The 41,994-nt window shown below is 46.0% G+C and carries 47 protein-coding genes and 1 pseudogene; 27 read left to right on the top strand and 21 right to left on the bottom strand.

Features of this window, described 5'->3' with window-relative positions:
- Nucleotides 1-158: 158 nt before the first annotated feature.
- Nucleotides 159-2,870, bottom strand: a complete 2,712-nt coding sequence (gene gyrA, locus JGK07_RS25220; RefSeq protein WP_293219207.1) for a DNA gyrase subunit A — start codon at nt 2,868-2,870, stop codon at nt 159-161.
- Between the two features lie 403 nt (nt 2,871-3,273).
- On the opposite strand from gyrA, the gene JGK07_RS25215 reads away from it, so the two are divergent.
- Nucleotides 3,274-4,197 carry a histone deacetylase gene (locus JGK07_RS25215; protein ID WP_293179726.1) on the top strand — a complete coding sequence of 308 codons (924 nt, stop codon included), beginning with the start codon at nt 3,274-3,276 and terminating at the stop codon, nt 4,195-4,197.
- A gap of 373 nt (nt 4,198-4,570) precedes the next feature.
- Complete coding sequence (locus tag JGK07_RS25210; protein ID WP_015175516.1) at nt 4,571-4,759, top strand: hypothetical protein; 189 nt, start codon at nt 4,571-4,573, stop codon at nt 4,757-4,759.
- A 550-nt stretch (nt 4,760-5,309) separates the two neighbouring features.
- Here JGK07_RS25210 and JGK07_RS25205 read toward each other — a convergent pair.
- Entirely contained in the window at nt 5,310-5,543 is a 234-nt protein-coding gene (locus JGK07_RS25205; protein ID WP_293206596.1) for a hypothetical protein, read from the bottom strand.
- Nucleotides 5,544-5,574: 31 nt separating this feature from the next.
- Here JGK07_RS25205 and JGK07_RS25200 point away from each other — a divergent pair, with 31 nt between their 5' ends.
- Both JGK07_RS25200 and JGK07_RS25195 read left to right on the top strand, forming a co-directional pair.
- Nucleotides 5,575-6,597 carry an ATP-binding cassette domain-containing protein gene (locus JGK07_RS25200; protein WP_293193188.1) on the top strand — a complete coding sequence of 341 codons (1,023 nt, stop codon included), beginning with the start codon at nt 5,575-5,577 and terminating at the stop codon, nt 6,595-6,597.
- A 166-nt stretch (nt 6,598-6,763) separates the two neighbouring features.
- Nucleotides 6,764-7,099: a DUF433 domain-containing protein gene (locus JGK07_RS25195; protein ID WP_293193185.1), complete on the top strand. Its 336-nt coding sequence runs from the start codon at nt 6,764-6,766 to the stop codon at nt 7,097-7,099.
- 106 nt (nt 7,100-7,205) lie between these two features.
- On the opposite strand, the gene JGK07_RS25190 is transcribed toward JGK07_RS25195, so the two are convergent.
- Nucleotides 7,206-7,820 carry a Uma2 family endonuclease gene (locus JGK07_RS25190; protein ID WP_293193184.1) on the bottom strand — a complete coding sequence of 205 codons (615 nt, stop codon included), beginning with the start codon at nt 7,818-7,820 and terminating at the stop codon, nt 7,206-7,208.
- Nucleotides 7,821-8,031: 211 nt separating this feature from the next.
- Between JGK07_RS25190 and JGK07_RS25185 the strand changes: the two genes are divergently transcribed.
- The 3 genes from JGK07_RS25185 (at nt 8,032) to JGK07_RS25175 (ending at nt 10,326) form a co-directional block, all read left to right on the top strand.
- A complete protein-coding gene (locus JGK07_RS25185; RefSeq protein WP_293193183.1) occupies nt 8,032-8,790 on the top strand; it encodes a Uma2 family endonuclease in 759 nt (252 codons plus the stop codon).
- A gap of 76 nt (nt 8,791-8,866) precedes the next feature.
- Nucleotides 8,867-9,754 carry an ABC transporter permease gene (locus tag JGK07_RS25180; protein ID WP_293179809.1) on the top strand — a complete coding sequence of 296 codons (888 nt, stop codon included), beginning with the start codon at nt 8,867-8,869 and terminating at the stop codon, nt 9,752-9,754.
- A gap of 185 nt (nt 9,755-9,939) precedes the next feature.
- Entirely contained in the window at nt 9,940-10,326 is a 387-nt protein-coding gene (locus JGK07_RS25175) for a hypothetical protein (protein WP_293179696.1), read from the top strand.
- Nucleotides 10,327-10,454: 128 nt separating this feature from the next.
- Here JGK07_RS25175 and JGK07_RS25170 read toward each other — a convergent pair whose 3' ends face one another.
- Nucleotides 10,455-11,204, bottom strand: a complete 750-nt coding sequence (locus JGK07_RS25170; protein WP_293179693.1) for a trans-aconitate 2-methyltransferase — start codon at nt 11,202-11,204, stop codon at nt 10,455-10,457.
- 292 nt (nt 11,205-11,496) lie between these two features.
- On the opposite strand from JGK07_RS25170, the gene JGK07_RS25165 reads away from it, so the two are divergent.
- The 6 genes from JGK07_RS25165 to JGK07_RS25140 all read left to right on the top strand — a co-directional run bounded on the left by JGK07_RS25165 (nt 11,497) and on the right by JGK07_RS25140 (nt 18,851).
- Nucleotides 11,497-12,972 carry an adenylate/guanylate cyclase domain-containing protein gene (locus JGK07_RS25165; RefSeq protein WP_293179690.1) on the top strand — a complete coding sequence of 492 codons (1,476 nt, stop codon included), beginning with the start codon at nt 11,497-11,499 and terminating at the stop codon, nt 12,970-12,972.
- Between the two features lie 280 nt (nt 12,973-13,252).
- Entirely contained in the window at nt 13,253-14,758 is a 1,506-nt protein-coding gene (locus JGK07_RS25160; protein WP_293206605.1) for an adenylate/guanylate cyclase domain-containing protein, read from the top strand.
- Between the two features lie 129 nt (nt 14,759-14,887).
- Complete coding sequence (gene bioA, locus JGK07_RS25155) at nt 14,888-16,195, top strand: adenosylmethionine--8-amino-7-oxononanoate transaminase (RefSeq protein ID WP_293179684.1); 1,308 nt, start codon at nt 14,888-14,890, stop codon at nt 16,193-16,195.
- Between the two features lie 17 nt (nt 16,196-16,212).
- Nucleotides 16,213-17,280: a biotin synthase BioB gene (gene bioB, locus JGK07_RS25150; protein ID WP_293179681.1), complete on the top strand. Its 1,068-nt coding sequence runs from the start codon at nt 16,213-16,215 to the stop codon at nt 17,278-17,280.
- Between the two features lie 128 nt (nt 17,281-17,408).
- The gene (locus tag JGK07_RS25145; protein ID WP_293193179.1) at nt 17,409-18,020 is read left to right on the top strand and encodes a bifunctional 2-polyprenyl-6-hydroxyphenol methylase/3-demethylubiquinol 3-O-methyltransferase UbiG; all 612 of its coding nucleotides are present in this window, start codon (nt 17,409-17,411) and stop codon (nt 18,018-18,020) included.
- Between the two features lie 156 nt (nt 18,021-18,176).
- Nucleotides 18,177-18,851, top strand: a complete 675-nt coding sequence (locus JGK07_RS25140; RefSeq protein ID WP_293193178.1) for an SDR family oxidoreductase — start codon at nt 18,177-18,179, stop codon at nt 18,849-18,851.
- A gap of 255 nt (nt 18,852-19,106) precedes the next feature.
- Here JGK07_RS25140 and JGK07_RS25135 read toward each other — a convergent pair whose 3' ends face one another.
- Nucleotides 19,107-19,607, bottom strand: a complete 501-nt coding sequence (locus JGK07_RS25135) for a hypothetical protein (protein WP_293243045.1) — start codon at nt 19,605-19,607, stop codon at nt 19,107-19,109.
- Between the two features lie 82 nt (nt 19,608-19,689).
- Between JGK07_RS25135 and petN the strand changes: the two genes are divergently transcribed.
- From petN to JGK07_RS25115, 4 genes and pseudogenes are all read left to right on the top strand, one after another.
- Nucleotides 19,690-19,779 (top strand): cytochrome b6-f complex subunit PetN, encoded by a 90-nt coding sequence (gene petN / locus JGK07_RS25130; protein ID WP_071883976.1) that lies wholly within the window; start codon nt 19,690-19,692, stop codon nt 19,777-19,779.
- A 240-nt stretch (nt 19,780-20,019) separates the two neighbouring features.
- On the top strand, nt 20,020-20,613 hold the full coding sequence (locus JGK07_RS25125; protein ID WP_293179670.1) for a DJ-1/PfpI family protein: 594 nt from the start codon (nt 20,020-20,022) through the stop codon (nt 20,611-20,613).
- 89 nt (nt 20,614-20,702) lie between these two features.
- A pseudogene (locus JGK07_RS25120) lies at nt 20,703-20,929 on the top strand (DUF167 domain-containing protein).
- Nucleotides 20,930-21,025: 96 nt separating this feature from the next.
- A complete protein-coding gene (locus JGK07_RS25115) occupies nt 21,026-21,214 on the top strand; it encodes a CsbD family protein (RefSeq protein ID WP_293179667.1) in 189 nt (62 codons plus the stop codon).
- Between the two features lie 113 nt (nt 21,215-21,327).
- Here JGK07_RS25115 and JGK07_RS25110 read toward each other — a convergent pair whose 3' ends face one another.
- The 4 genes from JGK07_RS25110 to JGK07_RS25095 all read right to left on the bottom strand — a co-directional run bounded on the left by JGK07_RS25110 (nt 21,328) and on the right by JGK07_RS25095 (nt 25,754).
- The gene (locus JGK07_RS25110) at nt 21,328-21,582 is read right to left on the bottom strand and encodes a DUF4926 domain-containing protein (RefSeq protein WP_293206616.1); all 255 of its coding nucleotides are present in this window, start codon (nt 21,580-21,582) and stop codon (nt 21,328-21,330) included.
- A 10-nt stretch (nt 21,583-21,592) separates the two neighbouring features.
- A complete protein-coding gene (locus JGK07_RS25105; RefSeq protein ID WP_293225736.1) occupies nt 21,593-21,832 on the bottom strand; it encodes a DUF6883 domain-containing protein in 240 nt (79 codons plus the stop codon).
- Nucleotides 21,833-22,170: 338 nt separating this feature from the next.
- Complete coding sequence (locus JGK07_RS25100; protein WP_293179657.1) at nt 22,171-24,159, bottom strand: calcium-binding protein; 1,989 nt, start codon at nt 24,157-24,159, stop codon at nt 22,171-22,173.
- Between the two features lie 461 nt (nt 24,160-24,620).
- On the bottom strand, nt 24,621-25,754 hold the full coding sequence (locus JGK07_RS25095) for a cob(I)yrinic acid a,c-diamide adenosyltransferase (protein WP_293179654.1): 1,134 nt from the start codon (nt 25,752-25,754) through the stop codon (nt 24,621-24,623).
- A 229-nt stretch (nt 25,755-25,983) separates the two neighbouring features.
- On the opposite strand from JGK07_RS25095, the gene fraC reads away from it, so the two are divergent.
- From fraC to larE, 5 genes are all read left to right on the top strand, one after another.
- Complete coding sequence (fraC, locus tag JGK07_RS25090; protein WP_293147226.1) at nt 25,984-26,502, top strand: filament integrity protein FraC; 519 nt, start codon at nt 25,984-25,986, stop codon at nt 26,500-26,502.
- A 5-nt stretch (nt 26,503-26,507) separates the two neighbouring features.
- Complete coding sequence (locus tag JGK07_RS25085; protein WP_293179651.1) at nt 26,508-27,506, top strand: DUF5357 family protein; 999 nt, start codon at nt 26,508-26,510, stop codon at nt 27,504-27,506.
- Nucleotides 27,507-27,857: 351 nt separating this feature from the next.
- Nucleotides 27,858-28,631 (top strand): ABC transporter permease, encoded by a 774-nt coding sequence (locus JGK07_RS25080; protein WP_293179648.1) that lies wholly within the window; start codon nt 27,858-27,860, stop codon nt 28,629-28,631.
- 157 nt (nt 28,632-28,788) lie between these two features.
- Nucleotides 28,789-29,673 (top strand): Uma2 family endonuclease, encoded by an 885-nt coding sequence (locus JGK07_RS25075; protein WP_293179645.1) that lies wholly within the window; start codon nt 28,789-28,791, stop codon nt 29,671-29,673.
- A 101-nt stretch (nt 29,674-29,774) separates the two neighbouring features.
- The gene (larE, locus tag JGK07_RS25070; RefSeq protein WP_293225734.1) at nt 29,775-30,602 is read left to right on the top strand and encodes an ATP-dependent sacrificial sulfur transferase LarE; all 828 of its coding nucleotides are present in this window, start codon (nt 29,775-29,777) and stop codon (nt 30,600-30,602) included.
- Here the strand turns inward: larE and JGK07_RS25065 are convergent, their stop codons facing one another.
- Nucleotides 30,603-31,061 carry a hypothetical protein gene (locus tag JGK07_RS25065; RefSeq protein WP_293179639.1) on the bottom strand — a complete coding sequence of 153 codons (459 nt, stop codon included), beginning with the start codon at nt 31,059-31,061 and terminating at the stop codon, nt 30,603-30,605.
- A gap of 5 nt (nt 31,062-31,066) precedes the next feature.
- The gene (locus tag JGK07_RS25060) at nt 31,067-31,390 is read right to left on the bottom strand and encodes a polymorphic toxin type 24 domain-containing protein (RefSeq protein ID WP_293179636.1); all 324 of its coding nucleotides are present in this window, start codon (nt 31,388-31,390) and stop codon (nt 31,067-31,069) included.
- A gap of 153 nt (nt 31,391-31,543) precedes the next feature.
- On the opposite strand from JGK07_RS25060, the gene JGK07_RS25055 reads away from it, so the two are divergent.
- Nucleotides 31,544-32,236: a GDSL-type esterase/lipase family protein gene (locus tag JGK07_RS25055; RefSeq protein WP_293219217.1), complete on the top strand. Its 693-nt coding sequence runs from the start codon at nt 31,544-31,546 to the stop codon at nt 32,234-32,236.
- Nucleotides 32,237-32,572: 336 nt separating this feature from the next.
- Here JGK07_RS25055 and JGK07_RS25050 read toward each other — a convergent pair whose 3' ends face one another.
- Nucleotides 32,573-34,444 (bottom strand): polysaccharide biosynthesis/export family protein, encoded by a 1,872-nt coding sequence (locus JGK07_RS25050; RefSeq protein ID WP_293179630.1) that lies wholly within the window; start codon nt 34,442-34,444, stop codon nt 32,573-32,575.
- Between the two features lie 301 nt (nt 34,445-34,745).
- On the opposite strand from JGK07_RS25050, the gene JGK07_RS25045 reads away from it, so the two are divergent.
- Nucleotides 34,746-35,435, top strand: a complete 690-nt coding sequence (locus JGK07_RS25045; RefSeq protein WP_293179627.1) for a class I SAM-dependent methyltransferase — start codon at nt 34,746-34,748, stop codon at nt 35,433-35,435.
- Nucleotides 35,436-35,517: 82 nt separating this feature from the next.
- On the opposite strand, the gene JGK07_RS25040 is transcribed toward JGK07_RS25045, so the two are convergent.
- Genes JGK07_RS25040 through JGK07_RS25030 form a run of 3 tightly spaced genes read right to left on the bottom strand, consistent with a single transcriptional unit; the run spans nt 35,518 to nt 36,304 of the window.
- The gene (locus tag JGK07_RS25040; protein WP_293179624.1) at nt 35,518-35,679 is read right to left on the bottom strand and encodes a hypothetical protein; all 162 of its coding nucleotides are present in this window, start codon (nt 35,677-35,679) and stop codon (nt 35,518-35,520) included.
- Nucleotides 35,676-35,930, bottom strand: coding sequence for a hypothetical protein (locus JGK07_RS25035; RefSeq protein ID WP_293147210.1), 255 nt, complete (start codon nt 35,928-35,930; stop codon nt 35,676-35,678). The genes JGK07_RS25040 and JGK07_RS25035 overlap by 4 nt, the downstream gene beginning before the upstream one ends.
- Nucleotides 35,931-35,935: 5 nt before the next feature.
- Nucleotides 35,936-36,304, bottom strand: a complete 369-nt coding sequence (locus tag JGK07_RS25030) for a hypothetical protein (protein WP_293179621.1) — start codon at nt 36,302-36,304, stop codon at nt 35,936-35,938.
- Nucleotides 36,305-36,569: 265 nt separating this feature from the next.
- Here JGK07_RS25030 and JGK07_RS25025 point away from each other — a divergent pair, with 265 nt between their 5' ends.
- The gene (locus tag JGK07_RS25025; protein ID WP_293179618.1) at nt 36,570-37,208 is read left to right on the top strand and encodes a histidine phosphatase family protein; all 639 of its coding nucleotides are present in this window, start codon (nt 36,570-36,572) and stop codon (nt 37,206-37,208) included.
- 144 nt (nt 37,209-37,352) lie between these two features.
- Nucleotides 37,353-38,120: a YebC/PmpR family DNA-binding transcriptional regulator gene (locus tag JGK07_RS25020; protein ID WP_293179615.1), complete on the top strand. Its 768-nt coding sequence runs from the start codon at nt 37,353-37,355 to the stop codon at nt 38,118-38,120.
- 272 nt (nt 38,121-38,392) lie between these two features.
- Here JGK07_RS25020 and JGK07_RS25015 read toward each other — a convergent pair whose 3' ends face one another.
- The 6 genes from JGK07_RS25015 to JGK07_RS24990 all read right to left on the bottom strand — a co-directional run bounded on the left by JGK07_RS25015 (nt 38,393) and on the right by JGK07_RS24990 (nt 40,305).
- Entirely contained in the window at nt 38,393-38,614 is a 222-nt protein-coding gene (locus JGK07_RS25015) for a type II toxin-antitoxin system HicB family antitoxin (protein ID WP_293179612.1), read from the bottom strand.
- Nucleotides 38,611-38,868: a type II toxin-antitoxin system HicA family toxin gene (locus JGK07_RS25010; RefSeq protein WP_293179609.1), complete on the bottom strand. Its 258-nt coding sequence runs from the start codon at nt 38,866-38,868 to the stop codon at nt 38,611-38,613. The genes JGK07_RS25015 and JGK07_RS25010 overlap by 4 nt, the downstream gene beginning before the upstream one ends.
- 64 nt (nt 38,869-38,932) lie before the next feature.
- Nucleotides 38,933-39,253 carry a helix-turn-helix domain-containing protein gene (locus JGK07_RS25005; RefSeq protein ID WP_293179606.1) on the bottom strand — a complete coding sequence of 107 codons (321 nt, stop codon included), beginning with the start codon at nt 39,251-39,253 and terminating at the stop codon, nt 38,933-38,935.
- A 19-nt stretch (nt 39,254-39,272) separates the two neighbouring features.
- On the bottom strand, nt 39,273-39,719 hold the full coding sequence (locus tag JGK07_RS25000; RefSeq protein ID WP_293179603.1) for a helix-turn-helix domain-containing protein: 447 nt from the start codon (nt 39,717-39,719) through the stop codon (nt 39,273-39,275).
- 79 nt (nt 39,720-39,798) lie between these two features.
- Nucleotides 39,799-40,023 (bottom strand): type II toxin-antitoxin system HicB family antitoxin, encoded by a 225-nt coding sequence (locus JGK07_RS24995; RefSeq protein ID WP_293179600.1) that lies wholly within the window; start codon nt 40,021-40,023, stop codon nt 39,799-39,801.
- A gap of 51 nt (nt 40,024-40,074) precedes the next feature.
- Nucleotides 40,075-40,305: a type II toxin-antitoxin system HicB family antitoxin gene (locus tag JGK07_RS24990; RefSeq protein ID WP_293179597.1), complete on the bottom strand. Its 231-nt coding sequence runs from the start codon at nt 40,303-40,305 to the stop codon at nt 40,075-40,077.
- Nucleotides 40,306-40,533: 228 nt separating this feature from the next.
- Between JGK07_RS24990 and purB the strand changes: the two genes are divergently transcribed.
- Nucleotides 40,534-41,829, top strand: a complete 1,296-nt coding sequence (gene purB / locus JGK07_RS24985) for an adenylosuccinate lyase (RefSeq protein ID WP_293193187.1) — start codon at nt 40,534-40,536, stop codon at nt 41,827-41,829.
- Nucleotides 41,830-41,994 lie beyond the last annotated feature (165 nt).

The raw sequence follows: 41,994 nt of genomic DNA, 5'->3' as shown, positions 1-41,994 counted from the left end.
TTTTGATCTATATTACCTGTTTATCTTGCACTTTTTTCTCCCTCGCGCCATCTAAACCTATGCCACGCAATATGTGATTGATTTTTCAGCAAGCCCTACATACCTTAACCTTAAAAAGCAGTAAGGGTGCACCGCAGCACACCCTACAAACCATTAACCTAGGACTCTTCTGTCGCTTCCTCAGATAGCGCTTCTTCGATCGATTCCTCACCCGAAGCCGGCACCAAAGCCACAGCTACGATCGAATCATCCTCATCCAAGCGCTGCACCCGCACGCCCGTTGCAGTCCGGGATTGCGTGGAAATTGCACTCACAGCTTGACGGATAATAATACCTCGGTTGGTAATAATCATCAATTCGTCATCTTCGTTGACAATTCGCAGCGCAGCTACCTGATCCTTGCCCTTTTTCGACTTGAATTTGGTAGCAGTTAATCCCTTGCCTGCCCGTCTTTGTAGGCGGAATTGAGAAACAGGAACTCGCTTACCGTAGCCGTTAGTTGTGATTACCAACACCGAAGGAACTTCGCTATTAACTGTGGGAATTTCTTCGGCATCTTCGCCTTCAATTTCCTCAGCTTCCAGTTCTAATTCTTCGTCTTCCAATTCCACATCGCCCGTTTCCAATTCAGCAATTTCTACTCCTTCAAATTCCGAGTCGCCCGTTTCTAACGGAGCAATATCTGTTCCTTCCAATTCTGAATCTTCTGTGTCAGCAATTTCGGCAACAATGGAACTTGGCAAGATGTCCATGCTGATCAACTCATCGCCCGATCGCAATTTCATTGATTTCACACCCCGAGTCGCCCGGCCAACCGGACGCAACTGCTCGTGATTGGTGCGGAAGTGAATCGCCATACCTTGGCGCGTACCGATGATGATGCTGTCACCAACTTTTGCTCTCCGCACCCAGCGCAATTGGTCGCCTTCTTCTAGAGAAATCGCGATTAACCCATTAGTGCGGATGTTCGCAAAAGCTGAAAGTGCAGTTTTCTTGATGTAGCCGCCGCGAGTTAGCATCACCAAGTATTCTTCGCTGGTGAATTCTGTAACTGACACCATAGAAGTGATTTTTTCTTCTATAGGAATCGGCAACAGTTGCACCACGGGAGTGCCGCGCGCCGTCCGGGAACAGACGGGAATTTGATAAGCTTTGAGAGAGTAAACTACGCCTCTGTCGCTAAAGAACAAAACGCTGTCGTGATCGCAACAGGAAAGGAAATGTTCTACTCCGTCATCTTCCTTCATTTTCGCGCCTGCTTTGCCACGAGTAGCGCGACTTTGGGCCTCGAAAGTGCTGACAGGCATCCGCTTGATGTAGCCTTGCTCTGTGATCAGAATAATTGCTTGTTCGTTGGCAATTAAATCTCTTTCATCGATTTCTCCTTCGGCGTGTTCGATGACGCTGCGTCTGGGAGTGGCGATTTTAGTTTGAATTTCGACTGCTTCAACTTCAGCGATTTCTAAGATCCGTTCCCGGCGCGCCAAGATATCTTCCAAATCGGTGATTTTTATTCGCAGTTCTTCGTGTTCTTGCTGAATTTTTTGTGCTTCCAATGCTGTCAAACGCCGAAGCTGCATTTGCAGAATTGCGTCGGATTGCTGTTCGGAAAGACCGTAATTCTCGATCAATTCTTGTTTGGCAGCGGCGGAGTCGGCAGCGGCACGAATTAGGTGAATAATGGCATCTAAATTGTCTAGGGCAATTAATAAGCCTTGCAGGAGATGGTCGCGTTCTTCTGCTTTGCGGAGTTCGTATTGAGTCCGGCGAGTAATTGTCTCAATGCGGAAGTCTAGGAAGACATTGAGGAATTGTGAGAGCGTCAGTAGTTGGGGTTCCCCGTTTACTAGCGCTAACATATTGGCTCCAAAATTTGATTGGAGCGGTGTTTGTTTGTAGAGGTTGTTGAGGACGACGCGGGGATAGGCGTCGCGTTTGAGTTCGATCACGATCCGCATTCCGTCTCTATCGCTTTCGTCGCGAATGTCGGAAATCCCATCTAATCTTTTGTCGTTTACCAGTTCGGCAATTTTCTCAATTAACGCTGCCTTGTTTGTTTGGTAAGGCAATTCGGTGATAATAATTGCTTCTTTGTCGGGGCGGCCGGCGTGTTCGATGGTTTCAATGCCGGCGACTCCGCGCATTGTAATCGAGCCGCGCCCGGTGGTGTAAGCATCGCGAATGCCGCCTCTGCCGAGAATTTGCCCGCCGGTGGGAAAGTCCGGGCCGGGAATGTACTGCATCAATTCCAGGTCAGTAAGGCCTGGATTGTGGATTAGCGCTACCAAACCGTCAATTATTTCGCCCAAGTTGTGCGGCGGAATGTTGGTGGCCATCCCTACGGCGATCCCGGAGGAACCGTTGAGCAAAATTTGGGGGATGCGTGCGGGGAGTACGAGGGGTTCTTGTTGGGAACCGTCGAAGTTGTCGCCGAAATCAACTGTTTCGCAGTCGATGTCGCGCAGCATGGAGTCGCTCGTCAGGGCTGTGAGGCGACATTCGGTGTACCGCATGGCAGCGGGCGGGTCGTTGTCAACGGAGCCGAAGTTGCCGTGGCCGTTGATCAGGCGTTCGCGCATGGAGAAATCTTGAGCCATCCGCACCAGGGCGTCGTAAACTGCTGTATCTCCGTGCGGGTGATACTTGCCCAGCACCTCCCCGACGACGCGGGCGCATTTGCGGAATGGTCGATCGGGAGTCAAGCCCAATTCGTTCATGGCGTAGAGAATGCGTCGGTGAACGGGCTTGAGACCGTCCCTAGCATCTGGTAGCGCCCGACCGACTATTACGCTCATGGCGTATTCCAAGTACGATCGGGACATCTCACCACCCAGATCCGTCGGGATTATCCGCGACTCAGAGATACTCATAGGTTGAAAAACTCCGCTAAAACTTTAAATTTGACCGCTATAAATCCCCAAAATGCGATAAAATCGATTTGGATTCAGTTGAGCTGCCAAATATTGCAAATTACTCCTAAAATTATATCACAATTTGCCCTTAACTTTATGGGAAAGTTGCCAGAAAAATTAAGGGACGAAACAAGGGAAATTTGTAAATTGACAGTTGGTGATTTAGTCATCAATTGGCAAAATCTAAAAAGGTTTTTTTAGGCGGTCTGGTTTCATGCTTTGGTGAGTTTTTTTGAGGGCTATATAAAAAATTAAAATGGTGGCCCGATCGCAATTTTAATTTCACAAAACCGAAGGCCTTCTTAAAGCAAACTAAAAATCTAAAATCTAAAATCTAAAATCTAAAATCTAAAATCTGCTGATGCTACCCGTCATCTATTCCGAAGATTTTTTGCTGCACAAGACTGGAATGCTTCACCCAGAGCGACCAGAACGTTTGACGGCGATCGTCAATGCTCTGAAAGCTGCTCCCTGGGCCGATCGCATTGAGTGGCAACTCCCCACCCCAGTGGCGCAGCGCGAACCAGAACTGCTCTCGGCGATCAAAAAAGTTCACGCGCCAAGATACATCAAAGAAGTCGAACATTTGGCTCATCGTGGAGGTGGCTACCTCGACGGTGACACGCCGATTTCTGCTGAAAGTTACGACGTAGCGCTGCTGGCGGCGAGTGCTTGGCTCGATGGGGTCGATCGAGTTTTAGCAACCAACGAACCGGCTTTTACGATCGCCAGACCGCCGGGACACCACGCCGAAAACAGCCGTGCGATGGGATTTTGCTTGTTTTCCAACGCTGCGATCGCAGCTCGCTATGCCTTGGAACAGCCGGGAATCAACCGCGTCGCCATCCTAGACTGGGACGTGCACCACGGCAACGGCACTCAATCTTTGGTGGAAAACAGCAGGCAAATCGCCTACTGTTCCCTGCACCAATCTCCCTGCTATCCAGGAACCGGAGATGCTGACGAGCAAGGTGCTTACAACAATGTGCTGAATATTCCCCTGTATCCGGGTGGCGGCATAGCTGAATACCTGAGCGCCTTTGAATCTCTTGTCGTACCGTTTTTGTCAAATTTTGAACCAGATTTGTTGATTGTCAGCGCCGGTTACGACGCAATAGCCTCGGATCCGCTGGCCAGCATGAATCTGGCGCCGTCAGATTTCGGTACTTTCACGGGATATTGCCTACAAATCACTCGCCGCATAGCCTTCGGTTTGGAGGGCGGTTACGCGCTGCAAGAGTTGGCCGAGTCGGTTGTAGCGACTATTGACCGGTGCCTCAATTAGCTGCAAAATTGGCAGACGGGATTAGGAGGTTGAGAAGGGATTAGGAGGGGATTGACAGCAATGGCGGGCGATCGCGAAAGTTGAGATTTGTCGATCGCCCGATCGGCCTTCTCCCCTCGAACCTCTCCCCTCTGCCTTCTGCCCTCGATCAACTGTCAACTGTCAACTGTCAACTGTCAACATCTGTGACAAGCATCACGAATTTAAAAGATCCGAGTCACTGAGCGTCTAAGTCTCAGTCACAAATTTTTAGCCTAAAAATCACACCGTGTCAATGTTTTCGATCGCAGGAATCGGCGATCGGACAGAGCATAATAGGACTACGATCAGCCTGTAATATTTTAATATCTCTCAATCAACTAGGAGGTTTATCATGTCCGTTTCCCAAATGACACTCGAAGAATTATTTGGTCAGGTCATGTTCTCTAGTGTCGTGACTCGCCACGACCGGAGACAGCTAAGATCCGCACTCTTAGAAAGAACCCTGAATGAAGATGAGTATGCCATCATCAACCGACTGCTGTACAATGTGCGTCGCGGTTGGGTGAAAATTGTCGATTAAAGACCCAGCACCCAACCCCCGAGCGAGAAAGAAGTTCATAGCCTTTTCAATTTTCGCTTAAAGAATTGGTAATGACTGATGATTATCGGGGTATAGAACATGGGCCTACAGTTACATTCTTTTGCAAACTGGATAAAATTAGAACTTGCCACTTAGGGAAGTTTTCCGTGTTTTTAAGCGACAGTTTAATGTTTGGAGAGCGGTGTTAATGATTCTAATTGCGATCGACATCCGCCTAGAAGTAGAGATATTTATAAAATAACAGGTTTCGGGTGCATCTCTACTTGTTTAAAAAATGTGAGTTTTGAGTTGCTAACTTCCAAGTTAGAATTAACTCAAAACTCATACTTGTTTGGAGGTAACAGAAGAAGGAAGAAGGAAGAAGGAAGAAGGAAGAAGGAAGAAAGAAGAGGGTAGAAGGTAGAAGGAAGAAGGAAGAAGGAAGAAGGAAGAAGGAAGAAAGAAGAGGGTAGAAGGTAGAAGGAAGAAGGAAGAAGGAAGAAAGAAGAGGGTAGAAGGTAGAAGCAATCGAACGTAAGGTTTTCAGTCATTAAGAATATCTGAACCGTCGAGCGCGGTTGCTAGAAAATTTTATATTTGAGATTAGGAAAGAGTGAGGGCGATCGGGATTAGGAAGTGCCATCAAGTGCAAAAATTTTAAACCGTTATCAAAAATCAAAACAATCAGCAGTTTCGGGTTGAGTCGGAATGTGCGATCGCCACAAGCACAGGAAGTCGGAACGTGCGATCGCCCATTCCGGCAAATTAAGCCCAGAAGTGTCAAAATATTAACAACCAGTTCATCCTTAAAATATATGGCTCCCGCCGTTTTAATTGAAAATCTTCAGAAACGCTACGGCACTGTAGAAGCCGTTAAAGATGTTTCCTTCAAGGTAGAACCGGGGGAAATATTTGGTTTGCTAGGCCCCAACGGTGCAGGCAAAACCACAACCCTGCGGGTACTATGTACCTTGAGTGCCCCTGATAGCGGACGTATTGAAGTGTCAGGCATTTCAGCAGTCAGCCAGCCGAGAATGGCCAGACAGAAACTCGGCTACGTCGCCCAAGAAGTCGCTCTCGATAAGGTGTTGACAGGGCGCGAACTCCTGCAATTGCAAGCGGCGCTTTACCATTTGCCGCGCAAGACTATTAAAGGGCGGATTGACGAAATGGTGAAACTCCTCGGTTTGGAGGAATGGGAAAATAAAAAAACGGGTACCTATTCCGGCGGTATTCGCAAGCGCCTCGACTTAGCTGCTGGATTGCTTCACCAGCCGGATGTTTTGGTGTTAGACGAACCGACTGTCGGGCTAGATATTGAGAGTCGGGTGGTAGTGTGGGATTTCCTGCGCCGCTTGCGGGAGGAAGGTACGACGGTGTTGATTACCAGCCATTATCTCGAAGAAGTCGATGCTTTAGCCGATCGCGTGGCGATTATTGACAAGGGTACGGTGATTGCACAGGGGACGCCGGAGGAGTTGAAAAATCGCGTTGGGGGCGATCGGGTGACTTTGCGGATTCGGGAGTTTTCGCCACTGGAAGAAGCCGAAAAAGCCCAAGCTTTAATGGAATCTCTGCCTTTCGTCCAAGAAGTAATTATCAACAGCGCCCAAGGAAATTCTCTAAATTTGGTAGTAACACCGCACAGCGACGCGCTGGTGACAATTCAGCAAGCCTTGAAAGATGCGGGACTTCCTACTTTTGGGATTGCTCAATCTCGTCCGAGTTTGGATGATGTGTATTTGGCGGCGACTGGTAAAACGCTGTTGGATGCGGAGTTGGCTGCTGCTAGCAATCGGGATTTGAAGGCTGAACAAAAACAGGCAATGCGATCGTAGTTTAGTTTAGGTGGTTATTATGGGTGCGGGGTCAGAAACCCGGTTTCTCAGGAAAATCTGGTTGGGTGACGAGAAATCTGTAAAGAAACCGGGTTTCTTTGGCCTTAGTCCTATTTAAGATGATTCGACGGTTGAATACGATAGTAATTTTGGGAGATATTAATAGATGAATCTTGTTTTAGAAGTTGAAGCACCTCCTTTCCGAGAAGATGCAACAGGTGCTATTCGGGTGGGAAACTCAAGAGTTTTGCTGGAATTGGTGATTCGAGCTTTTCAAGATGGTGCATCGCCGGAATCCATTGTGCAGCGTTATTCTACTGTGTCATTGTCTGATGTCTATAGTGCGATCGGCTATTATCTCCGACACCAGGAAGTAGTGGAAGCTTATCTCAATTATCGCGAGAAATTAGCAGATTCCGTTCATCAGCGTTTGTTGGGCATTCAACCCGATTTGACTGTTGTGCGATCGCGTTTGTTAGCCCAAAAAAATCTTGAGGGTTAACTATTTTGTAAGGTGCGTCGCTGTGAGATTGTCGATCTTTTTGAGGATTTTTGATGGCGACGCACCCTACAGCTACTGTCAACTGTCAACTGTCAACTGTCAACTGCTATACATCCAATACTTGCTCTGCTGTCAGCGCTAATTCTGGGAAAGTTCGGGAAATAATTCGCTCATTTCCTCGAAAAGCCGTCATTTGATAAACCCCATTTTCATCAAGCAAGTAAACAAAAACTGTAGGAACTTTCGGATTACCTAAATAATCGCGACTTCCCAAAGCTAAATAATCGACAATCCAGTATTCCGAAATTCCCAGACGCTGATATTCATCCAGCTTATCGATATAATCATCTTCCCAATTGGTCGATACAACTTCTACAACTAATTGCAGCGGTTCAGTTATGGCTGAGTAGGCAAAAGGCTGTGATTCCCAGAGAGTTTTATTTATTACACTAACATCAGGATGGCGACCTTGTTCTCTACCATTTGAGGTTAAAGTCCTCACCATGAATCTGCCAGACACCCTGTAATTGAGGGGGACGCGATCGATTTCTTTATCAAACTGTTTGACAAGGAAATAGGCAAGATCCTCGTGCAGTCTTATTGGTAATATTCTCACAATTTCTCCATTGACAAGTTCATAGCGGCCTTCTTCATCGGGAAGTTGCTTTACAAATTGCTCGAAACTGAGCATCTGCTTAGGTTGGGTACGAATTGCGGTCATGGTTTTCTCTCATTTAGGTAGATTAGGACTTAGGATGGTGGCCCAGAAACCGGGTTTTTTTCCCGAAAGATGCGTTATACACCGTAAATTCGGTAAAAAACCCGGTTTCTTTAATCGGAGTGCGTTTAGGACTGTAGATATTTAAGACTATTCTGCAACCATTTTAACATGAGGATATAATTAAAACTATTGCAGCCAAAAGGTGAACGGCATGGTTCAACAACTCGTCCCACAAACAACACAACAAATCATCTATCCCGACAGCGACGGTCAACCAATGGCAGACAACACCAAACAATTCCGCTGGATTGTCACAATCAAGGAAAACCTAGAAATCTTATTCGCGACTTGCGCTGACGTATTTATTGCCGGCGACTTACTCTGGTATCCCGTCGAAGACGATAACAAAACTCGCAAAGCACCTGATATATTAGCAGTCTTTGGTAGACCAAAAGGAGACAGGGGATCTTACAAACAATGGGAAGAAGATAATATTCCACCTCAAGTGGTTTTTGAAATATTATCTCCTGGAAATACCAGCACAGAAATGCTCAGAAAACTATTCTTCTATCAAAACTACGGAGTTGAAGAATATTATATTTATGACCCAGATACCTTAGAATTTACAGGTTCTCAACGAGTGGGCGATCGCCTAGAAGAAATCCCAGAAATCAACGGTTGGGTCAGCCCCCGCTTGGGTATACGGTTTCAACTCACACCAGAAACCCTGGAAATTTACCGCCCAGACGATCGCAAATTCCTCACTTCTGTAGAATTAGATCAACTTCGAGAACAGGAAAGCCAACGGGCCGATCGCGAACAGCAAGAAAAAGAACTTGCTCAGCAAGAAAAACAACTCGCTCAACAACAGCTAGAAGCAGAACGTACTCTGCGACAACAGGAACAGCAACGCTATCAAGCTTTAATAGAATTGCTGCGAGAAAAAGGCATTGACCCTCAACAATTGTAAGGCCGATCGCCCGCCCAACACCAATCCCTCCAGACTTGCTATCCTAAAGATAGTTAAATTTAATCCACAAGCAATTATGAGCGGTACTGTTACATCCCCCAACCTCAACCAGCAGCGGCCACTCACCACGCCATCCGCTGACACTTCGAGTTCCCTGCTGGCCGACTTCATCCAAGAAACACTAGCCTTAACCAAGCGCCTGTTTATTCAATTGCAGCGCCGCCCCTCCACCCTAGTTGCAGGAATTATTCAGCCGCTGATGTGGTTGGTTTTATTCGGAGCTCTGTTTAAAAATGCACCAGCCGGCTTGTTCGGCGAAAGCCAGAATTACGGACAATTTCTTGGCGCAGGCGTAATAGTTTTTACTGCATTTGCAGGCGCGCTGAATGCCGGTTTACCGATTATGTTCGATCGCGAATTCGGATTTCTCAACCGCCTGTTAGTCGCGCCCCTGGCTTCGAGATTTTCCATAGTCCTCGCTTCGGCTATTTTTATCGTCACCCTCAGCTTTATCCAAACAGGCACAATCGTTACGGCGGGAGCCTTTTTGGGTTCGGGATTCCCCGGACTTGCTGGACTGGGCGCGATCGCCCTCATAGTCCTACTATTAGTTTTGGGCGTCACCGGTTTGAGTCTAGGTTTAGCCTTCGCCCTTCCCGGTCACGTAGAATTGATTGCGGTAATTTTTGTTACTAACTTGCCGCTATTATTTGCCAGCACCGCCCTCGCGCCGCTGTCGTTTATGCCAGACTGGCTGCAAGTTGTCGTCACTCTCAATCCTCTCAGTTATGCGATCGAACCCATCCGCTATTTGTACCTCCACAGCGATTGGTCGCTAGCTAGCGTCGTAATGCAAGCTCCTTGGGGTACAGTTACCTTTGGAGGAGCGCTATTAGTCCTGCTGGCGTTTGATTTGGTGGCGCTCCTCAGCATTCAACCCCTGCTGCGGCGCCGGTTTGCTTAGATCGCACGGCGGTTGAAACCGCGTCTACAAAAACCAAGTCCGCCGGACGCCGACTGAAAAAAATAACGTAATTTCAACTGGCTGGTCTTCTTCAACCCGCGGAGGCGGGTTTTGTATGTATAGACGCGGTTTCAACCGCCCGGTCTTCTTAGCAATTGTTTTTTTGAAAGTACAACGAATAAATCATGAACAACAAAACTTCTAAATCAGGCAAATTGATGGTGCGGATTGCTGCAAGTGCGATCGCCACCAGTGCTCTTTTGTCACCTCAAGCAACCTTCGCTCAAGCCAGCGGTTTAAATAATAACAACCCCCAACCGCTGCAAGACTTTCAAACTAAAGACAACACCGACCCTTTTTCCGGCCGCAGCACCGGAGGCGGAATATTTGATTTAATTCACAGATCCAGACTCGGAGGTGGCCGCAGCATCGAAGAATTCAATACTGAACAGCGCCAAAATTTGAACGACGCCGCCGCCGATTTTCGCAACAAACAGCGCCAAATGCTGGAAAAACAAGCAGCACCTGCACCGGGGGCGGCACCTACAGAAATTACTGCCCCCGCCCCTTAAATTTACAACTGTTGTTTGCTCATTTCCTAGTCCGCGAAGGCGGACTTCGTTTGACTTGCGACAGCGATTTCAATCCCCCAATCTGCTTTGTTTGACTCGCGACAGCGATTTCAATCGCCCAATTTGCTTTAACTAACAAACCCCCCAAACACCGCCATACCGTAGTATTTCCAAGGAACTGCCACAGTCTCAAATCCAGCATTTGCCAGCATTTCCAACTGTGCCGCAACTGTCGCTAGGCGATCGGGATTAGAATAGCCGTAAGACACACTCGTCCCCACACCAGCACGAATTGTGGCTAAAGTTTCCCCCTGACTTAGCGCCCAATCTTCTCGCGCCGCTTGATAAATATCCTTCATTACTGCTGATTCTGCCAAAACAGGATCGGCATTCCAAAAACAGCCGCCAGCAGTTAAACTTTCGCGAATCCGTTGAAACAACTTCAACTTCATTTCGTCCTCAAGATGGTGAATTGCCAGAGATGAAATAGCAGCATTAAACTTATCCCCCAAACCTAAAACATTTGGATTGTTCGCCCATTCTCCAAAATCCAATTCTATGCCAGTCCACCGCGCTGCGTATCCGGCCGACTCTATTTTGGTGCGGGCAAAATCAAGCATTCGCGGCGAATAATCCACAGCAAATATTTCCGCAGACGGGTAGCATTGCAGAACTTTTAAACTCAGTTCCCCCGTACCGCAGCCGAGTTCTAAAATGCGGTGGTTGTTGCTAGCAATGCAGCCAACTAATACATCCAGCATTTCGTCATATTTAGGTAAAAGTCGCCGAATGCCCGTATCAAAATCCGCAGTGTTGACAAAAACTTCTCCCGGAAAAATTTCATTGCGTGCAGGTGAGACAGTAGAGTCAGAATTCACGATCGCCAATTAGAGACTACAATCGTCATCCTAACCGAAATAGAGCAAAAAGTGCATGAAGTAGGGAAACGGCACGGCGCCGTGTGCTTACCGATATTTTATTTCATTTAGATTAAAAAATATATAAAGTTATGCGTACTGTTACGGACAAGGGAAACACTCGCGGTAAACAAGAATTAACCATCCCTTGCACTATCGAGTCTTGCTTTACAGCAAAACACTCTGAAAAAGCAGTGTTATGTTAGTAGTGCATAAAATTAAATCAATATCGAACCTCACATTTGAGGATAGCATGGACAAATTGATTTCTCGCAGTCTGGCTGCCATCAACCAATTAATTTACAAGCGAATTCTGCTTCTGATGACAATTTTATTTTGTGTAGGCGTAGGAGTAGCGATGGCAAATATGTCTCGTCTTTCATCTACCCTAATACAAGCGCAAGCCCTCCAAAATGCTACACTTTACGCCCAAGCTATTAAAGAAGCCCGCACCCTTTACAGTTCTGATGTTATCAGTCCTCTCAACACGAAGAAAGCGATTAACTTTACCCACGACTACAACCCAATATCAACAAAAGTAACAGTTCCCGTACCTGCCACCTTCTTAATAGAACTCGGCAACCAGATTACCAACAAAAATCCCGAAGTATCAGTTCGTCTCTACAGCGACTACCCGTTTCCCTGGCGGCGAGAAGAAGGTGGTGCCCGAGACGATTTTGAGCGTCAAGCTATTACCTATTTGATGCAAAATCCAACCGGACAATTTTTCCGCACTGAGGATTTTCGCGGTAAGCCCGCATTTCGATATGCCCAGGCAGATCGTCTCCTTCCTAGTTGCGTTAACTGTCACAACACTAACCGCGATAGTCCTAAAAAAGACTGGAAAGTGGGAGATGTGCGCGGGATATTAGAAATTACTCAACCTCTAGAAACCATTACTCAAAAAACTAGAAGCGGACTGAAAGACCTGTTTTTACTGTTAGCAGGACTTTCAACTTTAGGCATCGCAGGATTAACTTTAGCTCTCAGCAGGTTGCGCCAAAATGCTAAACAATTAGAACAGCGGGTCAGGGAACGCACGGCACAATTGCAAGAAACTAATGTAGAATTGTTGAAAGAACAAGAAAAAAGCGATCGCCTGCTGCTCAATATTTTACCCGAATCCATTGCTGCCAAGCTAAAAGACGGTCAAAGCAGCATTGCTGACGGCTTCGCCGAAGTCACGATTTTGTTTGCCGATATCGTCGGCTTTACCGTGCTTTCAGCGCAAATATCTCCCGAAGAACTGCTAGTTTTTCTCAACGAAATTTTTTCGGCCTTCGATAATTTGACAGAAAAGTATGGCTTGGAAAAAATCAAAACAATAGGAGATGCTTACATGGTAGTCGGAGGTTTGCCAACTCCCAGCACCAACCACGCCGAAAGCATTGCGGAAATGGCTTTAGATATGCAGGAGGAATTAGCGAAATTTAATGCCAAACATCATTCAGGAATTAACATTCGGATCGGCATCAATACCGGGCCTGCGATTGCGGGAGTTATTGGTACCAAAAAATTCATTTACGACCTCTGGGGCGATGCCGTCAATACAGCAGCCCGCATGGAATCCCACGGAATTGCAGGCGCGATTCAAGTCACAAAATCAACTTACGATATCTTGCAAAATAAGTATCTGTTTGAAGACAGAGGAATTATCCATGTCAAAGGCAAGGGTGATATGAATACTTATTTACTTGTATCCCGATTAGTTAGTGTAGTTTCGGTTTAATTTGTTTATTATATTATTAAGGAGCTAGCCAATACGCTTGGGATCGGAAGACCGGGCGGTTGAAACCGCTTCTACACAAAAAAACCCGCCTCCGCAGGTTGAAGAGCGGGCGGTTAAAATTACGCTATCTTCTTTCTTCAGTCCGCGGAGGCGGACTTCGTTTGTGTAGGCGCGGTTTCAACCGCCGTCCTATCTTGGTTGAAAAACCCAAAATTTATTACAAGAAACCCAGTTTCTTTTCCTATGTCCTAAATTAGCCCTTTGCAGAAGACTAAATTTTATGTCAGCGCGCATTTTATCATTCTTGGAGTTTTTCAAATCTCGGTTGTCTAGACAAATAGCTTTGTGGGTGTTTGCTAGTATTCTTGTGATAGAGGGAATTATTTTAGTTCCCTCTTATTTTCGGCGCGAAAATGAACTTTTAAATCAACTGGAACAGGTATCTCACGCGACTGTTGAGGCTCTAGAGGTTTTGCTAAAACAAGATATTTACGATCGTACTGTCTTTGAAGAAGAAGTCAAAAATATTACTAAGGATTCTCAAGTAGTATTAGGACTATCTATTTACCAATTTGACGACCAGCTAATATATCAACTTGGTGAAGCACCCAAAATTGATTTGGATGAACTAAAACTTGCTCGTATAATTCGCCAGAAAACTTTCGATGGCAAGCGCTACGATATTGCTTGGACAGAGCGACATTTGGGAGGAGATTATACGTTAATTGTTCGGCATGATGCTTCTACTGTTCAACCAGAACTATACGCATTTATAGGGCGGGTTGCTATTTTAGTTATTATTATATCAGCCTTTGTCACTTCTGTAACTATGCTGTTTTTAGGGGTGACAGTAATTGCACCAATCTTGAGATTGCGCGATGATTTGATCGCTGCGGGAGTAGCTTTGAGCAAAGATAGAGAAAAACCTGATTTCTACTCTCTCTCTGTCAAGCGCGATGACGAGTTGGGAGAAGTTATGGTCGCCTTCAATCAAATGTTTCAACGAGTTTACAAGGAAATTGCACAGCGGAAACAAGCTGAGGAAATATTGCGCGCCGAACAAGAAAAGTCGGAACGTTTACTGCTAAATATTTTACCTGAAATGATTGCCGATCGCCTAAAACAAGGTCAGATAAATATCGCAGATGGATTTGCTGAGGTGACGGTGCTGTTTGCGGACATTGTGGGCTTTACCGAAATATCCTCTCGCACGTCTCCAGCAGAATTAGTCGAACTGCTGAACAAAATATTTTCAGCTTTCGATTGCTTAAGCGAGAAATACGGCTTGGAAAAGATTAAGACAATCGGTGACAATTATATGGTAGCAGGCGGTTTGCCACTTCCATCTACAAATCATGCAGAATGTATTGCCGAAATGGCGATGGAAATGCAGCAAGAAATTATGAAATTTCGCGACGAATCCGATATACCTCTCAGTATCCGCATTGGAATTAATAGCGGGCCTGTGGTAGCCGGTGTCATCGGTACTAAAAAGTTTATTTACGACTTGTGGGGAGATGCTGTAAATACAGCAAGCCGCATGGAATCCCAGGGACTCCCTGGTAAAATTCAGGTTAGCGGCTCAACTTATGAATTGCTGCGCGATCGGTATGTGTTGGAAAAACGCGGTAAAATCAATGTTAAAGGAAAAGGAGCAATGACGACTTATTTGCTGATTGGCAGAAAAAATTTAACTGACAAATTCAACTATCGCCCGGGAATACCGGATCTGGCGGTAGACGTTTCAGCGCCCCCGCCCCCCAACACTAAACTAGATTTTTTTTAACGAACCGCGAAGGCGCAAAGGACACGAAGAAAGGAAGAAAAGAGAAGAAGAAAGAAGAGAAGATAAAGGGTTCACAATTGAGTTACAATTGCTTTAAAATGCAGGTTGATATTAGTGGCAGGGGTAAAAATGACTGCGAAGCAGGAACATAATTCTTCAACTTCACCAATTTGGCAGCCCTTCACGCAAATGAAAACTGCTCCGGCGCCGCTGAAGGTAATTAGCGGCAAAGGATCGCTGCTGGAATTAGAAGATGGGCGGCTAATTCTTGACTGTATTTCTAGTTGGTGGGTGACGATTCACGGGCACAGCCATCCTGTTCTGGCTGAGGCTCTTTACGAACAAGCCAAAAAGTTAGAACACGTAATCTTTGCGGGATTTACTCACGAACCTGCACAGAAACTTGCTGACAAGTTGATAACTCATACGCCTGATTCTTTGACGCGGATTTTCTTTTCTGATAATGGTTCGACTGCTGTTGAAGTTGCTCTGAAAATGGCGTTTCAATATTGGCTAAATCTCGGAGAAACTAACCGCACTAGCTTTATTGGTTTTGAGGGAGGTTATCACGGCGATACTGTGGGCGCGATGTCTGCGGGTAGAAGTTCGCTGTGGTGGGAACCTTTTGCGCCTTTAATGTTTGCTGGGGATGTTGTGCCTTTTCCTGCGACTTTTGATGGCGATGATGAGGTGGAAAGCAAGGAGGCGGCGAGTTTGGAGAAACTTGAGTCTTTGTTGAAGCATGGGAAGGGGTATGCGGGAATTTTTATCGAACCTTTGGTGCAAGGTTCTGCGGGTATGCGAATGTGTCGCCCTGAGTTTTTGCGGGCGATCGCACAAATGGCCCGCCAGTTTAATGTATTGTTGATTTACGATGAGGTGATGACTGGTTTTGGGCGCACGGGCGAACTGTTTGCTTCTGTTAAATCTGACACTGCACCGGATATCCTGTGTTTGTCTAAGGGATTGTCTGGCGGCTGCTTGCCAATTGCTGTCACAATGGCATCGGAGCATATTTATCAAGCTTTTTGGCGAGATGAATCGGACAAAGCTTTTTATCACGGTCATTCTTATACCGGAAATCCCTTAGCTTGTGCGGTGAGTGTAGCATCCCTGGAGCTTTTGGAGCAAAACCCAAATGCCTATCAAGGAATGGAAAAACTGCACCGCAAATACCTGAATCAATGGCTGATAGATCATCCTAAACTCGAACGGATTCGGACTTGCGGCACTATCGCAGCAATGGATGTGAAAACGGAAAGCGTTTCCGGTTATTTTAATGACATCGCCCCTGTATTGAAAGCCAGATTTCTGGAAGCGGGGTTTTTGCTCCGCCCCTTGGGAAATACGCTTTACTTGATGCCTCCCTACTGCATTTCTCCTGATGAACTCGAATCGATTTATCGGATAATTCGTCAGGTTTTGGATACTCTGTAAACCCTTAAATTTTAGTAATGAATTTACCCAATTGGAACGATTTGGCTGATGACTCGCTGGCGGGAAAATGTCTCTCTCGCGAGCAATCTTTGGCTGTATTGCGCGCGCCGGATGAGGTTTTGCTGGAACAACTAAACGCAGCTTATCGGGTGCGCCACCACTACTGGGGAAACCGCGTCAGGTTGCACTATTTGTTAAACGCTCAAAGTGGTCTTTGTCCTGAAGATTGCCATTATTGTTCTCAGTCAAAAATTTCGAGTGCGGAAATAGAAAAGTATCCGCTGTTAGCTAAGGAAAAAATTCTGGATGCAGCCCAACGCGCAGCAGATTTAAAAGCTGGTACGTTTTGTTTGGTGATTTCTGGCCGCCAACCAAGTGCATCTACTTTCGATCGCGTTTTGGATGCTGTAGAAACGGTCAAGGCTAATCATAACCTAAAAATTTGTGCTTGTTTGGGGTTGTTGACCGAGGAGCAAACTCACCGTTTAGCTAAGGCGGGAGTCGATCGCGTAAACCACAATCTCAACACTTCCGAATCGTACCACACGGACATCTGCACAACTCACACTTTTGGCGATCGCGTGGAAACAGTCGAAAACGTCAAAGCAGCCGGAATCACAACTTGTTCCGGCGGAATTTTGGGGATGGGCGAATCGGATGACGATGCGATCGATTTGGCGCTGTCGCTGCGGAATTTGGGCGTTACGAGCGTACCGGTCAACTTTTTTATTCCAATCCCCGGAACGCCCTTTGCGGACGTTAATCGCTTAAATCCGCGCCAATGTTTGCGGATTCTCTGCTTGTTCCGATTTTTGCTTCCCAGCCAAGAAATTCGGATTGCTGGGGGACGGGAGGTGCATTTGCGATCGATGCAACCTCTGGGACTTTACCCTGCTAATTCGATCTTTGTGGGCGATTATCTCACAACTCCCGGACAAAGCGCCAATCAAGATTGGGATATGATTCGAGATGCAGGATTTGCGATCGAATCTCCCGAAGATCGGGGATTTGCGATCGAATTTTCCGAAGATAAGACGGCGGTTGAAACCGCGTCTACACAAACGATGTCCGCCTCCGCGGACTAAAGAAGATCACCTAATTTTTACCGCCAATTCTTCAACCCGCGGAGGCGGGTTTTGTCTTTGTAGACGCGAATTTCATTCGCCCGGTCTTTTTGAATGAATCAATTTTAAATCATACAAGAGGGGGAATTGTGGATAAACGCGAAGAAATTACGATCGCAGAATACCAGACAACCGCCGAATCTTTCCGAGAAGGAACATGGCATCACGACGTATCCCAAAATCGATCCGCACTAACCGCTGCCATGCCCCGCAACCCCGGTAAAATACTCGATATAGGATGCGGGCCCGGACGAGATTTAGTAGCATTCAAGAGCCAAGGACATACCGTTGTAGGCTTAGATGCAACTCCAGCTTTTGTACAAATAGCAAAGAAGTTATCCGGCTGCGAAGTTTTGCAGCAATCTTTTCTTGAACTCGACTTACCAAAGGCTGAATTTGACGGTATTTTTGCCAATGCTTCCCTAATTCACGTTCCCAGCGACAACATGGTGAAAGTGCTGCAAGATTTGCACAAAACCTTAGTTGTTAGCGGTGCAATTGTCATGTCAATGTGCCGGGGAAATTGGGAAGGCTACGACGAGCGGCCGACGGGAAAACGCTATACTGCGGGATGGGAATACGAAACTTTAGCACCTTGTTTGGAACAAGCAGGATTTGCCATTGTCAGCCACTACTACCGCCCTCCCGGTTTGCCGCGCGAAGCTCAATCTTGGGTAGTAATAGTCGGCAAAAAAATCTAACGTAAATTAGAAATTGCGAATCTTTCCCCTCTCTTCCTCTGCGCCCTCTGCGCCCTCTGCGGTTAAAAAAAACAAAACTCACCAATTAAGCGAGAATTGTTGTACAATAAACCACAGTCAAAAAACAACTACTGCCCAAATTAAAACAAAATTAATATGACAGATAAATTCCACATCTTTTTAGCAGGTGCTAGTCGAGGCGTTGGCTTAGAAATCGCCAAATGTTTGGTAGCACAAAATGTACAAATAACTGCACTTTTGCGATCGCCCAACCACCGCACCGAATTAGAAGCAATGGGCATCAAAGTCATGACAGGCGATGCTTTGGATACAGCGGCTGTAGAAGCTGCGATCGCTGGAGGCGCACCAATCAATGCCGCAATCAGCACCATTGGCGGCTTACCAAAAGATGGGGAAAGAGCCGATTATTTGGGAAACAAAAACTTGATTGATGCTGCTGTCAAAGCAGGCGTGCAAAAATTTATTTTAGTTTCATCCATCGGTAGCGGTAACACTGCTGCGGCTTTACCACCGCAAGCTTTAGAAACGTTGCGCCCGGTATTACTTGAAAAGGAAAAAGCCGAAAATCATTTAATCGCAAGCGGGATGATTTATACTGTAATTCGTCCGGGCGGACTGAAATCGGAACCTGCAACGGGCAATGGTGTTTTAACAGAAGATTGTCGAGTTGCGGGAACAATTCACCGGGCGGATGTCGCCCAGTTAGTTTGTCAGTGTTTAGTTTCTGATGCTGCTAATAATAAAGTTTTGTCGGCAGTTGACAAGCAAATGGTTTATGGGAATCTCGAATATGAGGTATTAAATTTCTAGGGGCGGGCTAGAAGCCCACCCCACAAGATAATTCATTGCTTGTGGAACAGGCATCTTGCCTGTTCAAAAAAATTCTGGGCGGGCTGAAGCCCACCCCACAAGATAATTCATTGCTTGTGGAACAGGCATCTTGCCTGTTCAAAAAAATTCTGGGCGGGCTAGAAGCCCACCCCACAAGATAATTTACTGCTTGTGGAACAGGCATCTTGCCTGTTCAAAAAAATTCTGCCTGATTTGAGTAAAATCCGATCGCACTCAAGAATCAAAAGGTTTAATCAACGATCGCCCGTTAGCGAAGCCCTCAAAGACGATCGCCCAATCCAACACCAAACCTGCGATCGCAAACAATACCACACTCTCGACCCCAACCACCGCAAACGGTAATAACTCCTGCAAACCCGGCATTTTCCCCGCCTCAAAAGACAATCCAGCATCCAACTGTCCAAAAGCCCGCACCAACCCAAAAGCCAACACCACGCCAGATTTAAGCTGTGGGTTAGTATCGCAGCGAATCGCATAGCGGTAAGTCACGCCGAACAAAAAACCGCCCACAAGTGCCATCAATCCTCTCAATCCAAAATTTAGGTCAATTTCCCTGACCTGCAAACCCGCCAGAGCATCCCACCTCTGGGCTAAGATTAAGCTGTTAACAAGGGCGATCGACCCAAAAGCCAGCAAACAAGAAAAAGCAGCAACACTCGCTGCTTTCAAAGATTCTACCCGCTCAGCGGGACTAAAATTTGACGAGTCCTTCACAGCGCCCTCATTTCAAAAATAGCTCAAATTGACTTATGATAAGCTTTGGAGTCACTTTGTACAGTTTGTTCAATAAATAGCTATGGATATTTTGTCACTCGGTTGGGTTTCGGTGCTAGTTTTGTTCTCCTTCTCAATTTCAATGGTAATTTGGGGCCGCAACGGTTTCTAAATTCCAGAATAGCTGGCGGGGCAGGCTTTTTAACTGCCCTGCATTTTTTTTTAATCCTATTTAAGCAAATACGCTTGGGTTAAAACTGTTTATTCCTCGGAGATCCCCCTAAATCCCCCTTAAAAAGGGGGACTTCGCAGCACCTTCTTGTTCCCCCCTTTTTAAGGGGGGCTAGGGGGGATCAGCCTTATCTAAAGCCTATTGCTATTTAAGCAAATCAAAATAACAGGACTTACAAAAATGACTGCCAAAAAAATCTTAATGCTAGTCGGCGACTTTGTAGAAGACTACGAAGTAATGGTTCCATTCCAAGCATTGCAAATGGTAGGTCACACCGTCCATGCAGTCTGCCCCGACAAAGCCGCAGGTCAAACAATTCGCACCGCAATTCATGACTTTGAAGGCGATCAAACCTACAGCGAAAAACCCGGTCACAACTTTACTTTAAACGCAACTTTTGACGAAATTAACGCCGCAGACTACGACGCTTTGATTATCCCTGGAGGACGATCGCCAGAATACATCCGCCTCAACGAACAAGTGCTGCAAATTACCCGCTACTTTGCCAACAGCAAAAAGCCGATCGCATCTATTTGTCACGGATTGCAAGTCCTCACCGCCGCCGGCGTACTCGAAGGCAAACGCTGCACCGCATATCCAGCTTGCAGCCCCGACATACTCCGGGCTGGTGGCAAATATACCGAAGTTCCCGTTACCGAAGCCGTAGTCGATGGCAACTTAGTCACAGCCCCCGCATGGCCTGCACATCCTAACTGGTTAGCTGAATTTCTCAAAGTTTTGGGAACAAAAATCGAACATTCAGATAGTCATTAGTTATTAGTTATTAGTTATTAGTTATTGGTTATTGGTTATTGGTTATTGGTTATTGGTTATTGGTTATTAGTTATTGAGTTGTTAGTCACATGAAAAATTTTGCAGTCAAAGTTAAAACTAATTCCAAACAGCAAAGCATCCAAGAGCAACCAGACGGCAGCCTGACAGTACACCTCAAATCCCCGCCCGTGGATGGAAAAGCCAATAAGCAGAGTTAATCGTGCTGTTGGCGAAAAAGTTTAAAGTGCCCAAATCGGCGATCGCAATTAAATCCGGTCTTTCCTCCCGCAATAAACTTGTCGAAGTTCCGATTTAACCAATCTTTAGATAGATATCTAAATCTTTCTCAAGATAGATTAAGACTCAGCTTTTAATTTATACAGTAGTAGTTGTAAGGTTAGGAGAAAAAATTATGACCATTGAAAATAGAGTCGAAGCAACTGCCAAGAATATTGAAGGCAAAATTCAAGAAGCTGTGAGCGAAGTTACAGGCAACCAAAAAGATAAATTAGAAGGTCAAGCCAAGCAGGACGAAGCATCAGCAATTCACATGAAAGAAGACCTCAAAGATAAAGCCAAAGAGATTGTAGACCGAGCATAAAGTATTTCTTGCGACAAGTTTCCTGCCTACTAAATCCCGCAAATAACATATCGTTTGCGGGATTTTTTTTAGAGATACTTTTTGTAGATTAGAAAAATCATTGCTGGCAAAATCTATCGGCTAACTGCCCCTACAGATTCTACTAAATCATAATGTAAAAGCATTAATTTTGTAGCGAGGATTGTTTCCATTGCATAAGTTGTGCCATCTTGATGAGAAAATTCTACCTCAAAAGCACTGCCATCAAATTCCATCACGACTGTTCCCACTTGTCCTTTATATAATTTAATGATTTGTTTTGTTTCAAAATGGGTTGCTTCTAAATCTTCAGTTAAAGCAACAATATCTAGGTCTTTAATTTTTTTCATTGTTTTTACCTCACTTTTTGACGGGATAACAACTTGTCAATCTGGGGAAAGTTTCACCTGAGCGGACGATCCAAGCTGCTAGAATCAGAGATTCACCTACTTCGGTTTTCAGCAAGAATTTCATGTTGTAATGTGTTCCGTATTCATTGTTTTTCTGAATAACAACATCTTCGTTAATAGCAGCTTCTTTTAAAGCCTGTTTGAGAATTTCACCATTTTCTAGGGTAATGCCTAACTTACTGGCAAACAAAATATAGCGGTTCGAGCTCCCATATGAGGTATGTTGTTGGGCTTGGGCCCTCTTAGTTTAAGGAATGATTGATTGGTGGCAAAATCGATCGGTGAATCTGCCCTTCCTTTTAATGCCAATGTTATAAAAGCCCGATGCCCCATCCCTCCGCTTCGCTCCGCCCAATGCCCAATTCCCAATTCCCAATTCCCAATTCCCCATGCAATAAAAAAGCTAGGGATTCATATCCCTAGCTGGAAACATAGCACAATTAGTTTTTAGAGTTGGCGCGGGCGATGGCTTACGCCCCGCTACGCTACGGCTTTTTCCAAACCGACTCCCACCCGCTGCCACCTAAATTAAATCAGGGTAATATCAGTCGCCGTCAAGCCTGGTCGGCCGTTCAGCAGTGCCAGTTGAATTGGTGCTTGGCCGCCAGCACCGTCTTGGTCGTACAGCAAGCGACCTGTGGAACCTTCGTAAACGAGGACTGCTTGTCCTGGAGTTGCTCCTGCAGGAGTCAGATCGTTGTTGTAAGTTCCGGTTTCCACCTGTAAGAACGCCCTGGAAGAAGGTCGATTTGGCAGACTATTGTCAAATGGTGGTAACAGGAAGGAGTCGAAGTTCAATACCAACTTGTCACGGCCGACTTCAAAATCGCCGATTTGGTCTGGGCTGCTACCCAGGCTACCGTTGGCGTTGATCGTGACGCCCTCGCCGAAGTTGTTGTAGTAGAAGCTGTCATTGCCGGCGCCGCCAATCAGCGTGTCTGCACCGGGCCCGCCACCGAGAGAGTCGTTGCCGTCTCCTGCGAGCAAATAGTCGTTCCCAAAGCCGCCCAACAGCGTGTCGTTTCCGCCGCCGGCATTTAAGGTGTCGTCCCCGTCAGATGTCGATCCAGTAGGAAGACTGCCGGGGCCGCCGAACAGTATGTCGTCGCCAGCACCGGTAGTGATGACATCAGTACCGTTGCCGCCAATGATGAAGTTGGAACCTAAGGTATCGGTAATGAGGTTTGTCGATGTGGCACCGGCAAAGTTGACACTGGTGGCGTAGGAGATAAAGTCGTTACCAGCAAAAGAGCCAACCAATCGATCGCGTCTGCTACCAAACACGATCGTGTCACTTCCTTCACCACCGTTCATGAAGTTTGTGACGGTGCCGGTGGTAGTAAGGTTAGTGCTGGTGTTGCCAAGTAACAGATCGTCACCCAGGCCGCCGTCAAGAGTAATCAGCGCAGTAGTAGTACCGATCGCAAAAGTGGTGGCATCGATCGTATCGTTGCCATCTCCACCGAAGGCTTGATTAAAGATGCCGCTCAAGCTGTCATTGCCACCGCCACCGATCATGCTATCACTCGCAAAAGCTGCAACGATCGTGTCGTTACCATCTTCGCCATTGAGCAAGTTGCGACCCGCGAAGCCTGGAAATGAACTCGACGCGCCTACGCTGGAAAGTGCAGACACCGTAGACGACTTGATGAAGTCATCGCCTGCGCCTCCCAATGCCGTATCCTGAGTAGCAAAAACCGTGATCGTGTCGTTACCAGCACCGCCGTCCAACAAGTTTTTGCCGGTACCAAAGTCGCCGATACCGCCTAGGAGAGAATCGTTGCCCTCACCGCCGAGCAAGGTTGTTTTCTCAATGCCGATCGTGATGACGCTCGAAGAAAACGGACTCGACTGGGTACTGTTGAGAATGACTAAGGTGTCGTTGTCTAGGTCGCCGGAAAGATAGCTGTTGCTGGCCACACCGTATATTGTGTCGTTGCCTTTACCGCCGATCAGAGTATCTTTCTGATTGATACCTACAACAAAGTCGTCGCCCAAGTCTCCGCGCAGGAAGTTGCTGCCTTGATTGCCACCGGCACTGCCGCCGATGCGAAGACCGAGGTTGTTGCCGCCGCCTGCGATGAAGAAGCCGAGGGAGTCATTGTCCTTACCACCGTAGAGGGTGTCTCTTCCGAGGGCGCCTCCGAGCATCGTATCTGCGCCCTGATTACCAAACATCAGGTTGCCATCGACTGTGCCTTGGAGCAAGTCATCTCCCGCACCGCCCAACAGCGTCGAATTGCGGCTTTGAGCAATTACGGTGTCACTGCCTCCATCGCCCGACAGGAAAACCCGCTCGCGCTGGCCTACTAATGAATCTTCGTCAGGGCCACCGTATAGGCTATCGTTGGGGCCGACGGAAATTAGAGTATCGTTATCGCGTTCGCCAAATATTAAGCTGCCGCCGAGGGTAGAAGTTGTAATTAAATCCCCCCCCGCTCCGGCAAAGATTGTATCCGGGCCCAGTCCCGGAGTGTTTAAATTAGTTTGATCGGAATTGTCAGTTAACGTTGTCATACAGCTTCACTCCTCTACTTGTTGGTCATCGCTTGTGCGACTACAGACACTGCCTAGAACACCGAATGTTTGGATGCCGCTGTAGTTTAACCTGTTTGCCAGCCGCAAGTCTAGCCTACTGGTGTTAACCCTGTCTAGACTTTCTCCCTCGCGGACTTTTTGCTTGTAAGCTTTTATTTTCAATGTCTTCACCCTTTAATAATCCTTGTGCAATGTCTCATGTGCTCACGCTCAAGAAGACGCGGCTCATATTCTTAATGTTCCATTCTCGATTGGCGCTCGGGGATCGCCTCCGGGGAAGGAAATTAAAGATTAACAAGGGTCGATCGCGCGATCGCCAGACAAAGAAAAGTGAGAGATTGGTTACTTGGTTACAACGCTTTGTGGCAATTTCCGGTTTCCCAGGCAGGGCCGTCTTTAAATAATTCTGGCTCGGATTGAACTCCGCACCGCTCTGGGGTCTAAAAGTCTACACCCCGCTTTAGTTCTACGCCCCGATCGCCGTAGTGTTTGTGACAGTATACCTCCGAGTGTACGCTTGCCAAGTCAAAGTAACCATGGGGTTTGTGGCAGCGCCCGGTGATAATGATTTCTGTATCGCGGGGCTTTCGCAGCAGGGCTTCGACGATCGGCTCTACCGGCAGCAGTTCTAAGTCTACTGTTGGATTGAGTTCGTCGAGAATGATCGTTTTATACCAGCCGCTGGCGATCGCCGTTTTGGCGATTTCCCAGCCGCGTTCTGCCTCGATGCAATCTAACTCTTGCTGTTGCCCCCGCCAAACTATAGCATCTCGGCCACACCGCTGGTGGTCTACTAACTGCGGGTAACTTTGCCGCAAAGCTGCGATCGCCGCATCTTCTGTATAGCCACTACCACCTTTGAGCCATTGTACAATTAAGACGCGGTGAGATTGGTCTTGGCTGATACCCTTACCTATTGCCTGCAAAGCTTTCCCCAATGCGCTCGTAGATTTGCCTTTGCCCGCTCCTGTGTATATTTCGATACCTGAAATATTGTGTTCGGCCGCTGCGGGGTGATAGTGGGGCTTCATTTCTGAGTGCAAGTCGGCAATATCCAGCAAAGCTTCGGGGGCCGCTCGGCCAGTGGCGATTACTTCTAAATATTCTGGTTTGTTTTTGAGGGTTTGGACTACTTCGTCCACTGGCAGCAAACCCAAGTCCAATACGGGGTTTAGTTCATCTAGAACTACTACAGAATAAAGCTCGCTGGCGATCGCTCCTTTGGCGATATCCCAGCCTCGCTGGGCTTCTGTGCGATCGAAGCGGGTGATTGCTTCGGCCCCAAAATATTCGGCTCTGCCGGTACGCACTTGATCGATCAAGTGGGGAAATGCCCGTTGCAGGGCTTCTATTGCCCCGTCTTCGTCGTAGGAGCGGCCGGGCCCTTTCAAAAATCGCAGCAACAAGACTCGCGTGGGCGAGTCAGAATTAATACCCAGCCCGATCGAGCGCAACACTACTCCCAAAGCTGCCTGAGACTTGCCTTTACCAGCGCCGTCGTAGACGTGAATCTGACCCGCGATGCGTTCTGAGCGAGATGACGCTGTCCGAATACCAATGCCATTCCTTACCATAATCCGCACTTATTTTAGTCTGTCTCGGGGTGGGTATTCGATCGCGCCCATTGAATGTTTAATATTTCCCTTCTGTTGGACGATCTCAAAAGATTATAGGATACAACCTCAACCACCTAATGTTCAGAAGGGCGATCGAAGAGGATTAGGGGCTAAAACCTGCGCTCTAGATTATTCCGCTTCTGATGTACAATTAAAATCTAACACGGGCTGATATACCTGAATGCTTATGATTGCGAGTGTTTTCCCATTTCGGACTGTTTTGGTGCAAATTTTAATGATGTTTTTGGCGATCGCGATCGAATCGTGGTTTCTGCAAAAACTACTGAAACTCGGCCCCAAAACCAGCGTTGAATATACAGCCATCCTCAATCTCGCTTGCACTTGCGTGGGTTGGTTAGTTTTCTTCGGCATTGAAAGCGTTATTTCCAAAGAATGGCGAGAAGAACTTATCGGTTATATTTTATTAGGCGGAGGTCAGAATACTTACTCTGCAATAACTGCGATTGCCCTCTCGGTATTGGCAATCACTTTTCTCGCCAAATGGCAGGGACTAGAATTCATAGAGAACATGGTTTCTGGTAACAAAAAAGCTTCCAAACCTCAGTTTTTGGGGCCGCCAACTCTCAGCCGCCGTCCTCCCAAAAAAACTTTTCGAGTAACTACCCAGTTTGGGGCAGTTTTAATCGCCCACACTGTTAGCAATTTCGTTATTTTAACCGTATTGTTTTTGCAAAGCGTCAATTGAAATCTATGATGAAGCAATTTTTGGATGTGACTCAGCAACTCACGAAGCTGACTAACAACCTTTGGGAAACCAATAAAAAATTTCAAAAGGCGATAATTCCGCCTAAAGTTGTCCACTGGAAGACGCCTTTACTGCTCAGCATATTTTTAGCTTTGCTGACGGTGGCGGCAATCACAGACTGGCCGACAAGAACTCTGATGTTTGATATGAGCTGGTTATTTTTTACACTGTCAATGGGTTTGCTGACCAGCCAGCAACCTTTTACGATTAAAAAAGTAAGTCTGAGTCCGTGGGTGACCAGCATCTTAATTGGCTTGTGGTTGCTGATCCGATTGCCGTCAGATAGGAAGGAAATAGCATGGATATCCGGCCCAATTATAGCAGTAATAATTTTGGGTGTAATAGAGATTTGGAATAGCGAGTCAAAACGGGAAGGTATCAGATCGTTAGTGCGGCCTCAGTTTTTGATGATTACTCTCATTCACCTGCTGATTTCCTGTTGGTTTGGATTTCACTTTTTAATTCAAGGTTGGATAGAACAATATCCGAGCGTTTTATCGCAGGATTTGAGGAAAAGCGATTATGTGGTGACATTTCAACAGCCAACTATTAATCGCTCCCGAGGAGTGGTCATCCTCAATGCAATGGATCGATACCTGCAAAATGAAGCTCGCACAAAACCGTGGGCGCAGGTAGAACAAATGTTAATAGATATTGACAACGAGCGATTTTTTCTGAAGAATCAAGCGTTAAAAACAATTCGGGTAGTCCCAGAAGATGCGAGCTGGGAGGTCAAAACTTCGATCGTCCAAGGAGAGTCCCGCTATCAGTTACAGATGCAGGCAACTTGGCTGGGGCTGGTGTTTAGACCCGAAATATATTCGTTGACCAAATCTTGCGAGGTGATCGATGTAGGCAATAGAGCGACTGTAACCTGCGACACTACCAAACCCTCTAAACCTGGACTGAAAAAAGATGGAACTTCGGGAGACAGTCAAGTTTGAGCTTGTCTCTGGCCGTTAGGAGAGGGGGAGATAAGGGAGATGGGAGAGGGGGAGAGGGGGAGAGGTGTAGAGGTGTAGGTTTTCCACTGGCAAAACCCAGCAAATCTAGACATTGCAAAGGTTTTGGGCTTTGGCTTGGCGGGAATCTCAAACTCTTATGGGATAAGGCTTTTACCAAAAAACCTACACCCGTCGGGATGGGAAGAGGGGGAGATGGGAAAAATCCTCTTTCTTCACCCTTGACTTCTACCCTCAACATCCATCCGTTACATCCGTTAAAAAATCCGTTGCCGAACTTCCCTCTTCCTTGCACTAAAATATGGCTAAAGTTGACTGCGGGTTAATAACTAGATGAATTTGAGAAGAATCTTGACAGTCGCGACTAATGTATATTGGGAAGTAATTCGCGATCGCATCCTTTACTTAATTATTATTTTTGCTCTGTTGATGGGAGCCTCGGTGCGCTTGATACCGGAATTGGCAGCGACAACCGAAAATAAAATTATCTTAGATATTGGTTTGGCTGCGATGAGCATCCTGGGTATAATTGTCACAGTCTTTGTGGCTACCGGACTGGTCAACAAAGAAATTGAAAAGCGGACTGTTTACCTGTTAGTTGCCAAGCCGATAAGCCGGGCTGAGTTAATTGTGGGCAAGCACTTAGGGATGTCGGCGGTGCTATTCGTTCTGGTAGCAGCAATGACTGTTATCTATCTGGTTATTCTGAGTTTGAGTCGCATTCCTTACCCTTTGGGCAGCATTTTAATCGCTTCGCTGTTCGTGTGGTTTGAGCTGTGCCTCATGGCCGGTGTGGGGATTTTATTTGGAGTTTTTAGCAGTTCGCTGCTGGCTACTTTACTGACATTTAGCGTTTATTTGATGGGACACTCGACGCGGGATTTAGTGGCTTTCGGCAAGTTAACTAAAAATCCTGGCATTGAACAATTGATGATGGGACTTTATCTAGTTTTGCCTGATTTAGCCCGGTTCAATTTGAGAAATGATGCTGTTTACGGACAAGTACCTTACTTGGCGGGTTTGATTACAGATGCGGGCTATGGTTTGCTGTATGTGGTGCTGCTGCTGTCAATTGCGATCGCCATATTTTCGCGTCGAGAATTTTAAAATATAGATTCCGCATTGTCAGCGGTAATTGTTTGCTGGAAGAGTCCTCGCTGCAAACGAATTTGATTGTGGAATTAGCACGCTAAGATATAGAGAAGGTTGTCGATCGCCAATCTCGACTAAAAGTCAAACTTTTATTGGTAAAATGAGGTGACTTATGACTGCTGTAATTCACAAACCGATATCGCAGCTAAAAATTACCTGGCCGCTGCTTCCCGATGATTTTATTCTACCAGATGACCCCGTGGAAAATATAGAACATCCTTTAATCTCTAACGGTTTGCGCCAGTCTGTAGTGGATTCCCCGGAACTAATCCAAGATGCACTCATAGTTTCTAATTTTGCTTTGTGTGCTGCTGTGGACGATCGCACTATTTGCAAAGCCCCAGACTGGATGTACGTGCAACCGGTTCAACCTTGGCCTCACAGCTATCCCCGCCGCAGTTACACGCCTCATACCGAAGGAACAGTGCCTTTTGTAGTGATGGAATTTCTCTCAGCTACTTACGGCGATGAATACTCCGTCGAACACACAGAAGAAATCGGCAAGTGGTTCTTTTACGAACAAGTAATCAAAGTTCCTCGCTATGTCATTTTTCGGCCGCATACAGGCAGAATAGAAGTTTATGCGCTGGAATCCGATCGCTACAACAATCAAGATCCTGATGAAAATGGGCGTTATTTGATACCTGGATTAAATCTATTTTTGGGAGTTTGGGTGGGAACTCGGGAAGGTAGAACAGGAAATTGGCTGCGCTGGTGGAATGCAGACGGAGAGTTGCTTTTGTGGCCGGAAGAACGGGCAGAAGTAGAACGTCAGCGGGCAGAAGCCGAAAGCCAGCGGGCAGAAGCCGAAAGCCAGCGGGCAGAAGCTGAAAGCCAGCGGGCAGAAGCTGAAAGCCAACGCGCCGAAGCTGAAAGCCAGCGGGCCGATCGCGAACAGCAAGATAAAGAGTCCGCCCAAACGCTGTTGGAACAGGAAAGACAGCGCAATCAAGAACTTTTGGCGCGATTGGCAGCCCTCGGTATCGATCCAGAATAAGTAAACCCACCTAAAAAAACAGAATACTCAGATCCCCGACTTCGCAGAAGTTGTTGGGGATCTAATATCGATCGCCTTCTACAGTAATCCCAATTGAAATCATGTTAGTCAAAAAACTCGAACAATTAAAAGACATTTTCGCGCAGATGGAACGGGCGCTGATTGCCTACTCTGGCGGCATTGACAGCACTTTGGTGGCAAAAATTGCTTTTGACGTGTTGGGCGATCGCGCTTTGGCTGTAACGGCTGTTTCTCCGTCTCTACTGACAGAAGATTTGGAAGATGCCCGGATTCAAGCCGCAGAAATTGGCATCGCCCACCAGGAAGTCGAAACTCAGGAAATGGCCAATCCTAATTATACTTCTAACCCGGTTAATCGCTGCTATTTTTGCAAAAGTGAACTGCACGATACTTTGAAACCGCTAGCACTTGCCAAGGGTTATCCTTATGTGGTGGATGGGGTGAATGGTGATGATTTAAAGGATTACCGCCCGGGGATTCAGGCTGCAAAGGAACGGGGCGCGCGATCGCCTTTAGCAGAAGTCGGCATGACTAAATTTGAAGTGCGACAGTTAGCAAGAGAATTGGATTTGCCTTGGTGGGACAAACCGGCACAGCCTTGTTTGAGTTCGCGCTTTCCTTACGGTGAAGAAATCACCGTTGCAAAGTTGCAAAGAGTGGGGCGCGCTGAACGGTATTTGCGGCAGTTGGGGCTGAAAAATCTGCGCGTGCGATCGGATGGAGATACGGCGCGAATTGAATTGCCGGCCCAGGAGATTCGAGAGTTTGTATTAAATGCGGATTTGCCTGCATTGGTGGCGGTGTTTCAGCAGTTTGGTTTTGTGTATGCGACTTTGGATTTGGAGGGGTTTCGCAGCGGCAAATTAAATCAGGTTTTGCAACCTGAATTGTTGGGGGCGAAGGCTTGATTAATTATCTTGAAAAAATGTCACTACAACCGTGTGTTCGTCCCGATCGCATTTAACTTGAAAACGGCGCTGAGGATAAAGCGATTTTAGGCGACTTTCCCACATCTGAGCTAATGCTTGTCCCAAATACAATAAATTGTCACTGCTAGCGTTTTGGGCACCGGGGAGAATGTCATCAACGTGCTGGTGGTTCATCACCTGCTCAATTGCAGCGACATCATTCCCTAGCTCGATTTTCCACTGTTCGTAGATTTGACTGTTAAAGGCTTCGGACAAAAAGATGCCGCCTTCATGTTCGACAAAATCTGGCCAGAATAGTTTTGTGAAAGCTATGGCAATTTCAATATTAGCAGATCCAAAAAGATAATCCCAGAGTGAAAAATCATCGCCGTTGGCTTTTTTCCATTGCTGGAAATCGATTAGTTTATCTGCATTCAAGGATATTTGTTTGATGAACATAATTTCTAGGGTATTTCATCCAATCTAGCTGGCCTAACTGTTTTCTCAGCTTGCACATAAATGTCTCCTGCTGAGTTTTGGTTGTGTTTGTATTCAACGGCGTGAGGTGTCGGCACATTTGCATGAGCCCTTCCTGTCAAGTCTACTCGCTTAATTGCCCGTCCACTGTCATCGTAGACGATATAGCTGGTAATGTTCTTGCCATCCATGCGGTACAGTAAGTTTTGGGCACTTGCTCCATCTAGAGGAAATCTCCCGCTGACCTGGGTTCCGACGGCTATCAGGGTGCTAGCGGGGATGCCAACTGTCCAGTCAACTGGTTTAGACATAATATTAGTCCTAAATTATTTTACCATCTCAGTTTGATATATGTAGGGGTATTTGGAAATGTACAGAGTACAATTTATAGAAATTTGCACAAATGCTGACGGCTTGTTAAAGCAATAGCATAAACTGAAGTAGCAGCAAGAGTAGCAAGTTTTATGAAAGTTAAATTTAGATTGATCTGGGCCATCTTGGCTTTCTTGTTGTTCGCTTACATCCCGTTTCGGGTGTTAGCGGGCCCGCCACCTGCGGGAGATACAGTGAGCTCTGCCCTGTGGTGGCAAGTTTTGGTGTACAATCAGGTGCAGCAAATTAAAGACCGGCAATATCAAGGTTGCGTGTGGGGCGATTCTATTTCTTCGGCATTGGGCGATTCTTTGGGAGAAAAAAACTTTAATTTTGCGATCGGCGGAATGAGTTCTGTTTCTCTGCTAGAACAGCTTAAACTTGTAGTGCCCCAGGGGTTTACTTGCAAAAAATCGATTTTGGCGATCGGCACAAATGATGCTATGTACGGCATCAGCGACGAGCAGTTTGTCAGCAATTTGAAACAGGCTATCGCAATTATGCGATCGATCGGCACCAAACAGATTATTCTGATTCCTGCTTTTTACTCAACTCTTGCCGCCAGCTACAATCCTAAATTTGCCGGCACAATTGCCAGAGTTGACGAAATTAATGTTCTCATCGATCAAGTCGCCGCCGACGAAAATATGACCGTGGAATCTAGTGGCATACAAGCCTTATTTAAGGAAAAAGCTCTAAATGGAGATTTAACGATAGACGGCGTTCACCTCAATGCCAAAGGTTTAGATATATACAGAAAAGTTTTGTTAAATATTTTGAATTAAACTTGACAACTCACACTTTATCTGACATAAGAATATCCTGCTAAACTCTTAATTTTAAGTCCGTTTATGCGGACTTGATTTATGTCATTTCAGTGAAGTAGGGTGCGTCATAAAAATGATATTTTTGCTACTTTCCTCACGATCTCATATCGTTTCCGGTTGCATCGGTATTATTTAAACAGTCAACAGTCAACAGTCAACAGTCAACAGTCAACATCATTCCGGTGCAACCGGAATTGATATCACAAGTGAGGCACTACGGCATCAATTGTGTGTCAGAATTAGATTTTTGTCACGATCGACAATTACTAAACTGACGCACCCTAGCGCTAAATATCAAGGAGTAGTAGTTGGCATAATTTGCTGTGGTTGTAGTTGCTGTAGCTGCTGATTTTGCTGCTGTTGAATTTGAAGTTGCCGATCTTGAAGCTCTATCTGCCGCTGTCTGTCTTCGAGTTGCAAGCGTCTGTCTTCAGCTTGCTGCTGTCTGTCTTCAGCTTGCCGCTGTCTTTCTTCACGCTGTAACTCTCTGTCTAGCAGTCTGTCTTGACGTTGCTCTTGTCTGTCTTCTCGTTGTTCTCGAAGCTGTCTGAGTTGATTTCGCCGATCGAAATCTCCTCCCAAAAATAAGTTCTGAAAAGCGTTGATAGTTGTTTGAAACCCAGTAAAAATTCCGCTAACGCTGCTGATTCCACCTGCAACTCCTGTTATCGGCTGCAAGAAAGTGGCAATATTGTCTGCAACCCTAGTATAGCCCGATCGCGCTACGAGAATCACATCGTTGTTTCGGAGAGTTGGGTTATTGTCAGGATTCAGCCCTTGAGCAAAATCGACATTAATAGTGCGGCGAGTAACAGTACCGTTGGGGTTCAAACGCAGCAGTTCCACCTTATCTTTTTTAGCCCGCAATTGATTGAAACTACCCGCAGTCAGCAAAGCTTGGTGGAGGGATGTACTAGGTTTAACCTGTAAAGCTCCGGGCCTGATCACTTCCCCTACAATATTGATGCTGATCGCATTTGGAGAGAAACTTGTACTTCCGAGTTGGGCAACTTCAGCTAAGTCTACAGTAGATGCCGTCGGAATAATGACGCTATCTCCTTCTTGCAGTAAAACATCTTGAGTTGCATCACCTTTTTGCAGCAAATCCCACAGATTTACCGTGATAGTTTGTTCAGTCCCACCTCTGATACGGCGGCGGATTTGGACGCGACGAATGTCTGCTTCTGTGGTGATACCGCCAGCAATTTTGAGCGCTCTAGTGATTGTTGGTAGTCCGACAACGGCTCCTCCTCCTTGTTGTTGTTCAATAGAGACAAAACTCAGATCTGTTTGTTGGTTAGTCGATCGCAAATCCGAAGCAGATACAGTATAAGGCCCCGGCCTGTTGACTTCTCCGACAATTACCACGCCAATTGGTTTAGTAATATCAGCGGAAAAACTAGCACTGGCTCTTTGACGGACTTCTTGGGTATTGAGAGCACTTGCTGTCGGTACAAAAATTGTATCTCCATCTCGGATCGTGACATCTTGGCTCAAATTTCCCGTATCTAAAAAATCCTGCAAATTAACAGTAATAAGTTGTTCTGCTCCGCCTCTGCGGGGACGGCGAATTTGGACATTTCGCATATCTCCTGCGGATGTCACCCCTTTAGCAACTTGCAGCATTTCCATCAAAGTTGGAAATTTTACGCCTCCTCCGGTTCCTTCTCTGCTGGCATTAATTTTGTAGGAACCGGGGCGAGTAACTTCACCGGCAACACCTATATTTAGGGGGCGAGTAACCATCAGAGTCACCGTGACAACGGGAACATTGATGAAGGGTTCGTATCGCTTGGTAATGACGGTAGCGGCTTGTTGCAGCGTCAACCCTTGAATTGAGACGCTGCGAATGATTGGTAGATTGAGGGTTCCGTCAACTAAGACTTGATATTCTTTGCTAAATTCAGGGACGCCGAAGATATCTAAAGCAATGCGATCGCCCGGGCCTAAAGTATAAGCCGCTTCTTGTATCAGCGAACCCGAATTGCCGATCCGTGGGAAACTCGAACCCGGAGGCGGTGGTGGCGGTACTCTCGGCCTGTTTTGGTTCCTAGCGGGTGCAGGATTTCTGATGGCAGGCAACTGAGCTATACTGGGCAGCGAACTGCTCAGCACCAGGAGTGCTGACAAACTAAGACTTGTAGCGGTTTGAACGTTATGTTTCATCTTTCTTTCCTGGTTGCAGTCTGCCATTGAACGATCGCAATGCAAGCTAGTTAATTTTAGTTTATTTTCCGTTCTGTCCAGTGTAGCCTCGCTGCCCTGGAAAATCCAGAGGTGGAATCATAAAATTTGTGCGGCAATCGAGTACCTTCTTTATAAAGAAAGCGTAAAGCTAGCCAAATGTTCTCAAAATTATTTATACATAAGTCGGGATGCAAATCAACCCCCCGAAATAAAAGATCTAGAAAAAACGATCCTTCTTTGATGTAAAATATTAATAATTGTATCTGCGGGACAAAGACAAGTGTCACTAAAATTGGAGAAGGTAATTCCCTGGGGACGCTGCTTGGATGAATACATAGGAATGTTTAGCTTGACATCAAGTGACCTCAAGCGAGCAATTCTAGATTGTGCGGGCGGGCCGGCGAGTTTCAATGCTGAAATGACTCGCCAAGGTAACAAGGTGATTTCTTGCGATCCGGTTTATCAGTTTACGGCGGTGGAAATTGGCGATCGCATCCAAGAAACATATCAAACTGTGATTGACGCTGTTAAGGCCAATGTAGACGGTTACCTGTGGAACAGTTTTGAATCGCCGTACCAGCTAGGCGAAGTGCGGATGAAAGCAATGCAGGAATTTTTAGCAGATTTTCCCTCTGGCTTGGAGCAAGGCCGCTACCTGACTGCTGAGCTGCCTGTTTTGCCCTTCGATAACGGTCAATTTGATTTAGCTTTGTGCAGCCATTTCTTATTTGCTTATTCTCACCTGCTTTCGGAAGAATTTCATCTAGAAGCAATTATGGAAATGTGTCGGGTTGCTAAGGAAGTGCGAGTGTTTCCGCTGTTGCAAAGTTTTAGCGGAGAGGAATCTGAGCATTTAAATCCGATTATTGCCGAATTGAAAAATAGAAATTTTCGTGTGGAAGTTCAAGAGGCTCCCTATGAGTTTCAAAAAGGTGGAAATAAGATGCTGCGAGTTAGGGGGGAAATCTAATTAGCAAATATAATTAGCGGGCGAAGGTCATTCGCGGCTATACAAACAATGTCCGCAGTTACCGGGCGAAGGTCATTCGCGGCTACACAAACAATGTCCGCCTCCGCGGACTGGAAGAAGTTACTTTAATCAGGCCTTGATACCATGCTTGAGGGCGATCGGGAGTCGTAAATTGGGAAAAGTTCAGAAACTCTGCATCAGCTTCAGATTGAGCTGTACTGGAAAAGTCAATGCGATAGATCATGCTTCCAAAGAAAGTCCGTATTTCTGGTTTTGTCGATCGACAAAATCTTCCAGACTAGAAAATTGACCCCGATCGAAGTCATCAAGTCCGCGTTGAATCCCTTCCAATGCCTCGAAGAAATCGCTTTCATCAAAGCTAAGGCCGAAGGCGAGAACAGCTAGGATAACGCTGGTTATATCTTGTCCTGTACTTTCAGCCCGTTGGCGCAGCAGTGCTTCGATTTTTGGGGGTAAGGTGAGTGTAACGGTCATAAAAGTTATGATGAATGGTTAACTTTAATTTGTAACTCTATTTTGGCATAGTTAGCCAAAACATCGCTTCCTAAACTATCTGCCCATTCCTTAACCCGATCGCCCGAAATGCCTATCTTGCTTTTTTGGTAATCTTCCAAGACGGAGAGACTCATTGCGATGGTTTGTTCTTCGCCCAGAGGTTGAAACTCGTTTGCTGTGTCAATTTCTCCCCATTGATATCCCTCGCTTTCCTCAGTAATTTCTGTGATTAGGCGTTCAAAGTCGCTAAGATTACCGTTGGACTGATTCAGCCATGAAAGTGCGATCGCCTTCACCGCATCGCTGGACATGACCTGAATTTTGGCGTGGAGTTGCTTTATAGATTGAGCCATTGGATCGTAGAGAGTGACTGATTCTATTCTAGCGCATTGTCAAATAGTTGCGACGATCGTAAGGCACAGTTGTGGTAAAATTAATTAAATTCTTTGATGTCGATCGCCAGAAGCCTAATTAAAAGTAATACCTCTTCTCAAAAAACTACAACTGTAAATAAACTATCAACCAGAATATTCATCATTTATTCCCAACTTCTCAACTTTTTCAATCGTCAAGCGTCAATCCAAAATCTCAAATATCAAATCTAAAATCGTCTGTATTATGCCACAAACAGTCTGGATCGCACGCCACGGAAACCGCATCGACTTCGTAAACCCCGACTGGTTTCTCACCGCAGAACACCGCTACGATCCCCATCTTTCCGAAGACGGTAACATTCAAGCCAAACAACTAGCCAATCGCCTCAAAGGTGAAGAAATTTCTCATATTTTTGCTTCGCCTTTTCTGCGAACTGTCCAAACGGCAAATCACGCGGCAGAAGCTCTGGATTTGTCAATTAAACTAGAGTGGGGACTGTGCGAATGGCTGAATCCTGAATGGATGACCGAAATGCCGGAAACTGAATCTGTCGAGGATTTGTGCAGGCGTTTTCCCAGGATTGATGCTTCTTATAAAGGCGGTATTGCTAATTATCCCGAAACCGGGGAAGCTTGTCTCAAAAGGGCGGGGGAAACTGCTAAACGCCTCGCTGCACAGTTTCCTGAGGATATGTTATTAGTAGGTCACGGTTCGTCGGTTGTGGGAAGTGCGCTGTGGCTGGTGGGCGGTGCTAGGAGGAAAATTAATGCTTCTCTTTGCTGTTTGGTGAAAGTGGTGCGGAATGGGGACGAATGGTCGATCGCACTTAATGGCGATACTTCTCACCTCACGGACACTGAAACCGACATCCGCTTTAATTAAAGTTGAGATTCGTGCAAAAAATCGCATTATATGCTATGTGTACGGGTTGTGCAGTGCACACCCTAGGTTAATCTGGTCTGTGAAAATCTGAGTGCTATCATTTAATGTCGATCGCACATTTTAAATCAAAAATCTTAAATAGGTATGGCTGGACACAGTAAATGGGCGAATATTAAACGCCAAAAAGCTAGAGTTGATGCCGTTAAAGGCAAGGTTTTTGCTAGAATATCTCGCGAAATAATTGTCGCCGCCCGCAGCGGAGTTCCCGATCCCGCTGGCAATTTTCAACTGCGGACAGCTATTGAAAAAGCCAAGGCGGCGAGTATTCCTAATGAAAACATAGAAAGGGCGATCGCCAAAGGTGCCGGTTTAGCCGGAGGTAGTTCCGAATTAGAAGCCATTCGCTACGAAGGTTACGGCGTTGGCGGCGTGGCGATTCTGATTGAAGCGCTGACAGACAACCGCAACCGCGCGGCGGCTGACTTGCGAGAAGCTTTTAGTAAAAATGGCGGCAACTTGGGCGAAACTGGTTGTGTGGGGTGGATGTTCGACCACAAAGGAGTTTGTACAGTATGCGGCCCCATTGATGAAGAACAATTGTTTGAAGCGTCGCTAGAAGCAGAAGCCGAATCCTACGATTTGATATTAATTGATGAGGATACTGAAGGTGCAGAGGTATTTACAAGTGTGCCTAATTTGGAAAAACTGGCTGATGTTTTGAAACAAACAGGTTTTGCAGTTTTGCAGTCGGAAAATCGCTGGATTCCGAGCAACATAGTAGAAATTGATAATCCTGAAAAAGCTCGATTGCTCATAAAATTGATGGATGCACTAGAAGATTTAGATGACGTGCAAAGCGTGACAGCAAATTTTGAAATGACCGATGAATTGATGTCCTCAATTATGATTTAAAATCCTTGGTTCGTAGTGAGGACTTTAGTCCGCATCAGGTTCATAGCAAAAATCGTAGGGTACAGGTTCGTAGTGAGGACTTTAGTCCGCATCCATGACAGGTTCGTAGTGAGGACTTTAGTCCGCATCAGGTTCATAGCAAAATTTGAAGGTTACTAGAACAATTACGGCTTTGTCGGAGTATGAAAGTTCAAGCGCAAATTATCTGGGAGAAGTAGTCCAGTACCGGACGATCGATCGGATGCAATAAGGGGGATTTGTGCGATCGTTTGTCAAGTAGTAAGTTGATATATTGCGGGTCGGTATTTTGGTTCGGGAATGGGTTTTCCCGCAGTTGTTGCAGCTTCCAGCCATGCTGTTTTAGCAATCTGTACTTCCTGCAAAGCTAATTCTGGGGTTTCCCCAAAAGCGGAACAGTATTTTAAGTCGGGAATATCGGCAATATAGCCTTCATCTTCGTTGCTGTAAAAAATATTGATGTGATAGTCTTTCATGGTTGATCATCCTCTATTGTGAGAGCGTATTCCTCGATTATCGCTAAGAATTGACGGACTTGATAGGGTGTCACCTCGCCTTTCTTATTTTGAATGTTAACAATTTCTGGCACTTCGGGATGATTGAATATGTGATGACTGCCACTGACTCTCGCCAGACTAAAGCCAAAGGCTTCAATCAGTGTCACCATTTCATTAAACTTGATGTTTTTTGACCCAGATAGCACCTTTTCTAAAATTTTACGCTTTTTCATCGCTCGCTCTTGATTGTACCTGGAATTTTAGGGTTTATTGATGCTGCTTGCAATCATAACATTCTTAATCTTGAACTATATCGTGTATTCGTGCTTCGTAAAATCCTTCCTCTTGAAGAAATTGAGTTAATTCCTTAAGTCCTTGGCGACGCTTGACTTTTCGCTGTTCTTGATAAATGATTAAATCCTTCAATTGAATTCGCCGATGGGAACCTACTTTGACACAAGGAATTGCTCCTTCATCTAGCAACTTGACAAGAAATGGTCGCGATACATTCAGGATATCGGCAGCTTGCTGCGTCGTCAGTTCGCGATTGTGAAGAATATCAAGCAAATATAGGGAAAACAAAAGACAAGCATTAAGTAGAACAGCAACTTTAGCCATATTAAAAAGTGAATTAATCCTATTCCTCGTATAAACCAGCTTCCTCAGTCATCTCGATTAGCTGGTCTAATAGTTTACGGCGCTTTCTGTCTCGCTGTTCTTGATAAATGATTAAATCCTTAAATCGAATCCTCCGATGGGAACCTACTTTGATATAAGGAATTGCTTCTTCATCTAGCAACTTGACTAGAAAAGGTCGCGATACATTTAGGATATTAGCAGCTTGTTGTGTTGTTAATTCGCGATTGTGACGAACGATCGAAACAGCCCGATTAGATGCCATCGCCTGCACAGCTTGATGCAGGATGTTGCAGACTGATTCGGGAAGGAGAATCTCTTCTCCGTTACTGGTGACTAATTTTGGCTGTGCGGATTCTCGGCTGAGTATCTGTGCTAATTGTGCTATAGATTCTTGTTCTTTTTCTGGAGGCAAAACAGACTCTGGCGATGCTTTTTGCTTTAACATAGCAAGATGTATTTTGATTGTTTTCTTGACGATAACACTTTTCACGGCGTAAACGCAATATCCGAAATAATCAAAATATTCAAACAGCCTGAAATAATCGTTCTAGCTTCTTAGTTACGGGCAATGGTTTACCTTCAGCTTGACAACTCTCAATTAGTAACTCCAGTACCTCTCGTGCATTGTAGATAGCTTCTTCATAAGAATCTCCGTGAGTTACCGGCTGCATTACATCCTCAAATTCAGGCAAAAATACGACAAAGCATCGATCGCCTTCCGACCATTGGATAACAACTGTATATTTCATGGTTCTGTCTCCTCTGCTTCGATTTGGCCAATTTTCCTCAATTATTTCGTTTTACGCTATCTGTAATCGTTTCCCCAACGTCTGAGGTTCTGGTAGAGGTTTGCCATCTTCTTGATAGAGTTCAATCAATGTTTCTAACAATTCTTGTCCGTGTTTTGCCGCTTCTTCGTAAGTGTGTCCGTGAGTGCAAGGCTGCATGACATCGGTAAACTCAGGTAAGCTGACAACAAAAAGTTGATCCTCTTTTGACCACTGGATAATGAGACTATAATTGCTATTCATTTGGAACCCTTTATAGGCGAATAGAGAAGAATGCCAGCTAATGAGGTTTAGGATATTGTAGCCGATCGCCCAAACGACAAAAACCGAGTTGATTTAAGAAACCGGGTTTTTACCAAATCTGCGGGCTACAACAAAGTATTTTCGTAAAAAACCCGGTTTCTGGACTTCCTGACTCTTGCATCCCCACACAGATGTACAATGGTGAGACCGAATTCCCCAACGACCACCGTGATTGACCGCTACACTCTGCCCGAAATGGGCAACATCTGGACTGAAACCGCCAAACTCAAAAGCTGGCTACAAGTAGAAATTGCTGTCTGCGAAGCTCAAGCCGAACTCGGCTACATCCCCGCCGCCGCAGTCGAAGAAATTAAAGCTAAGGCTAATTTTGACCCCAAACGAGTCCTCGAAATTGAAGAGGAAGTTCGCCATGACATGATTGCTTTCTTGACAAATGTCAACGAATATGTAGGCGATGCCGGCCGCTACATTCACCTCGGTTTAACCAGTTCCGATGTGCTCGATACTGCTTTGGCGCTGCAATTAGTCGCCAGCGTCAATATCTTGTTAGAACGTGTCGAAGATTTGAGCCAAGCTATTCGCTATCAGGCCCAACAACACCGCAATACTGTGATGGTTGGCCGATCGCACGGAATTCACGCCGAACCCATCACCTTTGGCTTTAAACTAGCAGGATGGCTGGCTGAAGTCCTTCGCAACCGCGCCCGATTGGTGAATTTGCGATCGTCGATCGCAGTTGGCAAAATCTCCGGTGCAGTCGGAACCTATGCTAATATCGATCCGCGCATCGAAGCGATCGCCTGTCAAAACCTCGGACTCGAACCCGATTGTGCATCGACTCAAGTCATTTCGCGCGATCGACACGCCGAATACGTCCAAACCTTAGCATTGTTAGCCGCATCGATCGAACGTTTTGCAGTCGAAATTCGCAACCTGCAACGCACCGACGTGCTCGAAGTCGAAGAATTCTTCTCCAAAGGGCAAAAAGGCTCATCCGCCATGCCCCACAAACGCAACCCGATTCGATCGGAAAGACTCACAGGGATGGCGAGAATTGTCCGCGCCAACGCCGTCGCAGCCTTAGAAAATGTGGCGCTTTGGCACGAAAGAGACATTTCTCACAGTTCCGTAGAACGGATGATTTTGCCCGACAGTTCTACAGTAACTCACTTCATGTTAGTGGAAACCACAGACTTAGTAAAACACCTGCTAGTCTATCCCGAAAATATGAAGCGAAACATGAATCTTTACGGCGGAGTTATCTTCAGTCAGCGCGTGATGCTAGCCTTGGTAGAAAAAGGAATGAACCGTGAAGAAGCATACAAAGTTGTGCAATCTTGCGCTCATGAAGCTTGGAATAAAGCTGAAGGCAATTTCTACAATTTGATTGCTAAGGACGATCGCGTTACTGCTAAGATGACGAGCAAGGAAATTGATGATTGTTTCGATCCGCAGTATCAATTGAGGCACTTAGATTTAGTATATCAGCGGTTGGGAATTTAAAATTTTTTTGAATTTCCGACTTTGGATAGGCCCAACTTGCCCACCAAGTTTCTCTGCGATATATTGTACCAAATTCGGTTTTGAGATCCCCTTGATTCTTCAGTCCGCGGAGGCGGACTTTGTATGTGTAGAAGCGATTTCAATCGCCGATTCAATCGCCGATCG

Source organism: Microcoleus sp. PH2017_24_DOB_U_A (assembly GCF_020738205.1).
Taxonomy (GTDB): Bacteria; Cyanobacteriota; Cyanobacteriia; order Cyanobacteriales; family Microcoleaceae; genus Microcoleus.
Note: the sequence above shows the minus strand (reverse complement) of the source record. Positions and strands in the feature narration are given on the sequence as shown.

Coding starts and splice junctions, on each gene's coding strand:
- JGK07_RS25095 (WP_293179654.1), bottom strand. CDS start 25,754: ATGGTAAGGAATGGCATTGGTATTCGGACAGCGTCATCTCGCTCAGAA.
- JGK07_RS25010 (WP_293179609.1), bottom strand. CDS start 38,868: ATGAAAAAGCGTAAAATTTTAGAAAAGGTGCTATCTGGGTCAAAAAAC.
- petN (WP_071883976.1), top strand. CDS start 19,690: ATGGATATTTTGTCACTCGGTTGGGTTTCGGTGCTAGTTTTGTTCTCC.
- gyrA (WP_293219207.1), bottom strand. CDS start 2,870: ATGAGTATCTCTGAGTCGCGGATAATCCCGACGGATCTGGGTGGTGAG.
- JGK07_RS25035 (WP_293147210.1), bottom strand. CDS start 35,930: ATGACCGTTACACTCACCTTACCCCCAAAAATCGAAGCACTGCTGCGC.
- larE (WP_293225734.1), top strand. CDS start 29,775: ATGTTAGTCAAAAAACTCGAACAATTAAAAGACATTTTCGCGCAGATG.
- JGK07_RS25110 (WP_293206616.1), bottom strand. CDS start 21,582: ATGAAAAAAATTAAAGACCTAGATATTGTTGCTTTAACTGAAGATTTA.
- JGK07_RS25190 (WP_293193184.1), bottom strand. CDS start 7,820: ATGACCGCAATTCGTACCCAACCTAAGCAGATGCTCAGTTTCGAGCAA.
- JGK07_RS25040 (WP_293179624.1), bottom strand. CDS start 35,679: ATGATCTATCGCATTGACTTTTCCAGTACAGCTCAATCTGAAGCTGAT.
- JGK07_RS25210 (WP_015175516.1), top strand. CDS start 4,571: ATGTCCGTTTCCCAAATGACACTCGAAGAATTATTTGGTCAGGTCATG.
- JGK07_RS25180 (WP_293179809.1), top strand. CDS start 8,867: ATGAGCGGTACTGTTACATCCCCCAACCTCAACCAGCAGCGGCCACTC.
- JGK07_RS25050 (WP_293179630.1), bottom strand. CDS start 34,444: ATGAAACATAACGTTCAAACCGCTACAAGTCTTAGTTTGTCAGCACTC.
- JGK07_RS25160 (WP_293206605.1), top strand. CDS start 13,253: ATGTCAGCGCGCATTTTATCATTCTTGGAGTTTTTCAAATCTCGGTTG.
- JGK07_RS25015 (WP_293179612.1), bottom strand. CDS start 38,614: ATGAAAGACTATCACATCAATATTTTTTACAGCAACGAAGATGAAGGC.
- JGK07_RS25140 (WP_293193178.1), top strand. CDS start 18,177: ATGACAGATAAATTCCACATCTTTTTAGCAGGTGCTAGTCGAGGCGTT.
- JGK07_RS24995 (WP_293179600.1), bottom strand. CDS start 40,023: ATGAAATATACAGTTGTTATCCAATGGTCGGAAGGCGATCGATGCTTT.
- JGK07_RS25085 (WP_293179651.1), top strand. CDS start 26,508: ATGATGAAGCAATTTTTGGATGTGACTCAGCAACTCACGAAGCTGACT.
- JGK07_RS25100 (WP_293179657.1), bottom strand. CDS start 24,159: ATGACAACGTTAACTGACAATTCCGATCAAACTAATTTAAACACTCCG.
- JGK07_RS25200 (WP_293193188.1), top strand. CDS start 5,575: ATGGCTCCCGCCGTTTTAATTGAAAATCTTCAGAAACGCTACGGCACT.
- JGK07_RS25080 (WP_293179648.1), top strand. CDS start 27,858: ATGAATTTGAGAAGAATCTTGACAGTCGCGACTAATGTATATTGGGAA.
- JGK07_RS24990 (WP_293179597.1), bottom strand. CDS start 40,305: ATGAATAGCAATTATAGTCTCATTATCCAGTGGTCAAAAGAGGATCAA.
- JGK07_RS25005 (WP_293179606.1), bottom strand. CDS start 39,253: ATGGCTAAAGTTGCTGTTCTACTTAATGCTTGTCTTTTGTTTTCCCTA.
- JGK07_RS25215 (WP_293179726.1), top strand. CDS start 3,274: ATGCTACCCGTCATCTATTCCGAAGATTTTTTGCTGCACAAGACTGGA.
- JGK07_RS25065 (WP_293179639.1), bottom strand. CDS start 31,061: ATGTTCATCAAACAAATATCCTTGAATGCAGATAAACTAATCGATTTC.
- JGK07_RS25195 (WP_293193185.1), top strand. CDS start 6,764: ATGAATCTTGTTTTAGAAGTTGAAGCACCTCCTTTCCGAGAAGATGCA.
- JGK07_RS25055 (WP_293219217.1), top strand. CDS start 31,544: ATGAAAGTTAAATTTAGATTGATCTGGGCCATCTTGGCTTTCTTGTTG.
- JGK07_RS25165 (WP_293179690.1), top strand. CDS start 11,497: ATGGACAAATTGATTTCTCGCAGTCTGGCTGCCATCAACCAATTAATT.
- fraC (WP_293147226.1), top strand. CDS start 25,984: ATGATTGCGAGTGTTTTCCCATTTCGGACTGTTTTGGTGCAAATTTTA.
- JGK07_RS25000 (WP_293179603.1), bottom strand. CDS start 39,719: ATGTTAAAGCAAAAAGCATCGCCAGAGTCTGTTTTGCCTCCAGAAAAA.
- JGK07_RS25075 (WP_293179645.1), top strand. CDS start 28,789: ATGACTGCTGTAATTCACAAACCGATATCGCAGCTAAAAATTACCTGG.
- JGK07_RS25185 (WP_293193183.1), top strand. CDS start 8,032: ATGGTTCAACAACTCGTCCCACAAACAACACAACAAATCATCTATCCC.
- JGK07_RS25030 (WP_293179621.1), bottom strand. CDS start 36,304: ATGGCTCAATCTATAAAGCAACTCCACGCCAAAATTCAGGTCATGTCC.
- JGK07_RS25125 (WP_293179670.1), top strand. CDS start 20,020: ATGACTGCCAAAAAAATCTTAATGCTAGTCGGCGACTTTGTAGAAGAC.
- JGK07_RS25115 (WP_293179667.1), top strand. CDS start 21,026: ATGACCATTGAAAATAGAGTCGAAGCAACTGCCAAGAATATTGAAGGC.
- JGK07_RS25020 (WP_293179615.1), top strand. CDS start 37,353: ATGGCTGGACACAGTAAATGGGCGAATATTAAACGCCAAAAAGCTAGA.
- bioB (WP_293179681.1), top strand. CDS start 16,213: ATGAATTTACCCAATTGGAACGATTTGGCTGATGACTCGCTGGCGGGA.
- JGK07_RS25175 (WP_293179696.1), top strand. CDS start 9,940: ATGAACAACAAAACTTCTAAATCAGGCAAATTGATGGTGCGGATTGCT.
- JGK07_RS25025 (WP_293179618.1), top strand. CDS start 36,570: ATGCCACAAACAGTCTGGATCGCACGCCACGGAAACCGCATCGACTTC.
- JGK07_RS25060 (WP_293179636.1), bottom strand. CDS start 31,390: ATGTCTAAACCAGTTGACTGGACAGTTGGCATCCCCGCTAGCACCCTG.
- bioA (WP_293179684.1), top strand. CDS start 14,888: ATGACTGCGAAGCAGGAACATAATTCTTCAACTTCACCAATTTGGCAG.